Below are 57,671 nucleotides of genomic sequence, written 5' to 3' on the forward strand. Positions count from 1 at the left end.
CATCACGTTGCCCCCTATGGCAGCATGATCAACCCGGCTTGGCCGGAGATCGCTAAGGCTACGCCGGCGAACCTACACCACCATATGGGACACGACCTGGATTCCAGACAGGGACTTTATCGAAAGCGACCTGATACAGTGGAGCGAAGCGGTGTTCGCTTCGCGCCGCCGGGGTAGGAGCAAAGGCAAGTCAACCAAAGTAGGCGAGCGTAAGATCGCCGCCGAAGTCATCTCGCGTGGCGACGATGGCTGGGTGCAGCTCCTCGTGCGGCGCTGCGTCGTCACCAAGGACGATCAGGCCGGGCGGGCGATTGAGGTGTTCAGGAACGAAACCACCATCCGCCGCGCCCTCAAAACGATCCTGCGCGGCAACCCGGAGCGGTTGCCGTGGCCGGATGAGTCGGCACGCAAGGATTTGATTGCGAGCCGCGCGACGGCAAAGTCGCGGTTTACCCGAGATAATAACGACTAAAGGCGTTTCTTCGTTTTATCGAAGATGATTTGGCCGATTGATCGTCCGCGACCTGATGCCTCTGTTTCGCCAGCGGCTGAGGCAACAGCCCTCGCGGAAAGACGCGATTATGGGGGCGCTTGAAGCTCTGCGCGCCAATTTCCCATACCCGCTTGGCCGGATTCCACGACCGGGGAGCACCAGCGGTGCGTCGGGGAACACGGCAGTAACGCGAAAGCCCTGTTGCATCGGCCATCGAACTCGATGGCTTTAACGATGCGGGCTAGCGTTTGGGCCGGGACGGTTTTTCCGTCTGCTTGGCCTTGATAGATTCAACAGCTTTCGCCTTGGCTTCCAGCTCGTCAATCTCGGCGTTCATTTCGACGTGCATGGCGTCCCATCCGCCAATGCCCATCAACACACGGTCGGCATGTTTGATGGTGTTCACATGGCCATAGTGCTGTTCGATCATTTTGACGGAAGTGCCCATCTGTTGGGCGAGGATATAGACATCGACCCCGGCTGACAGCCGGAGGGTGGCGTAGGTATGGCGGAAACAGTAGGTCGTGCGGGGAATGCCGCTCGGGCCTTCGCGAAGATCGGTGTATTTCAATAATTCTTCGACGGTATCACGATAGAGCCATTTGGCGGGTTTGCCGTTGATGATCGTAAAGACATGGTCGTCGGGCTTGGTGGCCTTGGAAAGCTCGCGCACCCGGTCAAGGTATTTGGCGACACTGACCGGGGCAATCAGCTTGCGGGTTTTGCCCTTGCCCTGAACATAAAGGACAAGGATTTCCTGACCGTCCTTGTCCTTGGCGGTGGTGATGTCCCGCCAGCGTAGGTTCTTCGCCTCGGGCGGGCGCATCCCTGTGTTGCACATGATGAGGATAAAATTGTAGCAGATTTGGCGATACCAGACGCCCTGCGGCGTGGTCGCCTCCTTCATCCATTTGCGCCCCTTCGTATGCAGCTTGCGGTATTCCTCAAGCGTGAACTCGTCGCGGCGATTGGATTTGAGTTTCGGCATCCCTTCAAAGCGGTGGTGCGCGGGCACATACCGCTTGCTGATAGCGAAATTCATAATGGCAGCGAAAATGGTCATCTCGATACGAATGGTTGAATCGCTGATGACGCCTTTGCGGCGGCCTTCGCCGTTTTCCCGTCGCCACAGCGGATAGTCGGCCCAACGATCCTGCGTAACCAAGTGAATCTGTGTGCTGCCGACATAAGCCTTGAGGGGGCCGTCGATCTTGCTTCTGATATTTCTTGAGCGGGCTTTGCTGACTTCGCCTGCATTGGCGCGGCGTTGTTGGGCGTCGGCATATTCCTCCGCCACCTGTGAAAAGGGGCGATTGAATACGGGAACGTCGTGTTTCACTCGAAAACGAATATCGGCATATTCGTCCAGCGCTCTGTCACGCGCCGCCTGCCTGTCAGCCGTGCGGAGCGAGATTGTCTTGTAGCGGTCCTCGTTCTGGATTCTGACACGGCAATAGTAGTTATCGTGCCCGACATCGCCGCGCCGGAAGATAATAAGGCCCGGTTTGACCTGCTCTTTATCGAGGATGAAATTCATTTCCCTGCTTCCTACTGTGCAGAAACTGTGCAGAATAGCGGGGTAAGTGATTGATTCCCCGTGCCTGTGCAGGTTCTGTGTAGGCCATTATAGCAAAAAATAGTGAGTAATTGTAGTGGTTTATTGTATTACCTTCACCCGCTCCATTTCCCTGTCCGTCAATGTTCGTGTCCACGCGCTAAGGCACACATGCCCGGCTACCGACCGATGCAATCTGCGCAGCGTCAGGACCAGTATCGCTGGTGAATCTGCGTGATCTTTGTCCGGTCTGCTTCGGCAGTCATGGCGGCATGGGCGCGGGCGTAGGCTTCAGTGGCGGCGGCCTTGCAATCGGGCTTTGCCGCGGGGGTTGGTTCGGCCAGAGCGGCCAGGGATTTCTGCAGCCTGATCGCCACTTCGATCAGCGCGGCGCCATCACGCGCGATGGGGCGGTAGAGGTCTTCGAGCATTTCGGAAAAGGACAGGGGCGGCACGATCAGCTTGTCAGAAGCCGCATGGTCTTCATCGGGCTGCATCGTTGCCATGACGGCGAGAACGCGGGTGCCGGCTTCCAGAACGGAAATCGCCGTGCCGGGATCGTTGACAGCAGGCGACAGGGCGCGCGACGCGATTTCCGAAAGGACGACCAGCCCGAAGCGCGGATCGGAATCAAACGCGCGGTCATGGGCAATGGTAAAGGCCGATTGCAGACGTTCCATCTGGCTGCAATCAGGCTTTGCCACGGTCCATGCCACCATGCGCGCCGGATCGGCCATGATTCCCGGCATGGCCGACAGGAAAATGGTGGCGTTCAGATCATCTGCCACTTCGCGCAACGTCGCAAAGTCGACGTGGGTAATACGGCCGATCTCCTCAAGGTGGATGCGAGTGGCGCCATCGGGCACCGGTCGGCGCAGGCGGGGGCCGAAATGCGGCGGTTGGCCCATTACCTGCGCGGCCTTGAGCGTTGCGGCTTCGACCCGGTCGATCGTGTCGTTCACCCTGCCGAAGCGGGTGATGTGTTCGATCCAGCGCAGAAAGGTGATGACGATGTTGGCGATGACCAGAATTGTCCCGCCAAACAGGATCACGCGCCCGGTTTCGCCATAAAAGTCGGTCGAAAGCGCGATGATGCCCACGATGGCGAACAGGAAGCTGCCAAGGAATGTGGCAAGTGCGTTCTGCGCGGTCGAATCCTCGACCAGCAGTTGCACGGCCCGTGGCGTGATGTTGCTGGTGGCGCCGGAATAGGCGCTGACCATGGCCGTGAGCGAAAAGGTGGTGACGGCCAACATGCTGGATGCCAGCACATTGAGAATGTTGTCGACCGACTGCGCGCCAACTTTTGTGGCAAAGGCATATGGGATGATTTCGCCAGCGACCGCACTGGCCAGCGCAAGGATGATCGCAAAAATGCAGAACAGGGCTGCGCGAAACCACATGCGGCGGGTCAATAGCCGCAACGCCCATTGCCATCTGTTCACTGGTGCCCCCCCGAAATGCCCTGTCCGTTTCAACAACCGTGCGGGTCGGTTGGTTCCCCGCCAGCAGTGACGGCTACCTTTGCGCGGGCAATGACTGGCGATTGGACACGAGGCTGGATTCTGGCCGGATCGCCGCCATCGAGGCTGCCTGGCCTTTCGCCAGCGCTCGTCCGATCAGCAGCAGCGCCGGGCCATCGCCCAATGCGGTGCGGGCCACCAGCGGCAGCAGATCGAGACGGGTGTGAAAGTGGCGCTCCTCCGGCAGGCTGGCGGATTCGACGAGCGCCACCGGCGTGTCCGCAGGCAGGCCCGCCGCAATCAGGTTGCGTGAGACGTCGGTGGCTGCTGCCTTGCCCATGTAAACCGCCAGCGTCGCTTCGGGATCGGCCAGCGTGGCCCAATCCAGATCGAGCGCTTCGCCAGCGCGGGCGTGTGCGGTTACGAACGTCAGCTTGCGTGCCAAGCCGCGCAGGGTGAGCGATGCGCCAAGGCTTGCCGCTGCCGCGCTTGCCGCCGTCACGCCGGGGCAGATGCGCACTGCCACGCCCGCAGCGTGGCAGGCGTCCAGTTCTTCGGTCGCGCGGCCAAAGATCGCCGGATCGCCGCCTTTCAGCCGCACCACACGCTCCCCGGAAAGGGCTGCCGCCACGATCAGCCTGTCGATGGTGCCTTGATCCTTCGAGTGTCGCCCGGACCGCTTGCCCACATGCACGAGTCGTGTGCCGGGTGCTGCCATGTCCAGCACGCCTGTTCCCACCAGCGCATCGTGGAACACCACGGTTGCCATGCCGATCAGGCGTTCGGCCTTGCGCGTGAGCAGTTCGGGATCGCCCGGGCCCGCGCCGACCAGCCACACCGTTCCGTCGGGAAAGTCGCTCATTCCGCAGCCTCCACCAGTGTCTCGTTCCATTCGCGCAGCATCCGGGCGATGGCCGGGCGGCACGATCCGCAATTGGTTCCCGCACCGCAGGCCTTGCCCACATCGGCCACCGTGCCCGCGCCCTGTTCCACCACGGCGAGGAGCTGCTTCGCGCCGATCCCATGGCACACACAGACCACCGGTCCGCGATCCGGGGCAGGGGCGCTGGGCCGCGCGGCTAGCAGTTCGGGCAGGGCCGCACCGCCTGCGCCAAGCTGGGATGAAATCCACTCCCGAGCGGGGAGTTGCCCGGTGCGCGTCACGTAGAGTGCGGCCTTGAGCATTCCGCCCGCGTCCAGCACCGCCAGCCGCCGCATCCCGCGCGCCATGTCGACCGCCTCCACGCGCTCACCCGCAGGCAGCAGCACATCAGCGTCCACCGCGCCATCGCCCGCCAGCTCATAAAGCCAGCCCCCCGCGATGGCCGAACGGCTCCACCAAGCCAGCCCTTGCGGCGCAATCGCATCATGCCGCACCAGAAACGCGCGCCAATCGCTCGCCACCGGTTCAATCCGGCAGGCATTGTTCTTGAAACCGGGCTGGCCGGAGACGGGATCAACCGACTGATCAGGAAGCACATTCCCGCGCCCGCCGCTGGCCATCGCATCGGTCCAGTGCATCGGCACGAACACCTGCCCCCGCGCTTGCGCCTCAGTCACAGACACGCGGAACACCGACGCGCCTGAAGCCGTCACCACCCGCGCCAGACCGCCATCTGCAAGACCCGCCGCATCAGCCGGATGCACTTCCAGCAAAGGCTCGCGCCGATGCTGCGCCAATGTGGGCGAAAGACCCGTGCGCGTCATCGTGTGCCACTGGTCGCGATAACGCCCGGTGTTGAGCCGCAGCGGATAGTCGGGATCGGCCTCACGCACCCGCGCCTCCACCGGCACATGGCGCATCGCACGCCCCGCCATCGGATGCCGCCCGCCCCACAGGAACGGCTCCATCGCCTCGTATTCCGCGTCAGAAAGCCCGGCCTTGTCGATCAGGTCCAGCACCTTGCCGTGCTTCACCGCCAGCGCCGTCATCGCCGCATATTCGCGGAACACGCCCGCGGCGTTGGTCCAATCAAACCCGGCAAAGCCCATCCGCTGCGCTACATCGCCAATGATCGCCCAATCTGCGCGCGCTTCTCCCGGCGCGGCAAACAGTGCGCGCTGGCGGCTAATGCGGCGCTCCGAATTGGTCACCGTCCCGTCCTTCTCGCCCCACGCCAGCGCGGGCAGACGAACATGCGCGAGCTTCGCAGTATCGGTATCGGCAATCACGTCGGACACGATCACCGTCTCGCACCGTGCCAAGGCCTCGCGCACAAAGCCCGCATCGGGCATCGAAACAGCGGGGTTCGTCGCCATCACCCACAGGAACTTCACGCGCCCGTCATGCACCGCGCGAAACAGGTCCACCGCCTTAAGCCCCGGCCCGCTGCAGATGCGCGGCGCTTGCCAAAACGCCGCCACATCGGCGCGCTCCTCACCGGAAAAGCCCAGATGGCACGCCAGCATATTGGCCAGCCCACCCACCTCGCGCCCGCCCATCGCATTGGGCTGCCCGGTCATCGAAAACGGCCCCGCGCCGGGCATATTGATCCGCCCCATCGCCAGATGCAGATTGATGATCGCATTACCCTTGTCCGTCCCCGCAACAGACTGGTTCGCCCCCATCGAAAATACCGTCACCATGCGCGGATGCGCAGCGACAAGATCGGCAAGCGCGGTAAACGTCTCAGCCGAAACGCCACCGTTCTCCCCTCCCGCAGGCGGGAGGGGTTGGGGGAGGGCATGTTCATCCACCAACCCCCGCGCCGCCATCTCCACCAACAGCGCGTTGAACAACCCCACATCGCCATCCGGCAGCACCGGCACAAACAAGTCGGCCTGCTCAGCGGTCTCGGTCCGGCGCGGGTCGATCACCACGATCTTCGTGCCGCGCTTTTCCCGCGCGGCCTCGATCCGCTGCCAGATCACCGGATGGCACCACGCGGTGTTCGATCCCACCAGCAGGATCAGGTCCGCCTCATCCAGATCGTCATAAGTGACCGGTACGATATCCTCACCAAACGCGCGATTGTGCGCCGCCACCGCGCTCGCCATGCACAGGCGCGAATTGGTGTCGATGTTGGCACTGCCGACGAACCCCTTCATCAGCTTGTTGGCGACATAGTAGTCCTCGGTCAGCAACTGGCCCGAGACGTAAAGCGCCACGCTGTCAGGCCCATGCTCGGCAATGCAAGCCCGCATCCTGTCCGCCACCAGATCCAGCGTCTCATCCCACCCGGCGCGACGTTCCCCGATCATCGGGTGCAGCAGTCTGCCATCGAGCGAGACTGTTTCTCCCAGATGTGTGCCTTTTGAACACAACTTGCCGAAGTTGGCCGGATGCGCCGCATCGCCCCGGATGGTGACGCAACGCTCGCCCATCACCTCGGCAGCGATGCCGCAGCCAACGCCGCAATAGGCGCAAGTGGTGCGGATCATGCCCATCTTCCCCGGCACGGGGAGGGGGACCGCCGCAGGCGGTGGAGGGGGCTATCCCCCTCGCGCCACCAAGCGGGCAAGCACCGTTGAAAGCGATACCCCCCTCCACCACCAGCTGCGCTGGCGGTCCCCCTCCCCGTAGCGGGGAGGAAGGTCGCGCAAATGCTCCTCACGCTGCCCGCTTCCCCACCACGGCAGAGCGCAGCAGATACATCCGCCCCGCGTCCACCTTCATCGGAATGGTGGGAACGCACCCCTTGTCTTCGCCGAGCGCTTCACCGGTCTTCAGCGAGATATTCCAGTTGTGCAGCGGGCAGGTCACCACGTTATCGTGAACGATCCCTTGCGAAAGCGGTCCCTGCTTGTGCGGGCACTTGTTCACCAGCGCATAGAACTCGTTCTTCTGCGTGCGGAACACCGCGATTTCGTCAAAGCCCACCACCGGCAGCGTGCGCGCGGTGCCGGGGGTGATCTGGTCCACCGAACCGATGTCGAGCCAATCGCCGATCATTGCGCATACTCCGTGATCGAAAGGGGCCGCACTTCGGCCAGATGCTGGTGCAGATCGGCGTCCTTGCCCGCCACGCGCTCGGCCCACGGGTCGTCCTGACAGAAGGTTTGCGAATAGCGGAACCGCGCTGCGAGGCGCTTTACGCTGTCCGCATCATCGAACAGCCCGGCCTTCACATGGTCCAGGCCCACGCGCTCGATCCACGGCGCGGTGCGCTCCAGATAGTGCGCCTGTTCGCGGTAAAGCTGGATGAAGGCCGCACACACGTCCATCACTTCGGCCTCGGTCGCCACCTTGCACAGCAGGTCGGTGGCGCGCACTTTGATCCCGCCGTTGCCGCCAACGTGCAGTTCGTAGCCGGAGTCCACGCAGACCACGCCGAAGTCCTTGATCGTCGCTTCCGCGCAGTTTCGGGGGCAGCCGGATACCGCGATCTTGAACTTGTGGGGCATCCACGATCCCCAGGTCATCCGCTCCAGCTTCACGCCAAGGCCGGTGGAATCCTGCGTGCCAAAGCGGCACCATTCGCTGCCAACGCAGGTCTTCACCGTGCGCAAGCTCTTGCCATAGGCGTGGCCCGAAACCATGCCCGCCGCGTTCAGATCGGCCCACACCGCAGGCAGGTCTTCCTTCTTGATCCCGAAAATGTCCAACCGCTGGCCGCCGGTAACCTTGACCATCGGCGCGTTGAACTTCTCCACCACATCGGCGATCGCGCGCAATTCACGCGGGTTGGTGAGGCCCCCCCACATGCGCGGCACCACCGAATATGTGCCGTCCTTCTGGATATTGGCGTGAAGGCGCTCGTTCACGAAGCGGCTCTTCTGGTCGTCCTCATACTCGCCCGGCCATGCGCAGAGCAGGTAGTAGTTGAGCGCAGGGCGGCACGATGAGCAGCCATCCGGCGTGGTCCAGTGCAGTTCCTGCATCGCTTGCGGGATGGACCGCAGCGACTTTTCACCAATCAGGCGGCGCACATCATCGTGGCTGAAGCTGGTGCATTTGCACATTGTCTTCGGCCCCGACTGCACCTCGCCGCCCAGCGTCAGCGCCAGCAGGCTTTCGACGAGGCCAGTGCATGATCCGCAACTTGCCGAAGCCTTGCAGGTGCTGCGCACCGCATCAAGGCTGCACGCGCCTGCGTTGATCGTCTCGATCACTTTGCCCTTGGAAACGCCGTTGCAGCCGCAGATTTCTGCGTCGTCCGAAAGTGCTGCAACGGCGGCATTAGGGTCCAGCAGGGCGCCCCCGCTGGCGAAAGCCTGACCAAAGATCAGCGCTTCGCGGATGTCGGAGATGTCCTCACCCTTTTTCAGCAGGTCGAAGTACCAGTTCCCGTCCGCCGTATCACCATAGAGCACCGCGCCGACCAGCCGGTTGTCCTTCACAACCACGCGCTTGTAGACCCCGCGCGCAGCATCGCGCATCACGATGTCTTCGGCTCCATCCCCGCCTGAAAAGTCCCCGGCGGAAAACAGGTCGATCCCTGAAACCTTCAGCTTGGTAGACGTGACCGAACCTTCATAACCCGAAGGCTGCTGACAAGCCGCATCGGCGAGCGCCCGGCACATGTCCCACAGCGGTGCCACCAGGCCATAGCAGGCCCCGCGATGCTGCACGCATTCACCCACCGCCATGATCGCCGGGTCGCTCGTCACCATGTGGTCGTCCACCACGATGCCGCGCTCCACCTCGATCCCGGCCGATTTGGCCAGCGTGGTGCCGGGGCGAATGCCCACGGCCATCACCACGATATCGGCGTCAAAGGTGCGCCCATCCTTCAGGCGGACAGCGGAAACTTGGCCATCGCGCCCAACGATTTCAGCGGTATCGCCGCCGGTCACAATGGTCTGACCGCGCCGCTCCAGTTCGGTTTTCAGCAGGTATCCCGCCGCTTCATCCAGCTGGCGTTCCATCAGCGTGGGCATAAGGTGAACGACGGTGACCTTCATGCCACGAAGCGAGAGGCCATGCGCTGCCTCCAGCCCGAGCAGGCCACCGCCGATCACCACTGCGCTGCCGCCCTTTTCAGCAGCGGTCAGCATCTTGTCCACGTCATCCAGATCACGGAACGTCACCACGCCCGCCAGATCCTTGCCCGGCACCGGGATGATAAACGGGTCGGATCCTGTCGCAATCAGCAGCCGGTCATAAGGCTCCACCCGGCCGGATTTCGCCACCACGGTCTGGGTTGCGCGGTCGATGGACACCACCGGATCGCCCGAAACCAGCGTGATCGCGTTGTCGGTGTACCAGTCGTCACTATTGATGACGATGTCCTCAAACGCCTTCTCTCCGGCGAGCACCGGGGAAAGCATGATGCGGTTGTAATTCACCCGCGGCTCCGCGCCGAAGATCGTCACATCGAAGCGGGCGGAATCGAGGGCGAGAATTTCCTCCACCGCGCGGCACCCGGCCATACCGTTGCCGATCACCACAAGCCGCTCCTTCACAGGCGCGGTGTTGTCCTTGTCCATCAGGGTCGAAGGCGCGTTCAATTCCGTAATCCTTGGCAAAACGCGCAACACGAAAAAGCCGCCCGAACGCATCCCGAAATTGGGAGGTCTGGGCGGCGACATTGCCACGCGATGTTGATTGTTCAGGCTTTGCGCTAAATCGCCCGACCTTGGGCGGCACATCGGCCTTCGTTCACTTGGCTAACCGATTCGGGCACTGCACTGCAAGCGTTATTTTGCAGTGCAGCACGTCCATCCTTCGACAGGCTCAGGATGAGCGGACTTCGACAGGCTCAGGATGAGCGGGGGAGATAGTCCAACGCCCACAAACCCGCTCATGCTGAGCCTGTCGAAGCACCCGCACAACCCATCAAGGCAAAATCAAAACGCCACCTCAGCCTGCAACCACAAGATTTCCCGATCCACGCCAAACCTGTCGGCGTTGTAGTTGGCATACTTCACCAGCCAGCCCACTTTCTTGGTCTTGAAGCCAAGGCTGGCGTCCCATTCGCTGCCGAACTTCACGCCGCCCACATCGCTGCGGAACTCATGATAGGTCACGTTTGCGTTAAGTCCCTGAACAGCCTTCGCTTTCGGGAAGACCTTGGCCAGCGTCACGTAGTAATCCTCAAGCCCGTTGCCCGGCGTGGTCAGGAACAGGTCGGCCCAGCCGTTGAACTTGTGCAGCGTGGCCAAGGGCGTCTGGAAGGATTTGCCCACGGCCTTGTCCGCGCCCAGCTTTTCGTAGCCGCCGGTCAGGGTAAAGCCTTGATAACCCAGCCCAAGTTCGCCCAGAACGTAGTCCGCTTCATAGGCCACCGGCGCGCTGCCGATGCCCGATTGGCGAGCGTAGCTGGCCAGCACGTTCAGCTTCAGCGTCTTGGACAGGGGGAAGCTGCCCGAAACGCGCCCGCCATAGGTCTGTGACGAGTTGGTGAAGGCAAAAGCTTCACCATAATCAAGGATATAGGAGAACGCCTTGACGGCCACCGGTCCCAACTTGGTCCCGGCCTGCAGGAACACGAAGTCCCCGTCCATCGACCGGCGCGGCCCGGCTTCGGACCCGAAGATCGAATCCTGCTGGATCGCGTAAGTGCCATCAAAGCTTACCGGCCCAACGGTCGCCTCGGCGCGCACGGCATCGAAGGTCTGTTCATTCTGCCGCCAACCCACCGACCCCACAAAGCGTTGATCATCAAGGTTTATCCGCTGCCGCCCGACAGTCAGCGCAAAGTCCTTTACCTTGTACATGATCTGCGCGCGGTTGAGATCGATGCTTTCAGGATCGGCCACCACGCCAAACTGCGGGCGGCGCTGTGCACTGCCGGCCAGCAGGAATGGGAAGGCATTGTATTCGTTGTTCAATCCCAGCGTGCCTTCAGCTTCAACCAGCACCGAAAGGTGCGAAGGTGCGTGCTTCAACTCCAACCCGGTGCGCAACCGCACGGTCAGCGCATTGGCGTCGACGGTCGGTTGATCGACGCCTTCGTAGCGAATGCGCGCGTCGATGATCGGATCGAGCGTCAGGCCATCGGCGACCGGAATCGGATCACCGAAAGCGGGTTTTCCGGCGGCGTGCGCAGGATGTGCGAGTGCAATCGACGACGCGAGCAGCGCCGCCGCGAATGTGGTCTTCTTCATGTTCCCTGAACCCCCTCAAAAAGGCCGGCCAGGCATCCTCTCGTGCGCCTCAGGTGCGCTTAGGTGCTTCTTAGGTGCATTTTGGTGCACTTCAGGCCGCGTTCGATTTCGGGCCGTGATCGTACTCCGCAAGGAAGTGCAAGACCTCCTGACGGTAGGCGTAAAACATTGGATGTTTTAGCAATTCCTTGCGGTCGCGCGGGCGCGGCAGGTCCACTTTCAGCACCTTGCCGATGGTCGCGTTCGGCCCATTGGTCATCATCACCACACGGTCGGCCAGAAGGATCGCTTCATCGACATCGTGGGTCACCATGATGGCGGTCACCTTCGTGCGGTTCCACACTTCGACCAGCACGTCCTGCAAATCCCAGCGCGTAAGGCTGTCCAACATGCCGAAAGGCTCGTCGAGGAGCAGCAGGCGCGGGCTGAGCGCGAAGGCGCGGGCGATGCCCACGCGCTGGCGCATCCCGTTGGACATTTCTGCCGCCATCTTGTCACGCGCATCGGCAAGGCCCACACGCTCAAGATAGTAGTCGATGATTTCCCTGCGTTCCGAACGGGTTGCGTGCGGATAGACCCGTTCCACCCCCAGCGCCACGTTCTGCCGCGCGGTGAGCCAGGGCATCAGGCTGGGCGATTGGAACACCACCGCCTTGTCCGGCCCAGCGACGTCGATTTCGCGGTTATCGAGGATGATGCCGCCCTTGCTGATTGCGTTCAGGCCCGCCGCCATCGTCAGCACGGTGGACTTTCCGCAGCCCGAATGGCCGATTAGTGAGACGAATTCGCCCTTGTCCATCAACAGGTTGAAGTCTTCAACCACAGTCAGTGGACCCTTGGGCGTCGGGTAGACCTTGCCCAGTTTCCAGAACTCCATGTACCGCCGCGTCGCGCCTTTCTTCGCCGCATCCTGATAGGCCTTGGGCGGCGGTGCGAGATCGAGCGGGGTGACGTTGGGCAAGTGGCCGAAGTCACTCCCCTTGGCGGCTTTCTCCCCCGCCAAGCCGCCGAGATAGGTGACGATCTCGGTGCGAAGGGACTGAAATTCCACGCTATCGTTCACCGCTTCCCGATCACGTGGGCGGGGCAGGTTCACCGGGAAAATCCGGCCGATGTGCGCCGCAGGAGCAGGCGTCAACACGGCGACCCGGTCCGCCAGCAGCAGCGCTTCGTCCACGTCGTTGGTGACGAGGATGATCGTGCGCTTTTCCTCCTCGCGGATGCGGTCGATCTCGTCCTGCAACTTGGCGCGGGTGAGGGCGTCGAGTGCCGAAAGTGGTTCATCCAGAAGGAGAATTTCAGGTTCCATCGCCAGGGCGCGGGCCACCGCAACACGCTGGCGCATTCCGCCCGAAAGCTGCGCAGGCTTGCGGTCCATCGCATGGCCAAGGCCGACCAGTTCAACCTTCTGCCGCACCAGATCGGCGCGCGTCTGCTTGCTGCGGTCCTTGTGGACCGAGTCCACGGCGAGCGCGACGTTCTGTTCGACCGTCAACCACGGGAACAGCGAGTAGGACTGGAACACAAGGCCACGATCCTTGTCCGGTCCGTCAATCGCCTTGCCGCGCAGCAGGATTTCGCCTGCATCGGGTTCGACAAGGCCAGCGATGGCCGAGATCAGCGTGGTCTTGCCTGCGCCGGAGAAGCCGAGGATGGCGATGAATTCGCCTTCCTCAACATCGAGGTCGATGCCGCCGAGGACTTCTGAAACGCCGCCCGCCTTGCCGGTGTAGCTTTTGCAGACATTGTTGAGCGAGAGGATCGTGGCCATTTTCCGGGTTCCTCAGACGGTGCGGTTGCGGCTGACGAAGGCCTGCATGGCCATCATCACGCGGTCGAGCGCAAAGCCGATCAGGCCGATCACAACGACCGCGACCATGATGCGGGCCAGCGACTTTTCCGAACCGTTCTGGAATTCGTCCCACACGAACTTGCCGAGGCCGGGGTTCTGGCTGAGCATTTCTGCGGCAATCAGCACCATCCAGCCCGTGCCGAGCGACAGGCGCATACCGGTGAAGATGTAGGGCAGCGACGATGGCAGGACGAGGCGCGTGAGGCGGGCGAACCAGCCGAGGCGCAGCACGCGGCCCACGGCGATCAAATCCTTGTCGATGCTGGCAGTGCCGATGGCGGTGTTGATGAGCGTGGGCCAGAGCGAGCAGAGCATGACGACCACGGCGGAGATCACGAAGGCCTTGGGCAGGCTGGGATCATCGCTGACCATCGAGGCCGAGACGACCATCGTGACGATGGGCAGCCATGCCAGCGGGCTGACCGGGCGCATGATCTGCACGATCGGGTTGATGGCGGCGTTCACGCGGCGCGACATGCCTGCGACAAGGCCAAGCGGCACGGCGACAACGGTGGCCAGCAGGAAGCCCGCCGCCACGGTTTCAAGGCTGGTGACGATCTGGTCGATGAAAGTGGGCGGGCCGGTGAAGGCATAGCCAGCGGCCACGGATTCTGCCGCCGTGACGCGTGCTGCCTGATATTCCTCGATCAGGGCGAGGAACGCCGACCACACATCACCCGGCCCCGGCAGCGCGCCGAGAGAGGTTTGCACCAGCGGGGCGAGCAAGGCCCACAGCGCAAGGAAGCCGCCGATCCCGGCAAGCGGTGGCCATGCGGTTTCGAATGCGGCGCGCGGTTCGGGCAGTTTCAAGCCGAAGGGCAGCTTCAGGGCGGTGGTCACGGGGGCGCCTTCCTTCGTTACGGGGAGAAGGGGCGCGCCCTCCTCCTGATCCTGTGCCTTCTGATCCTTGGAGGGCGTAGCGAAGATTTCGTCCTTGCGCAGCGGAACGGCGTTCATTGATCTGATCCTTGGGTTACTTGACGCCTGCCGGGGTCACCGTCTGGCCCTGCTTCAGGCCGATGGTGAACTTGGCGAGGTAGGCGTTGGGCTGCTTGCCGTTGAAGGTCTGGCCATCAATGAAGCCCGACTGTTCGGGCTTGAAGCCATCGGTCTGCGGCACGGCGTCCTTGGGGATCACGCCCTGTTCGGCCAGTTCGCTGGCGGCGGCGAGATAGAGTTCCGGGCGATAGACGGCCTTGGCGGTGTCGAAATACCACTGGTCGGGCTTGTCTGCCGGGATCTGGCCCCAGCGGCGCATCTGCGTGAGGAACCACACGGCGTCCGAATAGAACGGATAGCCTGCGTTCTGTTTGAAGAAGATATTGAAGCCGGGGGCGGGGCGCGTGTCACCGGCGCCGAACGTGAACTGGCCGGTCATCGAGGCGGCTAGGACATCAGCATCGGCGCCCACGTAGTTCGACTTGCTGAGGATCTGCACCGCTTCGGCGCGGTTGGCGCCATTTTCGGCATCAAGCCATTGCTGGGCCTTGATAATGGCGCGGAGCAGGGCCTTGACGGTCTTGGGGTTCTTTTCGGCAAAGGCGGCGGTCAGGCCGAGAACCTTTTCGGGATTTTCGGGGAAGATTTCGGCATCGGTGATAACCGGCACGCCGATCTTCTTTTTGACCGCCGCCTGGTTCCACGGTTCACCGACCGAATAGCCGTCAATCGTGCCTGCTTCCATCGTGGAGGGCATCTGCGGCGGCGGGGTGACCGAAAGCTGCATCTGGGCAGACGTGGTTCCGGCAACATCGCCGGGGAGATAAAACCCGGGGTTGATACCGCCAGCGGCCAGCCAATAGCGCAGTTCATAGTTGTGCGGGCTGGTGGGAAAAACCATGCCCCACTTGAGCGGCATGTCCTTCAGCACGGCGGCGGAGATCGGGTGGGTGACCTTGCCGTCAGTGCCCTTGGGCAGCTTGGGTTCGATTTGCGCCCACACCTTGTTTGATACGGTGATGGCATTGCCGTTAAGGTCGAGGCTGAGCGGGGCGATCAAGGGAACCTTGCCGCCGAAGCCTGCGGCAGTGGCGATGGCCTGACCTGCCAGCATGTGCGCGCCATCAAGCTGGCCGCTGCTGACGCCATCGACCAGAACCTTCCAGTTGGCCTGCGGTTCAAGCGTGACGCTGAGGCCTTCTTCGCGGAAGAAGCCCTTTTCCTGCGCGATGGCGAGCGGGGCCATGTCGGTCAGCTTGATGAAGCCGAGTTTGAGGGCGGGCTTTTCGAGGCCATTGGCAGCGGCGGCGGGCTTTTCCGGCGCGTCGGCGCTTTTGCCGCAGCTGGCCAGTGCGATCCCGGCGAGCAGCGCTGCGACCATGTTGCGCCGTTTGAAGTTGATCCGTCCGTTCATTTTCGACCACCCCTCGAAAGTGACGTGCCAAACGCGAAAAAGCCGCCCGAACGCATCCCGAAATGGGAGGTCTGGGCGGCGACGTTGCCACGCGATGAAATTGCTGAGCCGGGTTGTGATGTTTCCGACCATCCTTGGGCGGCACCACTCGGCTTGGCATGAAAGCTATGTGATTCGGCTGCCATTCGGCAAGCTCTTTTTGCACCGCAATAGAATTTTATGCGGAGCGCTGCCCCTGTATGTAGGATTCGAGCAACACCGGGTCGAACGGCTTACCATCGAAGAAGCTGTTGTTTTCCAACGTGATAAATCCCTGTTGCATCGACACAGAGGTGGGTCCGGCAAGGCTGCCTTCGACCTTGGAGCTGGCACCCGGTAACGGCTCTCCAGTGCCCAATAGTGCGCTGCGGTATAGATCGGGGCGGAATACGCGGGCGGCCTTGCGGGCATCGGCGGAGTCGAACTCCAGACCGTCCCAGCGCACCATCTGGCTGTAGAGCCATTCTGCCTGGCTGACCCATGGGAAGTTTGCGGCCTCACGGTGCTGGAACATGAAATCGGGATAGTGCAGAAGTTCGCCGCCCTGCCGGAGCAGGAGCCGGTCTGAAATGGCGCGGCGGATCAGGGTGGCGTCGCCATCGAGGTACTCTGCCCGCGCCAGAATCGCCGCGTTGGTTTCAAGATTGGCGGGATCGACGAAGTGTTCGCCCGCCTTGCGCAGCGCGCGGACCAGCGCTTCGGCCTGCGGGCGGCGCGCTTCCATCACCGGTTCGCGGAAGGCGAGGACTTTTTCCACGCCGCGCCGCCAGATTTGCGCGGTAACCAGCACGATCTCGCCGGTGCCGCGCTCCACCGCCACGCTGTTCCACGGTTCGCCCACGCAGATCGCATCAACTTCGCCAAATTCGAGCGCATCGGCGCAGAACGGCGGGGCGACGGTGGTGATTTCCACGTCTATGTCGGGGCGAATGCCGCAGGCGGCGAGCCAGTACCGAAGCATGTAATTGTGGCTGGAATAGCGGTGAACCACGCCGAAGCGCAGCTTCTGGCCGGAGGCTGCGATATGGGCCTTCAGCGCAGCGCCTACTGCCGCCGGTTCGCCCAAGCCGCCCGCCGGGTTTACCGCGCGCGCCAGATCGGGCCGCATCGTCACCGCATTGCCATTGAGGCCCAGCACGAAGGGCACCGAAAGCGGCTGCGCGGGGCGGCCGCGTCCCAGTGTGGTGGCAATGGCCAGCGGGGCGACCATGTGGGCGGCATCGCTGTGGCCATAGAGCAGGCGATCAAGCACCGTGGCCCAGCTCATGTCACGCACTAGGCGCAGCGACAGGCCCTCGGCCTCGGCAAAGCCGTGTTCACGTGCGAGGATGGGCAGGCAGGCATCGACCAGTGGGAGGAAGCCTATGGTCAGTTCGCCATTCGTGGCGTCTTCGGCCATCATTTCCCCCCCATCAACTGGTGCGCGGTGACGACTGCCTCGGCAATGTCGGCAATGCGTTTGCCCTGATTCATCGCGGTTTTGCGCAGTTCGGAATAGGCCTGCGGTTCGGTGAAGCCGCGGCTGTCCATCAGGATGCGCTTGGCTTTGGCAATCACTTCATGGTCCGCCAGCTTGCCCTTGGCCTCTGCCAGATCGGACTGGAGCCGGGAGAAGGCGTTGAAGCGGCGCACGGCCAGATCGAGGATCGGGCGGATGCGGTGCGGGGCAAGGCCATCGACCACATAGGATGAGACGCCTGCATCGACCGAGGCGGCAATCGATTCCTCGTCGCTTTCATCCACGAACATGGCGATGGGGCGGCCCAGCACGCGGCTGACGGCGAAGTATTCTTCAAGCACATCGCGCGAGGGGTTGCCTAGATCCATCAGCACGATGTCTGGCCCGATTTCACCGATGCGAGCGACGAGGCCGCGCCGCTCGGTGACTACGAAAATCTCGCAATCGTCAAGCGCGGCAAGGCCTTCACGGATCACGGCTGCGCGGCTGGCGCTTTCATCGACGATGGCAATCCGCATATGCGCCTAGTGCGCGGGGCGGCCCCGCGTTTCAAGGCGATTCGTGCTCACGTCAGTTTCCGACCAGCACGAAGGGTGCCCACGTGGCGGGATGGGCCGCGCCTGCGAGCTTTTTGTCGGCGATGATGGCCAGTTGTGCGCGGCGCAGGGCTTCGGCGCGGGACAGGCCCTTGGCCGCGCCGTTCAGCGTATCGAGCGTGAGGCGGCTGGCCACATCATCGCGGACCGGCCAGTGCGACAGGAGCAGCGAGCGTGCACCTGCTGCCACGAACGAGCGGGCGAGGCCGGAGAATGTTGGCGCGCTTTCACCGTCGCCCGCGCTGGTATCGCAGGCGGACAGGATCACCCAATCGGCATCGAGCCGAAGTTTGGCGATTTCAGACGCGGTCAGCAGGCCGTCGTCGGCCTCGGTCGGCTGATCGGGCGGGGTCAGGACCAGCGCAGGCTCCACCAGATCGCGAAATGCGCCGCCGACAAGGCCATGCGTGGCAAAGGCGATGACGCTGGCCAGATGGAGCGGGGCGGCTTTGACCGCCGTTTCGGTGGCGTCTGCGCCGATCAGGAGCGCGGGCTGGCCGGGGAAGCCGCTGGCCATGCTGCGCAGTTCCTCTGCCGCACCGGGCAGGCTGGCAAGCTGGCGCAGTGCCCGCGTGCTGGTATCGCCAGAGCGGAGCAGGGGGGCGGCGCGCGTGGCAAGGCGTACCGGCTCACCCAACACGGGTGCGCCGATCCCGGCGAAACTGCGTGCTTTGCTGCCGCGCGGGTTTTCCGGCAGCGGCACGGCGGCAAGCGGGACCGATACCGCGTGGCTCTGCGCCAGCCAGCGGGTGCGGCGCAGGGCTTCGGGTGCATCGTCAGCGCCCTGTGGTGCCTGCGTGACAAGCGCGGCAAAGGGCAGGGCGGCGAGGCTGCCGGTGGCCAGAATGCGCAGATCGGGGGAGGATTTCACCGCATCGCGGATCGGCTGGGGGAACAGCGCCAGATAGAGTTCGTGCGCGGCGGTGCGATCAAACGCGCTTTTGCCATTGGCGACAAGGCCGCTTTCAATCGAGCTGCGCAACCGCTTTTCAAGGCCGAGCAGCGCGCGCGGCGCGATGGCGGTGGTGGCGATGACGGCCTTGCCCGGCGTGACGGCGAGGATGACGAGGCCGTCTTCATCCTGTCCGTAGAGGACCAACGCTTGATCTTTAGCCAACGAGGCCTGCGCGGCAGCAAGGGTGGCGGGTTCAACTGCTGTTTGCGCCGAATAGCCGGGGATCAGCGCGGCAAGCTGTGCGTCTTCTGCGCGGAGTTTTGCGTCGATTTCATCCAACTGGCGGCTGATGCCGGCGGCAGCTTCGCCTTTGCCCGCAACGACTTGCGCGTTGAGCGTGCGGCGCAGGCGTGCGCCATCGGTGGCGAGAGCCTGATAGCGGCGGATGGCTTCGGTGGCGGCGGGGCTGTCTGCCGCGCGGAGCAGGGTGAGGCTGGACATCGCGCTTTGCAGATCGCCAAGGTTGGCAAGTTGCAGCGCCTCGAACGCCTGCGCCGCATCGTCTGCCGACATGGCAAGGCGGGCGTGCTGAACGAACAGGAAGTGATACTGCTCGGCCAGCCGGGTTACTTCTGCGCGCGGCGTGGCGCGATCGAGCAGGCGGGCGCGGGCGGGGGCAAGAATCGCGCGCGCCCGTTGGAGCGCGCCAGCACTATCGCCCTTTTGTGCGGCGATGACTTCGGCAAAGACCAGACCGCCAAGCCGCCGGAAGTTTGAATCGAGTGCGCGATTTTGGAAGGCCGTGTTGGCATGGCTCAGCAGCGGCAAAGCATCGTCGGCACGATTGAGGGAAATATACTCGCGAGCGAGATTCACCTCAGCCAAGATGACATCGGGATGTTCGGGAGAAGTGGCGCGTTCCCGGCCGAGGCGCAGCGCCTTTTCACGCATGGCAAGCGACCCGGCTTTGTCGCCGCGCCACGCAGCCAGCCTGGCAAGCTGGCCAATGGCGGTCGCCACGATAGTCGTATAATTCTTGTCGTTGCTCTTCTCAAAAATTTCGGCGGCACGTTCGTAAAATGGCAGAGCCTCTTCCTTGTGCCCTGAATTATCGAGCGCAAATCCCAGGGCGCTGAGTGAAAAGGCGATGTCCGGGTGGCCTTCGGGATAGGCCTTGACCCGCAGATCAAGCGTCCGGCGTATGACCGGGATGGCTTGTGCATAAAGGCCGGAATCGCTGAGCGAACTGCCCAACTGGTTTAGCGCAGCCATAGTGACACGGTGGTCTTCGCCAAGATGCGTTTCAGCCCAGACCGCCGCCTCGCGCGCGGGCTCAATGGAAGAAGCCGTGTCGCCCGATTGCGTCAGCAGCGCGCCAAGGCTGAGGCCGTAGATCGCGGGATGCTCCAGATTCTCGCCGGAAAGGATCGCCTGGGCGCGGGCAATACGCAAAGCCTCGCGAACGCGGGGCAGTGCTTTCAGTGGTTCGCCTTGCCGGAATTCAACCAGCGCAAGGCCATAGAGTGCAGAAGCATACTCGATGCTCTCCTTGCCTGCGGTCTGTTCTGTCAATGTCAGTGCGCGCAGCTTGTAGCGCGTGGCAACGTCCAGCTTGCCCAGTGACGAATAGAGCGAGCCGATGTTGTTGACGAGTTCGGCACGATCAGGCGTCATCGGGTACTTGCCCCGGTCCAGATCGGCCTCAAGTCGCTGATAGATGTCCAGCGCCTCATCGGTACGGCCAAGCCAGAACAAGGCGTTCGCCCGACTTGCCTCGGCATAGATCAAATCGAGCGGGTCAACGTTTCGGGCCTTTCGCGCCTCGGCAAGCACGGCATCGATTTTTGCGAGGGCCTCGGCTGGTTTGCCAGAGGTATCCATGCTTTTTAGCGCTTTGACCTTATCGGCCAAAGTGGTGGCAGTGGCAGAATTGCCGGATTCGGCGGCGAGGCAAACGCTTGGCACCGCTGCTGCAAGCAACGCTGCCCAGATCAACTTCGACATCCGATTGTCCCCGGTTCAACGTAAGGTTGTTAGGGAGGAAGGGTTAACGGGAATTTACGGTAGTGCCAGCGTCATTCGACACATCGGCATCAGAAAAGGACGCCTAGCACCCGGCGGGTGGCGAAGTGTTCGAAAAAATGATGGCGGAGACGGAGGGATTCGAACCCTCGGTACCGGATTTACCAGTACGACGGTTTAGCAAACCGTTGGTTTCAGCCACTCACCCACGTCTCCAGATCGCAGCGGCGAGGCGGGGCTATAGCGAGGGTCGGGGGGGGCGGCAAGACCTTCGGAGGTAAAAATCCGCCTGTGGGAAAATTCCTCGTCTGCGACGCTTGGGCGCGTTTCTGACTCGACTCATCGCCGGTTCATTGTCGGGAGGCCAGCGTTGGATTCTGGTGAAGGTTGCAGGAGCCTGCGCCGATCTTGTCCGTTTGCGGATTAGTGGGCCGGCCGACGGGATGGACATGATGATGACGAATCGACTGAAGATCCGGGTACTCGCCCCCATTGCGGCAGCCATGTTGGCGTTGGTCGGCAATCCGGTGGCTGCACAAGTCGAGCAGGTCGATCCCAATGCCGTGATTGACGGTGATCTGATTGCGCCCGGTGCCACGCCACCATCATCCCCCGCCGCCACGCCAGCGGGGCCGGAAGCGGGCACTTTGCCAGCCTTGCCTGCGGATGAGCCTTATACACCTCCCGCTGAGGCGCCCTATGTGCCGCCTACATCGACCGATGTTGCTCCGGCTACCCCGACAGCCGCAAGTGCGTCCTATAAAGAGGACGACCTGATCGGCGCGGCCGAGGGTGTGTTCGGCAAGGGTGCTTCGGGCCTTGCTGACATCATCAAGGATTTGCTGAAGAAGCAGGGTGAACCGAACGGCTATATCGTTGGTCGTGAAGCGGGCGGAGCGCTGGTCGTTGGGGTGCGTTATGGTTCCGGCACTTTGCACCACAAGATTGAGGGCGAGCGTCCGGTCTATTGGACAGGGCCTTCGATCGGTTTCGATGTTGGTGCCAACGCGGCGAGTACGTTCGTTCTGGTGTATAACCTGTATGACAGCGAAGAACTTTATACGAGGTTTGCGGCGGGCGAAGGGCAGGCCTATCTGATCGGGGGGTTCCATGTCAGCTACTTGCGCAAGGGCGACAAGGTGCTGATTCCCGTGCGTTCTGGTGCAGGTCTCCGGCTTGGTATCAACGGCGGCTACATGAAGTTCTCGAAAAAGCAGAACTGGCTTCCATTCTGACGCATTCCTGCAACTTCCAGCCAAATATTCCGGCGCATACCTTATAATTGCAATGTGGGGCTTGCCCCTGTGGCCTTCCGGCGGCATGGAGCCGCCGCGTTTGCTCCCCGCAATGGAAGGCCCAAGCTCATGCTCGAAAATCTTGCCCCTCAGCCCGCCGATGCGCTGCTGGCGCTGATCAAGCTCCACAATGCCGATCCGCGTGCCGACAAGATTGACCTTGGCGTGGGCGTATATCGCACGTCCGAAGGCGATACGCCGGTGTTCAAGGCGATGAAGGCGGCAGAAGCGAAGCTGCTCGAAACGCAGGAATCTAAGGCTTACCTCGGCCCCGAAGGCGACATGGGTTTTGTCCACGCGCTGATCCCCTATGTTTTCGGCAAGGACTTCGACCGGTCGACCGTGGAAGGTATGCAGGCCCCCGGCGGCACCGGCGCGGTGCGGCTGGCGGTAGAAGTGGCCAAGCGGTCTGGCGTGAAGCGCGTGTGGATGGGCACGCCTTCGTGGCCCAACCATGCGCAGATCATTGCAGCAGTGGGCGTGGAGCTGAAGACCTTCAGCCACATGACCGCCGAAGGCTTTGCCGATCTCGATGCGCTGAAGACGGCGCTCGCGCAGGCTGAACCGGGCGATGCGGTGCTGCTGCACGGGTGCTGCCACAACCCGACAGGTGTGGACTATACCGAAGCGCAGTGGGACGAAATTGCGCCGCTGCTGGCAGAGCGCAAGGTGCTGCCGCTGATGGACCTTGCCTATCAGGGCCTTGGTGCGGGCATGGAAGCTGATGCCCATGGCTTGCGCAAGGTGCTCTCGGCAGTGCCAGAGGCGCTGGTGGCCTATTCGTGCGACAAGAACTTTGGCCTTTATCGCGACCGTGTTGGCGCGTTTTATGCCGTGACATCTGACGCTACGGCGCTGGCCAACGCGATGGCCAATGGCGCAACGATTGCGCGCGCTTCGTGGTCGATGCCGCCAGATCATGGTGCGGCTGCGGTGCGTCTGATCCTTGCCGATGAAGGCCTGACCGCGATGTGGCTGGCCGAGCTGGACGAGATGCGCGACCGGATGCGCTGGGTGCGTGATCGTCTGGCCGCAGCGCAGCAGGTGGGGCCGATCAACATGGCACCTCTGGGCGTGCAGAACGGGCTGTTCTCCATGCTGCCGCTGACCGGCGAACAGATCTTGGCGATCCGTGAAAAGCATGGCGTTTACATGGCGGGATCGGGCCGCATCAACATTGCCGGGCTCACCACGGGCAATATCGACCAGTTTGTTGAGGCTTTGCGCGACGTGGCTTGAGGCACGCCAACCTCTAACGCTGTGCGCCCCCGCGAAGGCGGGGGCCTCGGTGTTGCTACGGACCAGCTGGTGGCAAGCGCCGTTACAATGCCGCGTCAGCGCAGAAGGCCTGAGGCCCCCGCCTGCGCGCACGAGCTGGAACGTCAGGCGGTGGCCTTGCGGGCTTCGTTCAGCTTGTTCTGCCGCGCGATTTCCTCGGTGATCGCCGGGTTGCGGAACAGCATTGCGAAGGTCTGCTTGTATTCCGGGTTTTCCGGCAAGTGCGTCTGCACCGCCGCCGTGGTGGCAAGGCCGCGCTCTTCCACGCCGGTCAGGAATTCGGCGTGGGTGAGGATGTAAAGCTCGTCGTTCAGGATGCCTTCCAGCACGCGCTCGCCCACCTGCTCCTTGGTCTGGTAAAGGTGCATGAAGTTGCCACCCGACGCGCGGCGCTTGTCTGCTTCGGCATAGCCGGTTTCGGCAAGATCGGCGGGTCGCGTCTTGGCAGCATCGGCGATATTCGATTGCACCGCGCCGGGGCAAAACGCGCTGCAGATCACGCCGCGCGGCTCCAGTTCGGGGCGCATACATTCCATCATCGATGTGACGGCCGCTTTGCCTGACGAATAGATCGTTGTCATGCCGACCGGCACCAGTGCGCTCATCGAAGCTGTGCAGACGATGTGCCCGCCTTCACCATGGGCCAGAATGCGCGGCAGCATGGTGACGATACCGTTGACGGTGCCGCCCACGTTCACACCCATGACCCAGTCCCAATCGGCAAAAGTCGCAAGCTCTGTCGGCCCGACGACGGCGACTCCGGCGTTGTTGACGAGAATGTGAATTTTGCCGAACCGTGCTTCGACTGCATCGGCCACTTCGGCGAACTGCGCGCGGTTGGTGACGTCCAGTTGTACCGCCAGCACGCGGTCCCCGTCGCCCAGTTCCTCAACCGCCGAATCGAGGTGGTCCTGGCGGATGTCGGCGATGGTCACGTTCATGCCCGCGCCCAGCAGCGCTTTGGCGATGCCAAGGCCAATGCCGCTGGCACCGCCCGTTACGAACGCGGTCTTGCCCGGCAGATTTTGCATGAAACTCTCCTCAAGTGTGTGCCTGACGTTCCGATTGACGGTGCCGGGAATCATTTTTCGCCCTTTTGTATTCACCAGCCGAGAATTGTATGCAAGACTAACAATATCGTTGCATCGAAAAGTGCCGCTCGAACGGCGCTGCGGCGGCAGGAGAGGAATAGTCATGGCAGGTGTCGTCGTTACGGCGAATCCCGAGGTGGATGGTGTGGCGGGTGCAGGGGCGCAACGCGAATGGCCCTCGTCGGGGTCCGCCTATTGGGCGCTGTTCGTCATCGTGTTGGCGACGTTCCTGACCTTCTTCGATGCGGTGACGTTCGGCATGTTGGCTGAGCGGATCAAGCGCGATTTCGGGCTGACCGATTCGCAGCTGGGCTTCCTTGCGGGGCCTGCCAGCATCATCTGCTACTTCTTTGTTGGCATACCGCTGGCGCGGCTGGCTGACATCTACCCGCGCAAATATGTGCTGGCGGGCGGCACGGCGCTGGTGGGCGTCATCATCTCGCTGGGCGGGCTGGCGCAGAGCTTCGGGCAGTTCGTGGGCAGCCGCGTGTTTCTGGCGGCGGGGGGATCTGCCCATGCACCATCGTCCTATTCGCTGCTGGCCGATGCCTTTCCGCCCAAGAAGCTGACGCGCGCTTTTGCATTGCTGCAATTCGGCTTCATCGGCGGGACCACGCTGGGGCCGCTGATCGGCGGGATGCTGGTGATGGCAACGGCAGGCTGGGGTGCGACGCAACTGGGGCCGCTGACGATCCTTGGCTGGCAATGGATTCTGATCATCATGGGGCTGCCATCGCTGCTGGTGGCGCTGCTGTTCCTTACCGTGAAGGAGCCGGTGCGCATGGCTCCGGTTGCCGATGCGCCGCAGGTTGTTACAGGGGGCGGGTTCTGGCGCAGCGTGGCTACGTTCATGGGGCTTGACGCCTTCCAGGCGATCAATGCCAAGCCGCGCGTATACTACCCGCTGTTCGGCGCATTGGCGCTGAGCGCGGTGGAAACGTTCGGTCTGCAGTTCTGGCGCGTGCCCTTCATGATCCGCACGTTCGGTTGGAACGAAGGGCAGATCGGCGCGGCGCTTGGGGCGACGATCCTTGTCGCCTCGCTCTCCGGGTTGCTGCTGGGCGGGATCTTCGTGGAATGGCTGGCCAAGCGCTACAAGGACGCCAACGTGCGGGCGGCCACCTGTTGCGCGGCAGGGGTGACCGTTTGCACGATTGCGGCCATTCTGATGCCGACGGCGTGGGGCTCGCTGATCCTGTTCGGCCTTTCTGGCATGTTCGGCATAGCGGGCGCGGTGCCACAGAATGCGGCTGTTCAACGCGTCGCACCCAACGACATGCGCGGGCAGGTGACGGCGTTCTACTTGTTCATGTTCACCTTCTTCGGCGCGATGGGCAGCTATGTAGTGGGCAAGGTGCAGGACGTGGTGATCGGCGATCCTGCGCAGCTTTGGAAGGCGCTGCTGATCACCGCCAGCGTGCTCATGCCGCTGGCCACGTTCCTGATGTTCAAGGCGATCAAGCCCTATCGCGAAGAAGTTGAACGGCTGGAAGCGCTTGGCCGCTGACAGTTGGGCGTTGACAGGCCCGGCCATGTCGCGCATTTAGTTAGTAACACAAACTAAATAACATGGGAGCTGGACGTGTCCGATACCAACCAGATTGCCGCGCTCGAAGCGCGCCTGAACGACCTTGAAACGCGCCTGACCGTCCGCGAGGACGAACTGGACATCCGCAAGCTGCAGCATCTCTACGGCTACCTGATCGACAAGTGCATGTATAACGAGACGGTGGACCTGTGGACCGACGATGGCGAAGTGCGCTTCTTCGGCGGCGTATGGAAAGGCAAGGAAGGCGTGCGCCGCCTTTATGTCGAACGCTTTCAGAAGCGCTTCACATACGGCAACAACGGCCCGATCGACGGCTTCCTGCTCGATCACCCGCAGATGCAGGACATCATCAACATCCAGCCCGACGGCGTAACCGCGCTGGGCCGCGCCCGCTCGATGATGCAGGCCGGGCGGCACAAGGATTATGAGGGCGATGCCCCGCATCTGAAGGCCCGCCAATGGTGGGAAGGCGGCATCTACGAGAACACCTACAAGAAGGTGGATGGCGTGTGGCGGATGCACATCCTGAACTACATGCCGATCTGGCACGGCGATTTCGAATCCGGCTGGGCCAACACGCCGCCTGAATATGTGCCTTTCCCCAAGGTCACCTACCCGACCGACCCGACCGGCCCAGACGAACTGCTTGAAGGGCACTGGCTATGGCCTACGCACAAGGTCAACGCTTTCCACATGAAGCATCCGGTGACCGGCAAAGAGATGATCCCCCAGCGTTGGCAGGGTGATATCGACCGCGAGAACGCGGCGAAGTAAAGAGTTGCGGGTAGGGCGCCACACCCTCCCGGCGCCCTGCTCGCAAACCTGATGGAACAGACATGACCCAGTATCCTGCGCTCTACATGATGATCGATGGCGAACGGGTGAGCGGTGGCAGTCGTCGCACCCATGCAGTCGTCAATCCCGCCACCGGCGAAACCATTGGCGAACTGCCGCTGGCAGAAGCGGCTGACCTTGATCGCGCGCTTGAAGTCGCCGCCAAAGGCTTTCGCATCTGGCGCGACAGCACGCCACAGCAGCGCGCCGCCGTGTTGCAGGGCGCGGCGCGGCTCATGCTGGAACGGCAGGAAGATCTGGCACGCATTGCTGTGCTGGAAGAGGGAAAGACCCTGCCCGAAGCGCGCGTCGAAGTGATGATGAACGTCGGCCTGTTCAATTTCTACGCGGGCGAAGTGTTCCGCCTTTATGGACGTACACTGGTGCGCCCGGCGGGGCAGCGCAGCACGGTGATGCATGAACCGGTGGGTCCGGTTGCTGCGTTTGCGCCGTGGAACTTTCCGCTGGGCAATCCGGGGCGGAAATTGGGCGCTCCGATTGCGGCAGGCTGCTCGGTGATCTTGAAGGCGGCGGAAGAGACACCTGCATCGGCCTTGGGCGTGCTTCAGTGCCTGCTGGATGCGGGTCTGCCCAAGGAAGTGGCGCAGGCCGTGTTCGGTGTGCCGGATGAAGTTAGCCGCCATCTGCTTGGCTCCCCGATCATCCGCAAGCTGTCCTTCACAGGGTCAACCGTGGTGGGCAAGCATCTGATGCGGTTGGCGGCGGACAACATGCTGCGCACCACCATGGAACTGGGCGGGCATGGGCCGGTGCTGGTGTTCGGCGATGCCGATATCGACAAGGCGCTCGATACCATGGTCACATCGAAGTTCCGCAATGCAGGCCAGGTCTGCGTTTCGCCGACGCGCTTCATCGTTGATGAGAACGTGTTCGAGCGCTTCCGCGATGGCTTTGTCGAGCGGGCTTCCCGGATCAAGGTTGGCAATGGCCTTGAGGATGGCATGCAGATGGGGCCGATGGCCAATGCCCGCCGTCCCGAAGCGATGGACCGCCTGATTGCCGATGCCAAGTCGCACGGCGCAACCTTGCACATCGGTGGGGAGCGCATTGGCAATGCCGGGTATTTCTATACCCCCAGCGTCCTGTCCGAAGTGCCGCTGGATGCCGCGATCATGAACGAGGAGCCCTTCGGCCCGGTCGTGATGATCAACCCCTATGGCGGAGAGGAAGCGATGGTGGCCGAGGCCAACCGCCTGCCATATGGCCTTGCCGCCTATGCCTGGACCGACAGTGCGGCGCGGCAGAAGCGCCTTGCGCGCGAGATCGAGACCGGAATGCTGGGCCTCAATACCACGATGATCGGCGGAGCGGATGCGCCGTTTGGCGGGGTCAAATGGTCGGGCCACGGGGCAGAAGACGGGCCGGAAGGCGTGATGGCCTGCCTTGTGACCAAGGCCGTGCATGAAGGCTGATGGTCAGGCATTGACATGATCGGGACACTTCAGGGAAACGAAGCGGGATTAGCCCCCCGGGGCCAATTCTGTAGTTTCGGAGCCTATCATGAGCCCGTCGCGTTTCCTGCTGGCGGCTGCCAGTCTGCTGCTGTCGCTCCCCGCTTTTGCGGCGCAGGAGGACGAGCAGGTGTGGCTGGCCCAATTCTCGACCATCGAGGTGGGCGACAAGGTTCTGCTGTTTTCCGACGTGCAGTTTCGGCTGACGGACGGTGCAGACCGGCTGGGACAGGTGTTGCTGCGCCCGGCGGTGGGCTATCGCATCACGCCGAGCGATACGCTGTTTGTGGGCTATGCCTATGTGCGGACGGAGCCGCTGACCGGCACACCGACCGACGAGCATCGCATGTTCCAGCAAGCGCTGGTGCGGATCGCTGGAAAGCCCGGAAAGGTCACTGTCACAGGCCGTACCCGGCTGGAGCAACGCTGGCTGGAGGGCCGATCCGACATGGGCTGGCGTGTGCGGCAGATGGTGCGGGTGGATGTGCCGACGAGGGCGGGCGTGAGTGCGATTGCCTGGGCCGAACCTTTCGTCAATCTCGATACAACAACCTGGGGCCAGCGCGCCGGGTTCGACCAGCTGCGCGTATTCGGCGGCGTGGGTGTCCCGCTGGCACGCGGCATTGCCTTGGAGGCCGGATATTCTGGCCAATACGTCAACCGGTTCAATGCGCCCGATCGCATGAATCACATCGGCAGCCTTGCACTCACCATTCGCAGGTGACGGGGCGCAGGCTGCCCTTCCCGGGAAGGAGGCCTGCATGACACATGATCTAAAAACCGGCGGGGATCGCGGCTATTTACGCATCGCCACTGAAGAAGCCTTTGCCACGCAGGAGATCATCGACGCCTATCTGCGCATGATCCGCGATGGTACAGCGGACAAGGGGATGGTCTCGCTCTGGGGCTTCTATGCCACGTCGCCATCCGAACGCGCGATGCAGATCATGGAACGGCTGCTCGATCTGGGCGAGCGCCGTCTGGCCGATATGGACGCGACGGGCATCGACAAGGCGATCCTTGCGCTGACATCGCCGGGCGTGCAGCCGCTGCTCGACGTTGCAGAAGCCAAGGGTATCGCTACCCGTGCCAACGATATGCTGGCGCAGGCCTGCGAGAAGCACCAGGACCGCTTCATCGGCATGGGCACTGTGGCGCCGCAAGACCCGGAATGGTCGGCGCAGGAAATCCGGCGCGGGGCGACCGAGCTGGGCTTCAAGGGCATCCAGATCAACAGCCACACGCAGGGGCGCTATCTGGACGAAGAGTTCTACGATCCGATTTTCCGCGCTCTCGTAGACATGGACCAGCCACTGTACATTCACCCGGCCACACCGCCGGATTCCATGATCGCGCCGATGCTGGAATCGGGGTTGGACGGCGCGATCTTCGGCTTTGGGGTGGAGACGGGGATGCACCTGCTGCGCCTGATTACCATCGGCATTTTCGACAAATACCCCAGCCTGCAGATCATGGTCGGCCACATGGGCGAAGCGCTGCCGTACTGGCTCTACCGGCTCGATTACATGCACCAAGCGGGTGTGCGTTCGCAGCGGTATGAGCGGATGAAGCCGCTCAAGAAGACCATTGCCGAATACATGCAGACCAATGTGCTGGTCACCAATTCGGGCATGGCATGGGAGCCTGCGATCAAGTTCTGCCAGCAGGTTATGGGTGAAGACCGCGTGATGTACGCGATGGACTATCCCTATCAATATCTGGCGCAGGAAGTGCGCGACATGGATTCCATGGACATGAGCGCTGAAACGAAGAAGAAGTTCTTCCAGACGAATGCCGAGAAGTGGTTCAAGCTTTAGGCCTTGGACAAGCAGCACCGTGCGTCCCCGCGCAGGCGGGGACCTCGGGGTTGTTACGGAACGCTGGCTGAATCGGCCTGAGGCCCCCGCCTTCGCGGGGGAGGAGGGGCTTTTGTTGGCCGCATTGAGAATACGATGACGGGAGAGCCGATGACCACGCAGCCGCGCCGCAGCCTTGCACCGGGAGCATGGTACGCGCTCATACTCGTCGCACTGACCAACGCGATGAGCCTGCTCGACCGGCAGATTTTGGCCATTCTTGCGCCTGCGATCAAGAAGGATCTGAACATCGGCGATGCCGAAATGGGGCTGCTCTACGGCACTGTCTTTGCACTGTTCTATGCACTGTTCTCGCTGCCGGTGGGGCGATTGGCCGATGGGTGGATTCGCACGCGCCTGCTGGCGATCAGCCTGCTGTTCTGGTCTGCGGCCACAGGGCTGGCAGGCTTTGCATCCAGCTTTGCCATGCTGGCCCTGTCGCGCCTTGGCGTAGGGATTGGCGAGGCGGCGACGCAGCCTGCGGGCACATCGCTGATCTTCGATTTCTGGCCCAAACATAGGCGCGGCTTCGTGATGTCGGTCATGGCCTCGGCCATCGCACTGGGGCTGGGCGGATCGCTGGTGCTGGGCGGCGTGGCGGCGTATGAATGGGACGCGGCCTATGCGGCGGGCACGGCGCCTTTCGGGCTGAAGGGCTGGCAGTTCGCCTTTCTGGTGGCGGCTGCACCGGGCTTCATTCTGGCGGCATTCCTGTGGACCCTGCGTGAGCCGGTGCGCGGCCAGATGGACGGGATCGAGACACCGCGCGATCCGCACCCGTTCCGCGCCAGTCTTGCGCTGCTCGGCTCGGTTACGCCGGGGTTCCACTGGATCGGCATGAAGGGCCGGGGCGCGAACGCGGGCATGGTGCGTGGCAATCTCCTGGCACTGGTCGGGATCGTGATTGCAGCGTTTCTGCTCGCGGCGATCAGCACGGCTGTGAGCCCCAAGCCTGCGATGGCGATCGGCGCGGTTTCGATCAATCCGCATGTCTTGCAGTGGTCTGTCATCGGGCTTGGCGTGTTTGTGATCATCAACCTTATGCAGGGCATGAAGCTGGGCGATGCCCAAGCCTTCCGCGTGATTTCCCGGTCGCCCACGGTGATGATGTGCATTGCCGTCGGCACGCTGCAATCAGTGATCAACTATGGCTTGATGGCCTTCAATCCCAGTTTTCTGATCCGCAGCTATGGCCTGTCGATGCAGGAAACTGCGCTGCAATTCGGGCTGCTTTCGGCAGCAATTGGCATTATCGGCCCGCTGGTGTGGGGGCCGCTATCAGATTGGCTCAACCAGCGATTCCCCGGCGGTGGCAGGGCGTGGGTCGCGCTGTTTGCGATGGCGATTTCGCCCATCATGTCGTTCTGGGTCTATTACGCGCCGGACGCTGGAAGCTTCTACGCGCGGTTTGTGCCTTACAGCTTCATCCTGACCGGGTGGATGCCGCCGCTATACGCGATCATGTACGATCAGGTGCTGCCCCGGATGCGCGGGCTTACGGCAAGCCTCTATCTGCTGGTGATGACCATTCTGGGCATGGGCATCGGGCCTTACGTGGTAGGCTTGCTGTCCGATGCGACCGGCAGTCTGCGAACCGCCATGCTGTCGATCAATGTAGTGGCCATTCCGATTGCCGTGCTGATGGTGCTGATCGCGCGCCGGGCAGAGAGGGATGAGGGAGCGCTGCTGGTGCGCGCTGCCTAGAGCGCTCTCCGACCACTGTTAGACCATTACACGCAATCCGATCTGAGCAGCCACCAAATTAGAAAATTGTTATCGCATATACCAAATGGTTCATGCGCGCCTTGCTGCTATGGCGCACACGTCTCCCGAGGTCGGCCATTGAGAGCCGTCTGCAGGGAGATGGCGCGATATGACTTTTGCAATTCGTCTGACCACGGGGGTGCTTGCAGGCCTGCTGGCATTGCCAACGGCGGTTCAGGCACAGCAGCAGCTGCCCGCCCAGCTGCAATCCGGCGCTCCGTCCGAAGTGCCCGTGGCAACGCAGGTCATGCGCTGGCACATGAACGATGCGGACGTGAACAGTTTCACCTTCCGCAACATGGACCAGCTGTTCACCACGCGCACGGTGGCCCATTCGGGTGATGTCTGGACCTTTCCCAAGGTCGAACGCCCGATGGATTTCACCTATTCCTTCGGCGGGAAGACCTGGACGGCTGAACAGGCGCTTGAGCGGACTTACACCAACGCGCTTCTGATCATGAAAGACGGGCGGATCGTCACCGAGATATATCGCAACGGATCGAACGAGCGCACGCGTTTTATGGGCTGGTCGATGACCAAGTCGATCACCTCGACGCTGGTTGGCGCTGCGTTGGAAGAGGGGCTGATCGCTTCGCTTGATGACCAGATCACCCGCTACCTGCCCGAGCTGAAAGGCGGCGGCTATGACGGTGTCACCATCCGCCAGATCCTGCAGATGCGTTCCGGCGTGGATTATGAAGAGCGCTACGACTTTGCCAATCCGGGCATTGCGGCCAGCAATCACATCAACGCACTGGTCAAGAACGTGGCGCGTTTCGCCGACACGGCGCGCACGATCAAGCGCAAGTCGAAACCGGGCGAGGTCTTTGCCTACAAGACCATCGACACGGCGGTCCTGGGCTGGCTGATCGAGCGGGTGAGTGGTGGTTCGGTTGCCGCCTACACCGCGCGCAAGCTGTGGGAGCCGCTCGGCACCGAGGCGGACGGGTTCTACATCATGGATGGGCAGCCTGGAACGGGGCGTGAATTCAGCGGTGCGGGCTTCAACGCAACGCTGCGCGATTGGGCGCGTTTCGGGCAGATGATGCTCAACGACGGCATGGCCAATGGCAAGCGCGTGGTCAGCGCTGATTGGGTCAAGGCGGCGCAAGTTCCGGCAGGTGCCGAGGATGGCATGATGGGTGGCTATGGCTACCAGTGGTGGACCACGCCAAACTCGCCCGCCTATGCGGCTCTCGGGTTGCAGGGGCAGTTCGTCCACATCGATCCGGCCACCCGCACCGTGGTGGTAAAGCTCAGCTATTTCCCGCCGGAGCAAAGCGCTGCGGCGCCAGAAACTGCGGCATTCCTTGCTGCTGCCTCGGCTTGGGCACCAAAAGACTAATCAATAAAAACGGGAGGATAATTTGAAAACACAATCCATGCTGGGAGGAGCGTTGGCTCTTGCCCTCGCAGCCCAACCGGGCATCGCAATGGCGCAATCGCAGGACGCGGCCGCCAACGATGCCACCGTCACCGACGAAGGCCTTGGCGAGATCATCGTCACTGCGCAGCGTCGCAAGGAAAAGCTTCAGGATGTTGCCGTCTCGGCCACCGCGTTTGATGCAAGCGCGCTGGCCGACAAGGCGGTGACCAGCCTTGCCGACTTGCAGAACGCCAGCCCGGCGCTGTCGATTTCTGACGGTGGCATCACCCAGTCGATCAACATTCGCGGCATCGGCCTTGCCAGCAATTCGCCGAGCGTAACTGCGGGCGTTGCCACGTATGTCGATGGACTGTTTCAGCCGCCGATCGTGCAGGCCAACAGCTTCTACGATCTTGCCAGCGTCGAAGTTCTGCGCGGGCCGCAGGGCACGCTGGTCGGTTCCAACTCCACCGGCGGTGCGATCTTCATCAACACGCAAAATCCGCTGCTGGGCGAAGGACTTGGCGGCTATGCCGTGTTTGGCGGCGGCAATTACGGGTCGGTGCAGTCAGAAGCGGCGGTGAACCTGCCGGTTTCCGACACTTTCGGTTTCCGCGCGGCTGGTTTCTACCGCAACCGCGACAGCTTCTACAACAGCGTCGGCCCGGTCAACAACAACGCCGGTAAGCTGCGCGAAGGCGGCGGCCGGTTCACCGCGATGTGGAATCCGGGATCATTCCAGGCCGTGGCCAAGGTCTCGTTCAACGATCGCGATACTGGCGGTTATGCCTATCGTCCGATCGTCGGTACGCCTTATGCTGATTACCGCGTGGGCGATATCCGCTCGATCAGCTTCGATACGCCGGTCGCCAACCGTGAGCGTGCATTCCAGGCGAGTCTCGAGCTGCGGCAGGAACTCGACAGCGGCATCGTCCTGCGTTCGGTAACGGGCTATCAGAACAAGCGCATCAATGCCCTGAACGATATTGATGCTTCAACGACGCCGCCCGTACCCGATCCGAACTATCGAGGGTCCATCTCTGAAAACTACTTCGCCGGCGAGAAGGTCTACACGCAGGAAATCAACATCATCTCCCCCACCCAGGGCCGGTTCGACTGGATTCTCGGTGGCTACTTCCAGCGCAACGATATCGCGATCAGCATTCTGCAGAATCAGGTTGGCTTCCCGACCGACATCGTCGGCGGCAACCAGCGCACCACCACCGGGCTGTTCGCGCAAGGCAACTACGAGATTGTCCCCGGTCTCGAAGCGCAGCTCGGCGCGCGCTATTCGACCTACAAGGCCACCGGTTATGGTGACGTGAGGATTGGCAACGGCATTCCGGGGTTCCCGCCGGGCGGCCTTGCGGTCGCCTCACTGGCCGGCAGCCACAAGGATTCGCTCGCCACCGGCAAGTTCGCGCTCAACTGGAAGGTTGATCCCGACAACTTGCTCTATGCACTGGTCGCACGTGGCTACAAGCCGGGCGGGTTCAATTCGCCCACGTCGAACTTCGATCCAGAACGCGTGATCAGCTATGAAGCAGGGTGGAAATCAGCCTTCCTGCGCAACCGCATCCGCACCCAGATCAGCGCCTTTTACAACCAGTACAGCAACTTCCAGTTCAACGTGGTAGAACCCACCACCGGGTTTGGCGGCGTCGAAAACATCTCGACCGTCAAGATCAAGGGCGTGGAAGCGCAAGTGCAGGGGCGCTTCGGGGGCTTCGGTTTCGATGCCAACGTCGCCTTTGTGGATTCCGACCTGGCCAGCGTAACCTTCGTCAACACGCGTCCTTTGGATGGTGGGAATCTTGGGCCGCAGTGCCCCGCAGGCACGCCGTCCTCGCCACCGTTCTGCTTCGACTATGCGCCGTTCATCCAGACCACTGGCGGCGGGCCGAACCTCTATGCTCCGCGCTGGACCTGGGGCGGCGGCGTGGAATACGAAATTCCGCTGGGCGGAGAGGCGTCACTGACACCGCGCGTGAACTATGCCTATGTCGGTGAACAGTTCACCTACATTGGCTATTCACCGCTCTCGGACCGGCTCAATCCGCGTGGGCTGCTGTCGGCCATCGTCACGCTCAAGCTCAACGAAAGGCTGCGGATCGAGGCTTGGGGCACGAACCTGACGAACAAGGAATATGTCACCGGCCAACTCAACTCGAACGAGTTTTACGGCGCGCCGCGTGAATATGGCGTCAAGCTGAACGTGACCTTCTGATGGCAAAGGGCCGGAGCGGGATGATCTGCTTCGGCCCTTCTGATCCGAAACGCGGTTTCAGATTTTCACAACCGGGCGAGCGACTGGCACACCTGCCGGACCAGATCGGCCTGCCGCCCCACACCAGCCTTCGTCAGCGCGCTTTTGAGCTGCATCCGGGCTGTGCCTTCGGCAATTCCGCGATGCGCTGCGAAGTCCTTTACCGTCATCCCGCCAACAAGGTGCGTGGTCAGCGTCGCCTCTGCCATGGTGAGGCCGAACAGATCCGCCACTTCAGCGGCGTTGATCCGGGGCGCTGTGCCCGGAGAACACAACGCAATCAGCGCGAGATTCCGGCCCCAGCGCCGCTTGTCAGCAGCATCGCGGCGCAAGACGCGCAGATGCAGCACTTCGGCGGGCTCATCCCCCTCCACCCGGCAGGTATCGCCACGCTGTCCGTGGATCACCTCTCGGACCACGGCCATGCCATCGTTCGATCGGAAGCGCAGCCTGCCGCCTACTTGCTCTACCTGCGGCAGTGCATGGACAAGCCGTTCGGCGGCAGCATTCATCCAATGCACCCCCAGGTCCATGTCGCAGGCGACCAACGCCAGACTGGTCGAATCCATGAACGCCTCTGCCACCGACAGCCGCGCCTCATATCCCGCAAGGCTTGTGAGAAGCCGCGAGAGTTGCCGGAAATGCGGCATAAGCAGGTTCATGAAGTGCAGGTCCGCGTCGGTCATGTCACGCTCGTCACCGGCGTGGCGATGAAAGATCATGGTTGCGTGCTCGCCCGGTGCGGTCCGGCAGCCAAGCCAGAAGCCTGCACCGAGGCCACACGCTGCCAGCCCGTGCTTCAAGGTTTCCCGGTCTGTTGCGCTAAGCGCAAGGCAGCGCTGGTCGCTTTCGATTTCATCCTGCCCCCGCGGCTCGGTTTCACGGCGAAACCGGGGATTGAGCGGGGAGTTGGCCCATGCATCGTGGCGGGGCGCCTCTTGCGTCGACCATGTGTCGCGAAGGCTGATCACCGGGATCAAATCGTCCCGGTCGGCAACAAGGCGCTGGAAAACGGCGCTGGCAACACCCAGCCGCAACTTGATGGCGTCAAGCACTTCGGTCCAACGCGCCTCCTCGCTGACCGCGCCATACATTGCAGCAATCAGGTCGTTGTCGTTCACCGCCTGCCAGCGCTCCTCACCCTGATGCACCCGATGCTTTGCTGCCCGGACTGAGGTCTCCTTAGCCTATATTGGGATAAGGCGCGACATCGCGTTCAGTTTCATCGCATCGGGCGGCAAGGCATCAGCGTTGTGGCGGCCAGTTCTTGCGTTCGACGGTCCAGCGCGGATCGCTGCAAAGCACGCAATCGGTGCCTTCAAACAGCTTTGCCGCTTTGGCAGAGCCGCGCAGTTGCCATTCGAGCCAGTTTACCGCGGCCATTGCGGCCAGCCCACCGTTGGGCTGATGGAACGTGCCGCCGTGGCCAACATCAAGGTTCAGCATCATGGCCGGAACATGGGTGATTCGCGAAAAGTCATCCATGCCATTGCCATAGGCGATGTCGCTTTTGCCGCCTTCGATATAGACTACCGGCGTGTGCAGGCGTGACAGCCAGCTTTTTGAGGTCGTCACCCCCGCGATGGGATTAACGCCATCGGGAAACAGGCCGCTGTTGTGGATCACCACTGCCTTCACGCGCGGGTCAGACGCCAATGAAAGCGCCTGCACGCCACCACAGCTATAGCCGGACACGGCAATGCGCGAAGGATCAAGCTTCTGGTAATAGGGGCTTTCGGGACGATCATTCTCGGCAATTGCCCATTCGATACCCTGCATCACCTGTTGCGCAGTGGTATCGGCCCCCAACGCGCGGCCCGGTTCAAAGGTGGGCTGCTTGGCCACGCCTGGCCCGCTTTTGATCGCGCCCGGAGCGATCACGATGTAGCCGTGTGACGCGATTTCAAGCAGATGCAGTCTGTCACTCGCCCCATCATTGGCACAGCCACCATTGCCCCATCCAACGATGGCCAGGCCATTCTTGCCAACTTTTACAAGATCAGCCGGACGATAGACGGTGTGATCGGGCAGGCGCGGATCGACCTGCTTCGTTGCGGGATAAGCACCTGTCCCCGGCGTATCGGGCATGGCGCGGTATGCGGCAAAGTGTGCTTCCATGGCAGCGATCTCTGGCGGCATGGCTGCACCTTGCGCCGGAGTGGCGGGGCCAGTTTGTCCTACGCCGCCATCACTGGCGGATTGCGCAGCACAACCTTGCAGCGGCAACGAGGCCACGGACAGGGCCAATGCGGCCATTGTCAAACGGGCAGGAAGTTGTCTTTTCATGGCAAAGTCTCCTCGTTGCGCTTCGCATCCAGCTCGAATGCATACGCTTGCATCGGTCTTAGGTTCGCGGCATATCCGGCGCAAGCCATCGTTTTCGTTTTTATGCTCTTTCTGCTGCCATCCCCAGGCGGCGTGTGCGATTTTGTGTCAGACAGCCTGCCCTGGCACTGCGTATTTCCAAACGAAGATAGTGTCATTCCTTAGAAATTTGGTTTCCATTCAATGAAATGTGCCAAGACCCATGGGGACAAGGCCTATGCTGCATGTTGCCCGGGTGGCGGAAATCTCTGATTTTATGACTGATAAAACGATACAAACGAACATAATTGACTTTCGTATCGTTTGTCGCGCACATGGCGGCCATGATGACACACTACGACATTCTGGTGGCCGGTGGCGGGATCAACGGGGCGGCGATTGCGCGCGATGCTGCGGGCAGAGGCGCACGGGTTCTGCTGGTGGAAAAGGACGATCTGGCCGCGCACACATCGTCTGCCAGCACAAAGCTGATCCACGGCGGATTGCGCTATCTCGAACAGTACGAATTCCGTCTGGTGGGCGAATCCTTGGCAGAGCGGGAGCGGATGATGCAGGCCGCTCCGCACCTGATCCGTCCGCTGGCGTTCGTCCTGCCACATGACCGATCAATGCGGCCGCGCTGGATGATGCAGGCGGGGCTGTTCCTTTATGATCGTCTGGGCGGCAAGAGCCGTCTGCCAAGGTCGCGCTCGGTAAAGCTGGCAAGCGATCCGATGGGGGCCGCCTTGAAGGGCGAAGTGCAGCACGGCTACGTCTATTCCGATTGTTGGGGTGATGACAGCAGGCTCGTGGTTGCCAATGCGCTCGACGCAGCAGAACGTGGCGCGACGATCATGACACAGACGCGGCTTGATGCGGCGCAGGTTGTCGATGGACAATGGCAGGCGCAGTTGCACCCTGCTGGCGGCACGCCTTTCACCGTCAGCGCAAGCGCCATCGTCAACGCCACCGGATCGTGGGCCGCCGATTTTGCCCGCGCCTTTGCCCCGAAAAGCGCGGGCGGGTCGCTGCGCATGATCAAGGGCAGCCACCTTGTCACGCGCAAACTCTATGAAGGCGATCACGCGTTCCTGCTGCAGAACAACGATGGCCGGGTGATTTTTACGATCCCATACGAGGGGAATTTCACGCTGGTCGGCACGACCGACGTCGACTGGGCAGGATCGCCCGACAAGGTTGACGTCGATTTCGCCGAAATCGCCTATCTGTGCAAGGCGGTGTCGGATTGGTTCCGCACCCCGCTGATCCCGGAAGACGTGGTTTCGACTTACGCCGGCGTGCGCCCGTTGTACGATGATGAGTCCGACAACCCCTCGAAAATCAGCCGTGACTATGTGCTGAAGTACGACAAACAGAGCGGTGCGCCGTTCCTGTCGGTCTTTGGCGGCAAAATCACCACGCATCGCGCGCTGGGCGAACGTGCGGCCGATATGCTTCAGGTAGATTTGCCGCACATGGGGACTGCATGGACCGCCACGGCCACCCTGCCGGGAGGCGATGCAGGGCCACGCGGCCTTGCAGGAATTTTTGAGGACATTGCAGTTGAAGCACCCTTCCTTGATTCTGCCACGGTCGAACGCCTTGGCCAAAGCTATGGCACACGCTTCCGCCGCATCCTGAAAGGCGCGCGCTCGATCGCGGACTTGGGGCGCGATTTCGGCGGAGGGCTCAGCCAGGCCGAAGTCGACTATCTGCTGCGGGAAGAATGGGCGACGACTGCAGAAGACATTCTGTGGAGGCGATCAAAACTGGGCTTGCATATGGCAGCGGATCGCCACGCCGAGATTGATGACTACATCGCCCAAAAATCGCGCACCTTGGCGCAAGCGCAATAAAACAACACCAAAAGGAGGGGATCATGGGCTCAAAGAAGGCCTTCATCGGTGAACTGATTTCAGAATGTATTGCCGTGCTGATCATCATCGTGATCGGCGAAAGCGCCGCAGCCATGCTGCTGCTTTATGATCCCAGCCCTTACCAGAACGCCTATTGGGGGGTCTGCATAACCTGGGGCCTTGCGGTGACCATTGCGATCTACGTGACGGGCGCCGTGTCGGGAACGCACGCCAATCCTGCCGTCACGCTGGCTCTTGCGGTCTACCGGCAGTTTCCGGTGCGCAAGGTCGTACCGTTCTGGGCCGCGCAAGTGCTCGGTGCCTTTCTGGGGGGTGCGATCGTCTATATGATGTTCACGCCGATCATCGACAATTTCAACACGCTGCACGGCCTGACGCGCGAACAGGGCGGGGCAGGCGGTGTGTTCTTTACTTCGCCCGGTGCGGGAATCACGCCCATTCGCGCGTTCTTCAACGAAATCGTGCTGACCGCCATTCTGGTGCTGGGCATCTTCGCGATCACCGAGGAATACAACACGCAGGCCCCGCAAGCCAATTCGAGCGCGTTGATCATCGGCTTGCTGGTGGCGATGATCGGTGGCGGTGCGGGCTATCTGGAAGGCTGGCCGATCAACCCGGCGCGTGATTTCGGGCCGCGGCTGTTCGCGTTCTTTGCCGGCTGGGGGCCATCGGCTTTCCCGGCGGCAGGAAATTACTGGTGGGTGCCGGTTGCCGGGCCGTTCTGCGGCGGGCTGGTTGGCGCGTCCATCTACCAGTGGTTGATCCGCCCCTTCCTGCCATCGCGCCACGCCGCGCCCGCCGGGTTCGATCCCGCCGGATAGTACATGGTCAGCGGTTGCAGATGCAACGCGCCTGATGGCCGTGTATTGCCGCCGCAGAAACGCTACAACCGCTTCTTTCAGACAGGACAGGACCGTCATGTTCAACGCACCCTTCATCCTTGCCATCGATCAGGGCACCACATCCACGCGATGCATCGTCTTTGATGCCAAGGCGCGCATCGTATCGGTGGCGCAGCGCGAGTTTCCACAGCACTATCCGCAGCTTGGCTGGGTCGAGCACGATCCTGAAGACATCTGGAACGATACCGTCACGGTGCTGCGCGAAGCGGTGGCCAAAGCGGGCATCGCGGTAGAGGACATTGCCGGGATCGGCATCACCAACCAGCGCGAAACCGTGGTCGTGTGGGAACGTGCGACGGGCAAGCCGGTCTACAACGCCATCGTCTGGCAGGATCGGCGCACGGCTGATCTCTGCGCGCAGCTGAAGCAATCAGGCGCTGAGGCAGATGTGACCGCGCGGACCGGCTTGCTGCTCGATCCCTATTTTTCGGCCACCAAACTGGCGTGGATTCTCGACAACGTGGACGGTGCGCGGGCAAAGGCGCAAGCGGGCGATCTGGCTTTCGGCACAATCGACAGCTTCCTGCTTTCACGCCTGACGCAGGGCAAAGTCCACGCGACCGACCCCACCAATGCCGGGCGCACGCTGCTGTTCAACATCGTGGAGCAGCAGTGGGATGACGCGCTGCTGAACCTGTTCGATGTTCCTGCCAGCGTGCTGCCACAAGTGCACGACAATGCGCACATATTCGGTCACATGGACGCCAGCATCCTCGGCCGGGAGATCCCGATTGCCGGGATGGCAGGCGATCAGCAGGCCGCGCTGTTCGGTCAGGGCTGCTTCCATCAGGGCATGACCAAATCGACCTATGGCACTGGCTGCTTCGCCCTGATGAACATCGGCACCACGCCAGTCATGTCGCGCAACCGGCTGCTGACGACGCCGGCCTATCGCCTCGGTGGCGTCACCACTTATGCGCTTGAAGGCTCGATCTTCGTGGCAGGCGCGGCGGTGAAGTGGTTGCGCGATGGCCTGCGGATCATCACCCATGCCTCCGAAACACACGATATGGCCACCCGCGTGTCCGATAGTCACGGCGTTTACATGGTGCCCGCATTCGTGGGCATGGGCGCGCCGCATTGGGACCCGGAGGCGCGGGGCCTGATCTGCGGGCTGACGCTGGATGCCACGGCGGCCCATCTGGCGCGTGCGGCGCTGGAAGCCGTGGCCTATCAGACGATGGATCTTGTCGAAGCGATGCGCGCCGACATTGGCCCGGCCGCCTGCGCGCTGCGCGTGGACGGAGGCATGGCTGCCAACGACTGGCTCTGTCAGTTTCTGGCCGACATCATGATGGCCCCGGTTGAACGGCCCGGCATTGTCGAAACTACGGCACTGGGAGCAGCCTCGCTGGCGGGGCTGGCCACCGGCGTGTGGGACGGGCTGCCCGCGCTGGAAGAGATCTGGGCGCTGGAACGTCGGTTCGAACCCGCAATGGCCATCCCCGCCCGCGAAAAGATGGTCGCAGGCTGGCGCAAGGCGGTGGCGCAGGCGCTCTACAAGCACCCAGACTGATACGCATCAGCCAGTGTCGGCAAAACGCTTCGCCCCCCGGACTGCGGTTCGGGGGGCCTTTGTGTTTGGACATCTCACGCGGTACGAGTCCACAAAACGAAATTCGTTTCGTTCGTTTTGAGTTGACAGAGGGTTCGCTTCACGTGCATTTGCAAGCGCTTTCAAGAATCGGTCATCAAGTCCGAATGCAAATGGGAGCGGAGCGATGAGGAAAGACGTCTCGAACAATATCCGGGCTTGCGTGGCGGCGCGCCATGCGAAGGTGCTGCTGGCGGGGGCAGCTCTGCTGGCGCTTCATTCCGCGCCAGTCTCGGCCCAATCCACCAATGCAACTTCGGGCGATGCCACCACGGGCGGTGCCGCTGAAACAGGCACCGATGCGCCGGTCAGCGAAGAAATTGTCGTCACCGGAACCCAGATCCGTGGCGTTGCGCCGGTCGGATCGACGCTCATCACGGTGGACCGCAAGCAGATCGAGGCGGTGAACGCGGTCACCACCAACCAGATCCTGCAATTGCAGCCACAGATCTTCAACTTCGGCGTTTCCGAAAATTCGCGCAGCGGCACGGGTGGGGCGGGCAATATCACCTATGGCAATGCCATCAACCTGCGCGGCCTCAGCCCTTATGCCACGCTCACCCTGATCAACGGCCACCGCGCAGTTCCGGCCGGCACCGTGGGGCTTACCGTCGATCCCTCGGTCATTCCCACGGTCATGCTGGAACGCGTGGACATTGTGGCCGATGGTGCTTCGGCAACATATGGTTCGGATGCTGTGGCCGGTGTGGTCAACCTCATCACGCGCCGCAATTTCGAAGGTCTGCAGGTCGGCGGGCGCTATGGCTTTGCCGATGATTACGATGAATACCAGATCAACGCCATTGCCGGTCACCGCTGGTCAACGGGGCAGATCACTGTGGGGGCGGAATATACGCGCCGCAGCGCGTTAAGCGGGATGGACCGCGACTTTTATTCGGCAGACCTGCGCGATCGCGGCGGAGCGGATAATCGCGGCACCGGCTGCTATCCTGGCACGATCATCGCCAACGGCACCACCTATGCCATCCCCGAAGGCGGGGTCACGCAGGCCACAGCAGGGCAGCTTGTGGCAGGTACCACCAATCGGTGCGACATTTTGAAGTTTCAGGATCTGATCCCGCAAGTCCGCCAGTTCACAGCCGCGATGACGTTCAACCAGGAAATCACATCGGGCATTCGTCTGTTTGCCGATGGACACTATTCGAACCGAAAATCGCAGCGGCAGGTGCCCTTTGCCTCAGGCCCGCTGACAGTCACCAATGCCAACCCCTATTTCGTTGCACCTGCGGGCAGCAACGCCACTTCGGTTACGGTCGATTACGCGTTCGGCGGGCAGGCGCTGGGCAACACCTGGACCGACCGGGGAACATCGGAAAACTACGTCATCAACCTTGGCCTCAATGCCAAGCTATGGGCCGATTGGCAGGCCACCGTCACTGGCACTTATGGCCGGAACGAGGATCTGGCCTATCAGGTGCGGATCAACGCCAGTTCGCCGCAAGTGGCTGCGGCGCTCGCCAGCACCGATCCTGCAACCGCGCTCAACCTGTTTGGCCCCAACAGTCTGGCCGTGCTGCAATCCATCAACAACGATCTGTTTGCTGCCCCAGGCATCAGCAAACAGTATGTGGGTGAAGTGAAGCTGGATGGTTCCGTGATCACGCTGCCCGGCGGCGACGTGCGTATGGCTGTGGGCTATCAGCGGCAGACCGACAAGGTGACTAACGGCCTTATCCTCGGCACGCCAGAGAATTCTGCTCCAGCTTTTGGCGGGCTCAAGAACCTTTCGCGCAATTCCGATGCGTTCTTCGGCGAACTGCTGCTGCCCATCATCGGTGAAGGCAATGCCATGCCCGGTGTGGAAAAGCTGGAAATCGACCTTGGCATCCGCACCACCAAGCTCTCTGTCGTGGGGCGCTCCACCAATCCCAAGGTCGGGGTGAACTGGTTTGCGGGTTCAGGTGTCAAGTTCAGCGGCAGCTATGGGCGCTCCTTCCGCGCGCCGGGTCTGACGCAATTGGTTGGGCCAGTAGCTGCTGTGTTCGTGCAGCAATATGCCACACCCACCGGTCCCGTACTCGGCTACACCACTGGCGGCGGCAATCTGGATCTACAGCCTGAAACGGCAACCACCTGGTCGCTGGGTGCGGAATGGCAGCCGAATTCCAGCCCCGGCAGCAAGATTTCGGTCAACTATTTCAACATCAGCTACAGCAACCAGATCAGTTCCTACCTCAGCAACCTGAACATCCTGCAGAACCCCGCGCCCTTTGCAGGCGTCATCAACACCTGTCCGTCGGCGGCCTGTTCGGCCCTGATCGACAAGTTCATCAATGGTGTTGGCCCCGATCCTTCGCCCCTGCCGGTGTTCGGCCCGATCCTGCCCGCGCCTGCCGTTTTCGTCGATGGGCGTGAACAGAATCTGGCTACCACCCGGACCAGCGGCCTCGATTTCGAACTGCGCCATCGCATCACCACCGACAGCGCGGGCCAGTTCGATCTTGGTGTAAGCGGCACCTACTTCTTCAACTACCGCCTGTCGCAGACGCCCGGCGCGCCGGTGGAGAATGTGGTCAACACCATCGGCTATCCGTTGCGGTTCCGTGCACGCGGGTCAGCGGGGTGGAGCAATGGCCCGATCACGGCCTTTGCTTTTGTGAACTACCTCAATGCCTTCACCAACAACCTTGCCACGCCGGTGCAGCGCGTATCATCCTACACCACGGTCGACGCCAGCTTTGCCTATGCCTTTGCATCGGACAACGCCGTGCTCGATGGCGTGCGTATCGGGCTTGACGTGCGCAACCTGTTTGACACCAATCCGCCCTTTGTGAACATCGCGTCGAACGGCAACGGCGGCGGCGGTTTCGATCCGCAAACGGCAAATCCTTTGGGCCGGGTCATCGGCCTGTCGCTGTCAAAGAAGTTCTGAGATACCTCCATCCGAAGCCTGCCAGACGGCAGGCTTCGGACCCTTCTGGCAACTACATGCCAAGTGCAGTGTTGTGAAATTCCGCGCCTGTTTCCATAAGCAGCCGCATGAGCAAATCGAACAGTGCCAGGCAGCGGAAAATCGTAGAGCTTGCACGGCAGCGCGGGCGCGTCAGTGTTGACGATCTGGTCGTGCAGCTTTCCGTCACGCCGCAAACCATCCGCAAGGACCTCAACGAACTTTGCGCGCAGGAACTGCTGACGCGCGTCCATGGCGGGGCCATCGTCGCCTCCGGGGTGGAAAATGTCGGTTACGAGGCACGCCGCAAACTGGCGGCCGAAAGCAAGGACGCCATCGGCATTGCCGCAGCGGCCTTGATCCCCGATGGCGCCTCGCTATTCATCAACATCGGCACCACGACCGAGGCCGTGGCCCGCGCTCTGGCCAAACGCACCAATCTGCTGGTCATCACGAACAATCTGAACGTGGTCGATATACTCACGCCCAACCCTGCCATCGAGGTGATCGTGGTGGGCGGCAGGATTCGCCATTCGGATCGCGCGTCGGTCGGCCCTTCGGCGGTGGATTTCATCCGCAATTTCAAGGTGGATTTTGCCGTCATCGGCTCCAGCGCGATCGATTCCGATGGTTCGCTGCTCGATTTCGATCTCAGCGAAGTGCAAGTGTCGCACGCCATTGTGCAGAACTCGCGCTCGGTCATACTCGTCGCCGATCAGACCAAGCTGGGCCGCAATGCGCCAGTGCGCATCGGGCACATCAGTGACCTTGACGTGTTTGTTACCGACCACATCGATGACCCGGCTCTGCTTGGCGTGTGTGAACAGGGTGAGGTTCAGGTGATCATGACTGGTCAGCCAGCGACTGATGCAGGCGTGCATCGCTCCGAAGACAAAAGAGGCTGATCCGGCCCCTATTCGGGACAGCCCGAAAGTTCGCCTTGATGACGATCGCACGGTCTGCAATGCCGATGTTCCCTTGATCGGTGCACAAACTGCCCGTCTGGAGCACGCCATGGCCAGCGCCATCATCTCGCACCCGGGTGCCGAAACAACCGGAGGCCTTGCCCTCGATACGCCCTCGCTCGCCCGCGCAAGGGAATTGTTCGGGCAGGTCATCAACGGTCCTGGGATGCGCCCGTCCACGTCTTCGTCCATAGCCGACAGGATCGAACAGGTCGTGTGCAATGGCCCCGATTTGCTGCGCCCAATCACAGAAGGCGTCCTGTCGCGCGAGTTCAAGGTTGGTCGGCGCATCGTGCGGCAAACCAGCCGGATTCTCCAGTTGCGCGGCATTCTTGAACCAAGACGCGGCGGCAATGGGCTTGGCGGATTGTGGGTCGTCACGCCCACACTCGATCAGGCGTTGAGCGCGGTAGGGGAAGAACTGGATCTGTGCGGTCCTGCCGATACCGTCGAAGAAGCCGGAAAGTGGCTCGCGCCTGCGGTGGCGGGCAGGGACGATGCGCTTGGCCAGATGCTGCGATCGCTGCTGAAACAGAACCTGCGCGCCTCAGCAGGTGTCCAGTCAGCCAGCGCCATATCGCTGCGTGCAGATAGTCTTGCCGGATGGCTCGCTGCACGTCTGCTCGATGAAATCACGCTATCGCGCGCATCGGAAGTGGCGCTGGGGTCGCTCGCCAGCATTTCTGCGGATTATGGCGTCAGTCTGGAAATCGCGGTAGAGGCCGTGCGCATATTGACCGATGCCCAGCAGGTCGAAGTGCGTCGCGGCCGCAGCGGCGGCGTCTTTTCCACCGCGCCGCAAACCGGGCGCGCGCTCCATATCGCCAATGCCTATCTTGCCACCAATGGCGTATCGGCTTCTGCCTGCCGCGAAGTGCTGGATAATATCAACACCGGCATGATCGAGCTGGCACGCGAGCGTTGCAGCGCCGATGGCCTAGTGCGCATCCAGCGCTCGTTCCACCTGATGCAGCACGCGGCCAATGGCACCGAACTGGGCAAGGCGTGGTATGGTTTCATCCGCGATATTGCCGATATGGCAGACAATCCCCTGCTGCATTTCGTCGCGCGGGCGCTGGCCTCGTCCATCCTGATGCGCCGCACGCGCAGCGCGGAATTGCCCGATGAAGCGGCGCGCGAACTGCTGGCTGCCAGCCGGCAGATCCTCGATCATATCGGCAACGCGCCCGCCGCGCCGATCATTTCGGCCCAGTCCCGCTGCCAGAAGGCGCTGGAAAACTACTGGTAGCGCCGCCCGCGCCAGAACCATCTTCCCATCGAGATCCTGCTGCCGCGCACCTCCTCGCGCATCCCTTTGCCGCGCCGAATTCAAATAGGCCGCTATTTTGGGATTCGAAAACGAACCAAAGGAAAATCAGAAATTCGCTGGCCGTCGCCCCGTCAGGTGGGTGAGGCCGTCAATGGAGGGAAATACCATGCGCGCCAGTCGCCTGAATCTGCTCGTGTCTGCTACATTTGTCATGGCCTTGGCCATGCCTGCACACGCGCAGGACCAGACCGCCGAAGATACCGCAGCAAACGATCCAAACGAAATCATCGTCACCGCCCAAAAGCGGGCACAGAGCGTGCAGGACGTGCCGATTGCGATCACCGCCGTGTCCGGTTCCTCGCTCGGCACGCTGCAGATGCGCAGTGGCACCGAACTCGCCCGCCAGACGCCAAACCTGTCGGTCAGCGTGCTGGGCAACGAAGATCAGCCCAAGTTCTCGGTGCGCGGCATCGCTCAGTCGGCGTTCGATCTCAACGCATCGTCGCCCACCGGCATTTTCTATGACGAAGTGTTCGTCCGCGCCTCGTTCCTGGGCGGCGCACAGCTGTTCGACATGGACCGTGTCGAAGTGCTGCGCGGTCCGCAAGGCACGCTGTTCGGCAAGGAAACGGTGGGCGGCGCCGTCAGCTATGTCACCCGTGCGCCGCAGTTCGATACGTCGGGTTTCATTTCCGGCGAACTCGGCAACTACAGCTACGTCGGCCTTCAGGGCGCTGCCAACACGCAGCTGGTGGAAGATCGCCTTGCCCTGCGCGTTTCGTTCAACACCAGCGACAGCGATGGCTTCGTCAAGAACCTTCAGCCCGGTGGCCACGACAAGTCTAACTTCAATAAGGTCGCCCTGCGCGCCGCGCTGAAGTACAAGGACGATGCAGGCTTCGACGCCACCCTGCGTTACAGCTATACCCGCAGCTCGCCCGAAGCGGTCGGCACCAATGTCACCGGCTACCTCCCCGGCAACACCAACGCCTTCGGCTTCGATCCGCGCGTTGATCCTGTCACCGGCGAAACGCTCGACGCGCGCGAAGGCTACTACAATCGCGATGGCCGCATCCGCGTGCGCGGCGATGGGATCAGCCTGACGCTGAACAAGGATCTGGGCAACGTCACGCTCACCTCGATCTCGTCCTACCTGAAGGGCTACTTCCTCAATGAAGTCGATGGCGATGGCAGCGCGGCCAACCTGCTTGCGCTCGACTTCGAAGCCAAGACCAAGGAATATTCGCAGGATCTGCGCCTTTCGACGCAGTTTGACGGGCCGTTCAACCTGATCGCGGGCGTCTATTACTTCCGTGACTCGCTCGACAATCTGTTCCACGTTTCGCAGTTCAATGGCGGCTTTGACGGACGCCAGACCTACGTGCAGACCCGCACGTCCTATGCAGGGTACATGGACGGCACCTTCGATTTCTCACCCACCGTCAGCCTCTATGGCGGCATCCGCCTGACACATGACAAGGCGACGATGCGCAATTTCCGCAGCGTGGTGAACATTCCGGGCCTTGGTATCCCGACGACCAATGTCGATTACACCGAAACCCAGCCGAGCGGGCGTCTTGGCCTGCGCTACAAGCCTTCGTCCGATTTCATGGCCTTTGCCCAGTACGCCCGCGGCTATCGCAGCGGCGGCTTCAACGGTGGCGCGCTGGTGTTTCCGGGCGATCTGAACATCGCCAAGCCGGAATTCCTCGATGCCTATGAAGTTGGCATCAAGAGCCGCCTGCTGGACCGCAAGGTCACGCTGAACCTTTCGGCCTTCCACTATCAGTTCAAGGATCAGCAGTTCATCAATTCGATCTCGGTGATCAATCAGGCACTGGTCAATGCGGGGCGTTCGCGCATCAACGGGATCGAGGCTGAAATCAATGCCGCCGTCACGCCGCAGTTCCGTCTGTCGGCCGGGCTTGGCTACCTTGACGCAAAGTACACCAGCCTTGTCCTGAACGGCACCGACCTTGCCGGAAACCGCATGATCGAAGCGCCCAAGTTCTCGATGAGCGCGGCGGCGGACTATACCGTCCCGCTTGGCGGATCGGCTGAACTGTCGCTACATGGTGATATGGTGCACAAAAGCTCGCAGTTCTTCACGGCCTACAACGACGATGTGTTCCCCTTCAGCCTTGGCCGCACGCCCGGCTTTGAAGAATACAATGCGCGTGTTGGCGTCTCGTTCGACGATGGCAAGTATGAGCTGGGCCTGTGGGGCAAGAACCTGAGCGACAACAAGACGCTCGTTGGCGTCGGCATTGAAACCAACACCAACCTGCGCTTTGGCACCGTGCCCTATCCGCGCCGTTATGGCGTTGATTTCCAGGCGAAGTTCTGATCGTGCTGCGCGGCGTGTCCACCGGAGCAAAGGCAGGGGCGCTCGTCGCCCTTGCCGCCTTGCTCGTCGCACTGGCCGGCCTGTTCCTTGCCGCAAGGATTCAGGCAGGAGATGGGGTAACCGTTTCCGAAGTGCACTTCCGGGGTGAAAGCGGCGCAACCATGCGCGCGCTGCTGTTCCGCCCGGAAAGCGCCACGACGCAACGCCCCGCACCCGCCATTCTGGCGGTGCATGGCTATCTTAACAGTGCGGAGATGCAGGGCAACTTTGCCACGGAATATGCCCGTCGCGGCTATGTCGTGCTGGCGCCCGATCAGCGCGGGCACGGCGGCAGCGATCCGGTGGCCTTTGCCGATGGCTTTGGCGGTCCCGATGCACTGGCCCATTTGCGTTCTCTTCCGTTTGTTGACCGCAACAACATCGGGCTGGAAGGCCACAGCATGGGCGGCTGGACAGTGCTGAGCGCCGCAAAGGCCCATCCCGATGGCTACCGTTCACTGGTGCTCGAAGGCTCCAGCGTCGGCGCGCCCTTTGCGCCCGAAGGCACCCGCGCCTTTCCGCGCAACCTGCTGGTGGTTTACGGCACGCGCGATGAATTCGGCGGTTTCATGTGGGGGCCGGAAGCGCCACTGCAGACTGGCTCCGTCCAGAAGCTGCGCGATCTTTTCGGCAGCACCGAACCGGTCGTGCCGGGCAGGCTCTATGGCAACCCTGCCGATGGCAGCGCGCGCAAGCTGCTGACGCCCGATGTTACTCACGCGTGGCTGCACCAGTCGTCCAGCGGCATCACGCCTGCGCTGGAATGGTTTGCGCAAACACTCGACGGCGCAAAGCCGATCCCGGCGCAGGACCAGATCTGGCCATGGCGCGAACTTGGCGGGTTCCTTGCCCTGCTGGCCGTGCCGCTGATGATTGCGGGGCTGATAGCGGCCGGTCCGGCAAAAAGTTCGCTGCCCGCCGCCAAGCCCGGTTCGGCAAGACGCAACGCTGAACTTGCCGCCATTGCCATCGTGCCTGCACTGCTGTTCATCCCCGCTTGCATGGCCACGGAAGCGCTGCTGGGTCAGAATGCCCTGTTCCGCCAGACCTTTACCAACCAGATTGCCGGATGGGCCTTGCTCAGCTTTGCACTTTCCGCGCTGGTACTGCGGCGTAAAGGTGCGGGTCTAGGCCTTGGCGAATTGCCGTCTGGCATTCCCGTTGCCGTGCTGGCACTGCTTCCGGCCTATCTCCTCGTGCTGTGCGCCGACAGGATGTTTCACGTTAATCCGGGGTGGTGGTTCATCACCATTCGGCCAGTTTCGGCAGAGCGTGCGCACGATTTCCTGCTCTATGCACCATTCTTCATCGCTAGTTGTCTGGCCTCGCTGCGGTTGATCCAAGCGGTTGCGCCGCTGGAGCAGGGGAGCCTGACGAGCGCGACGGTGCGCGCCATGGCGGCGATGTCGGGCGGATTTGTGCTGTTCCTTGCTGCGCAATACGGGGTGCTGGCGGCAACCGGGCATCTGCTGATCCCCGCCGAAGGGCTCCGCGTGATCCAGACGATTGGCGTGGCGGTGTTCCTCGCTTTCGTCGGCCTGTTCGGCGCGGTGTCGCAACGCCGCCTTGGCACGGTCGTGCCTGCCGGGTTAGTGTCAGGCCTGTTCGTGGCATGGACGCTGGTTGCCACCCAACCTATCGGAGCCTGAGATGATCCGCACGATTATGCTTGCCGTAGCAGGCCTGCTTGCCACCGGTCCCGTGGCCGCACTGGCAGCAGACCCCGCGCCCCCAGCGCTGCGCTTTGTGTTTGAGGAACGGGTGGACCTTGAACCGGGGGAACCGGCGGGTGAGGGGCCGCGTGGGGCGGGCAATCGCATTGGTTTGCTCGGCGGGACGGTGAAAGGCCCGGCGCTCAATGGCACGGTGGTGCCCGGCGGCGCAGACTGGCAACTGATCCGCAAGGACGGCTGTTCCGAAATCGTAGCGGACTATTTCATCCGCGCCGATGACAAGAGCCTGATCCACGTGCGCAACGTCGGCCTCGGCTGCGCGCCCGATAAGGCGCGCGGAGCCTATGCCCGGGCCAATCCGATCTTCACCGCGCCTGTCGGCCCCCATGATTGGTTGAACAAGTCGATCTTCACATCGACCATCGAACCCGTGATGGACCCTAACGGCACGCTGAAACAGGTGGTCTTGCGCTTCTACGAAGTGCTTTGATTTCGCCAGTCAAACGCCATCTGGTGCGGGCGCAGATCAGGCCTGATCGCACATCTCCAGCGTGTTTCCCCGGGGAAACATAAAGGGAACAAATTGACCCACCAGCACGGTTACATTCGCCTTGTAGCCCGCGTGGGCGTTCGCTGTCAGAAGCGGTCCAGGTCGTTTGCGATGGTCACGGCACCAGCGAATTCCGCCTTGATGGCTGCCACGTTTTTGCGAACGGCGTCGGCACCGCTGAGCCCTCCAGCGAAGTGGGTGACCACCACCGCCTTGACACGCGCTGCGGTTGCCAGACGGCCGACCTGCTGGGTCGTGAGGTGGTGCGCAGTGAGGTGCTCCACCATGCTGGCTTTCACGTCTGCGGGCATATGGGGATTGACCTGGGCCACGCGCGCCAGCGTGGCGTCAAGGTCGATCATCTCGCTGACCAGCAGGTCTGCGCCTTGCGCCAGCTTTTCCACGGCTTTGCTCGGCCCAGTATCACCCGTGTAGACAATCGATCGTTCCGGCATATCGAAGCGGTAGGAATACGATTTGTAGTTGCGCTCGTCCACGCTACCGGGCGCAAAGCCATAGTGGCTGTTCTGCGCCACTTTCACGGCAAAATCGTCAACCTTGATCGTCTCGCCATCGTGCAGTTCAATCACGGAAACGGTGCTCTGCGGCGGCGCCCAGACGCGGCCCGGCAATCCATATCCGGCTCTTGCCGAAGGCTGCAACGAAGCGACAATCCCGCCAACCAGTTCGCGCGTGCCGGGCGGGCCATAGATATGCAGAACTTCGCGCGTCTCGGTTTGCAGCCGCAGTCCGATCACGGCAGAAAGGCCGCCAATATGATCGACATGCAGATGGCTGAGGAACACCGCGCGGACGGCAGACAAGTTCAGGCCCGCCCGCGCCAGCTGCTCCACCGTGCCATCGCCCGTATCCACCAGATAGACCCGGTTTCCGCGCACGATGGCGTTTGCCGGTTGTGAACGCTGCGGATCGGGAACCGGCCCGCCCATGGTCCCCAGTGTGATGAACTGGTTCACCATGGGCTGAACGGCGGCCGCTGCTTCTGCACAGATCCCCGTCGCAGGAGCAAAAGCGATCAGCATCGCGGCGGTGCAGAGCAGGTGGCGCATCTTCACATTCCTTAAAGGTTGAAACCAACGCGAACGCCGTATGTGCGCGGCGGACGCAGGGTTCCGATCGGGAAGTCGAGGATCGGCCGCGTACCGGCCCGGGCCAGGACTTCCTTGTCCTCGATGTTGTTGACGAATGCAGTAATCGTCCACTTGTCGTCCGGGCCTTCCAAGGTGAGGAAGGCGTCCGACATCATGTAAGCCTTCTGCCGCTCAACCTCGCGGAAGTTCGAGTTGAGGAATCGGCTGCCTTCGATGTTGGAGCGCGCACCGGCCACGAGTTCCAGATCTCCGCCCAGTTCGAACGTGTGTTCGTATCCGATATTGGCCGACCAGCGCGGCGAATTGACCGTGGGCCTGCCCGAACAGTCGATGTCATAGAAGCGGGCGTTGTTGATGCCCGGATTGGCCAGTCGTGAACCTAGCGTGGTGCATCCCGTTGCCACCGGTGCACCTGTTGGCGAAAAGTTGGCCGTTGTCAGGCTGTTGTACTTGCCGTTGAGGTACTGGACGTTGGCGTTGAAGATGTCGTTCCGGGTGAGGGCAAAGCGCAGATCCGCTTCGGCACCAAAGATGCGCGACTTGCCGGCATTTGTGGTGAGCGATCCTTGTGCGAATATACCGTTGCCGGTGCGAACGCCGCCGACGAAAGTAACCTGCTGGTCCTTGTAGTCCCAGTAGAAGGCTTCAACGTTGAGTTGCAGGCGATTGTCGAGGAAACGGTTCTTTGCACCAACTGTGTAGGCTGTCAGCGTTTCCGGCGCGAAGACGTTGGTCGGTGGAGCCGCTACGAAGAAGCCGCCCGATTTGAAGCCGGTGGCGACATTTGCATAAAGCAGTGAAGCCGGTCCGGCATCAAGCTCCACGCCGGCCTTCCATGTGAACTTCGAAAAGCTCAATTCACCGCCAAAGGCTGCACCCAGCGGCGGTTCCACTGGACCGGGAAGCCCGCCCGATACCGACGCCGTGCGCTGTGACTTCTCTTCGTGGGTGTAGCGGCCGCCCGCAATAAGGCGGAAGGTGTCGGTCAGTGCGAACGTCAACTGACCGAACGCGGCGATGCTTTCTGTTTTCAGGCGCGGCGTGAAGCGCGTGGTTGACAGCCGACCCTGGCGAAAGAAGTTCAGCGTGTCCTGTTCCTCGTTGAAGAGGAAAGCGCCAAGGACGTAGCGAAGCTTGCCCTGACCGTTCGAAGCCAGCCGCGCTTCTACCGACATCTGATCTGCATCATCGCGGATTTCGCCGCGGAAGCCGGGCAGGTACGTGCGGAAGTTCGCTTCCGAACGGCGCCATGCCGGGATGACGGTCAAAGTCGCAAAGCCCATGTCCCCTTCGACTTGCGCGCTCAGACCGTAGAACTTGTTGTCGAGAAAACCGTCGGACCCGGCATTTTCGATGCAGCCGCTGGCGGTAAAGCCGCCGGGGCAGAACGGAGGGGCGGGGATGCGCGATGAAAAGCCGTTGATTGCGGCAATGGCAATGGGATCGGAAATGCTGACGCGGTCATCCAGCGATGGCACCGCAAACACGCCATTGGGCAGCAGGACCGCGCCAGAACCCTTGCCGTGCTGGTTGTAGTAATCGCCTACGAAAGTGATCGACCACTGGTCGGATGGCTTGATCAGAAGCGAAGCGCGCACGGCCTCGCCCCGGTCATCATCGTAGCCATCGGAAATGTAACCGTCGCGGTCTACCACCTGACCGGCCACGCGCAGCGCTACGGTTTCGCCGACCGGCAGGTTGACCGCAAGGAAGCCCTTCTTGCTGTCATAGTTGCCATATTCGGCAAGGCCTTCGACACTGAACTTGCCCAGTTGTGGTTTGCGCGGCAGCACGTTGATCGCGCCGCCCGTGGCGTTGCGACCATAGAGCGTGCCCTGCGGCCCCTTGACCACTTCAACGCGCTCAAGATCGTAAAACACGCCTGCCGGGGCGGTTGGGCGACCGACATAAATACCGTTGAAGTTGAAGGCGACGGCGTTTTCCGAGAAGCTGTTCTGCGAATTGGTGCCTACGCCGCGCAGAAAGAAGCTGGTGGTGCCGCCGGTCGGCTGCACGACAAGTGACGGAACGAGTTTGCCCAGATTCGACGTCTCGGTAATGCCGGACTGGATCAGCTGGTTGCCGGTGACGGCAGTAACCGCCAATGCGGCCTTTTGCAGGCTTTCCTCGCGACGTTGGGCGGTGACAACGATCTCGCCAAGGCCAACTGTGTTTTCGGATTCGGCCTGCGTTGCTTCGTTCGCTACGGTCTGGGCGATCGCTGCCTGCGGAGCCCATGCCGCACCTGCCAACAGCGCTACTGTAAAGAGACTACGCATTTCAACTCCCCAATTACGTTTGTGCTTTGATGGGGCGGGGAATTGGCACGTTTGGAATACCTAGTAAAATGGATGCTATGTATGCCCGACCATGCCCAAAATTAATAATAAGCGGAAAGCACGTCTTTCAGAAAGGTTTTAGAACCAATACTTTATTTATGTTTTCTCCGGCGGGGGCAGCTGGATTGGCGCCCGAATGCAAGTGATGCCAAATGGCCGGACGATGCAGCTTCGGTGCGCCCATCAGCCGCCAACCGCAGACTTTTGGATCGGGTTATCATTGTATTTTTGTGGTCGCTATTTCGACAATTTTGTCAAAGGGATCACGAACTGAAAACGAGCAAAGCTGGACCCGCGATACTTCGCAAGTCCAGCTTCTGAAGCCCTGGCATCAAGGGGTTTTGCGTGGCAATTTTGCAAGATCCGCGTCGAGTGCTTGCAGCTTTTCGTCGGTCAGCACGGTGGGCAAGTAGCCTTTGATGGCATTGAAAGTCATGCCGCGAGCCATCCCGATCTGTGGGCTGCTGACGAAGTCCGGCAAATGACGCTTGAGCACTTCATTTGCCGCTGGATCATCCAGCATCGTGCCAATGGGCGTGACGAGGCTATGGTAATGGCCGGTAGCGCGGGCCTCGGCCACGCGCTTCTTTTCATTGTCTATTTCGGCGCCCCAAGGATCACGCTGGGCGACAGTGCTTCCCTGTGCGGTGAATTCCATCATCTCGTCGCCTGCACGCGTGAACTGCGGCCACTGTACAAGATCAGCCCCATTCGGGTTTCCGGTCTTCACGAAATTGACAAGGTATTTGCTCACCTGCTTGCCAACTTTGACGTCCTTTGGAGTCGTGGCGCTGCCGTACTTGATGGCCGTGTTGTCAAAGAAATAGGGGATTTCCGCAGCGTGCTGCGCGCCGGGCTGTCCGATCGAATCCGCCACGTACGAGAAGCGATAATACCAGACAGGCACCTTTTGATCGGCAAGGTCGCCGGATGCCTCACGTGCACCTGCGACCATAAAGCCGCTCCGACCACCGATATCGGCGCTGGTTGCACCGATGATCACCGGAACCTTGGCAAAACGTCCGGCTGCATAGGCTTCATCCAGATCGACCAGCACTTTCCCATCGGGGAACGGACCCGTCACCGTTTCAGGACCAGGCCCCCGCGACATCATGCTCAGCCCGTCGGTAACCTGCTCTGCCGTGAGCGCACGCAAGCTTTTCAGGGCATCGGGGGACTGCGGATCGATGCTATGGCGACGGGCGAAATTCTGCCCGATCGTCTCAACCTCGGCCAGTGACTTGGCGCCTTCGGTGCGGCCGTTGCCGCCTGACATGACGACAGCGCGCTGGAACAATTTCTGCGACAATGGTGAAGTGAGCAGGTTGTGCACCGACATGCCGCCAGCGCTTTCACCGATGATCGTCACATTTGCCGGATCGCCCCCAAAGGAAGCAATGTTGCGCTTTACCCATTCCAGCGCTGCAATCTGATCCATCGTGCCATAGTTGCCGAGACGGCCCTGATCTGGATTGCTGGCCGTCAACTGCGGCAAGGCAAAGGTACCAAACCTGCCAAGGCGATAGTTGAAGCTGACGAACATGATGCCCTCTCGCGCCAGATTGGCGCCGGCGTATGTCGGCGGTGATGCGCCACCGTTGACGAAGCCACCGCCATAGATCCACACCATGACCGGAAGCTTGCCCTTGGCCGCGGTTGGGCGCCACACGTTTGCGTAGAGGCAATCTTCAGCAGGCGTGGTCCCCAAAGGTGCCGCATCGCCACCGAACGGGATCTGCATACAGTCGTTGCTGTACTGCGTTGTCTCGCGAACGCCTTGCCAAGCCTTGACCGGTTGCGGCGCACGCCAGCGCAGTTCCCCCAGTGGTGGTTGCGCAAAGGGGACGCCTTTCCAACTCAGGACGCCTTCCTCCTCGCTTCCGCGAATGGTTCCACTGTCAATCTTGATCTGCGTCGATTGGGCCAAGGCGGCTCCGGGAAGGGCTACTGCTGCCGCTGCCGACAACAGAACGATCAATTTTCCGCGCATTGTATCTATTCTCCGAATTGGCCAGCCAAGGCCCACAAGAGTTTGCAACCAGCGCCCATTCTGATGAGCGCTGGTGCCCAAACATCAGAATCCTGCCGATATCTGCATGGTCACAGTGCGGCCGAACGGGTTGGAATACGCCGGATTGAACACGCCGTTGGTCGTGTAGGCCAGCCGGGGGGCCTTGTTTGTGACGTTCTGAAGATTGATCGACGCCCGGAAGCTCTTCATGAAGCTGCGATTGCGGCCATCGAAGTTGGTGCCATAGCCAAGGTTGAGGTCGAAGGTCGTGTAGGAGTCTACGCGGACCG

At 61.9% G+C, this 57,671-nt stretch carries 40 protein-coding genes and 1 tRNA gene (1 of these 41 running past the window's edge); 20 read left to right on the plus strand and 21 right to left on the minus strand.

Features of this window, described 5'->3' with window-relative positions; translation table 11 throughout:
* Positions 1–151 precede the first annotated feature (151 nt).
* Positions 152–472: a hypothetical protein gene (locus B7X90_RS00560; protein WP_292620772.1), complete on the plus strand. Its 321-nt coding sequence runs from the start codon at positions 152–154 to the stop codon at positions 470–472.
* 262 nt (positions 473–734) lie between these two features.
* On the opposite strand, the gene B7X90_RS00565 is transcribed toward B7X90_RS00560, so the two are convergent.
* The 14 genes from B7X90_RS00565 to B7X90_RS00630 all read right to left on the minus strand — a co-directional run bounded on the left by B7X90_RS00565 (position 735) and on the right by B7X90_RS00630 (position 20,932).
* Entirely contained in the window at positions 735–2,030 is a 1,296-nt protein-coding gene (locus tag B7X90_RS00565) for a site-specific integrase (RefSeq protein ID WP_292620774.1), read from the minus strand.
* 224 nt (positions 2,031–2,254) lie between these two features.
* Positions 2,255–3,493: a DUF2254 domain-containing protein gene (locus B7X90_RS00570; protein WP_292620776.1), complete on the minus strand. Its 1,239-nt coding sequence runs from the start codon at positions 3,491–3,493 to the stop codon at positions 2,255–2,257.
* Between the two features lie 73 nt (positions 3,494–3,566).
* Positions 3,567–4,373, minus strand: coding sequence for a uroporphyrinogen-III C-methyltransferase (gene cobA, locus B7X90_RS00575; RefSeq protein WP_292620778.1), 807 nt, complete (start codon positions 4,371–4,373; stop codon positions 3,567–3,569).
* Positions 4,370–6,898, minus strand: coding sequence for a molybdopterin-dependent oxidoreductase (locus B7X90_RS00580; protein ID WP_292620844.1), 2,529 nt, complete (start codon positions 6,896–6,898; stop codon positions 4,370–4,372). The genes cobA and B7X90_RS00580 overlap by 4 nt, the downstream gene beginning before the upstream one ends.
* 163 nt (positions 6,899–7,061) lie before the next feature.
* Positions 7,062–7,403, minus strand: a complete 342-nt coding sequence (gene nirD / locus B7X90_RS00585) for a nitrite reductase small subunit NirD (protein ID WP_292620780.1) — start codon at positions 7,401–7,403, stop codon at positions 7,062–7,064.
* Positions 7,400–9,880, minus strand: a complete 2,481-nt coding sequence (gene nirB, locus B7X90_RS00590) for a nitrite reductase large subunit NirB (RefSeq protein ID WP_292620846.1) — start codon at positions 9,878–9,880, stop codon at positions 7,400–7,402. Before nirB ends, nirD begins: the two co-directional genes overlap by 4 nt.
* 360 nt (positions 9,881–10,240) lie before the next feature.
* Positions 10,241–11,500, minus strand: coding sequence for an alginate export family protein (locus B7X90_RS00595; protein ID WP_292620781.1), 1,260 nt, complete (start codon positions 11,498–11,500; stop codon positions 10,241–10,243).
* Positions 11,501–11,591: 91 nt separating this feature from the next.
* Complete coding sequence (locus B7X90_RS00600) at positions 11,592–13,271, minus strand: nitrate ABC transporter ATP-binding protein (protein WP_292620782.1); 1,680 nt, start codon at positions 13,269–13,271, stop codon at positions 11,592–11,594.
* 12 nt (positions 13,272–13,283) lie between these two features.
* Positions 13,284–14,309 carry an ABC transporter permease gene (locus tag B7X90_RS00605; RefSeq protein WP_292620783.1) on the minus strand — a complete coding sequence of 342 codons (1,026 nt, stop codon included), beginning with the start codon at positions 14,307–14,309 and terminating at the stop codon, positions 13,284–13,286.
* Positions 14,310–14,325: 16 nt separating this feature from the next.
* Positions 14,326–15,705: a CmpA/NrtA family ABC transporter substrate-binding protein gene (locus B7X90_RS00610; RefSeq protein ID WP_292620784.1), complete on the minus strand. Its 1,380-nt coding sequence runs from the start codon at positions 15,703–15,705 to the stop codon at positions 14,326–14,328.
* 217 nt (positions 15,706–15,922) lie between these two features.
* Complete coding sequence (locus B7X90_RS00615) at positions 15,923–17,143, minus strand: ABC transporter substrate-binding protein (RefSeq protein WP_292620785.1); 1,221 nt, start codon at positions 17,141–17,143, stop codon at positions 15,923–15,925.
* Positions 17,143–17,721, minus strand: coding sequence for an ANTAR domain-containing protein (locus B7X90_RS00620; RefSeq protein WP_292620786.1), 579 nt, complete (start codon positions 17,719–17,721; stop codon positions 17,143–17,145). The genes B7X90_RS00615 and B7X90_RS00620 overlap by 1 nt, the downstream gene beginning before the upstream one ends.
* A 52-nt stretch (positions 17,722–17,773) precedes the next feature.
* Positions 17,774–20,698 carry a CHAT domain-containing protein gene (locus tag B7X90_RS00625; RefSeq protein ID WP_292620787.1) on the minus strand — a complete coding sequence of 975 codons (2,925 nt, stop codon included), beginning with the start codon at positions 20,696–20,698 and terminating at the stop codon, positions 17,774–17,776.
* 141 nt (positions 20,699–20,839) lie between these two features.
* Positions 20,840–20,932 (minus strand) — tRNA-Ser (locus B7X90_RS00630).
* A 236-nt stretch (positions 20,933–21,168) separates the two neighbouring features.
* Here B7X90_RS00630 and B7X90_RS00635 point away from each other — a divergent pair.
* Positions 21,169–21,951, plus strand: coding sequence for an EipA family protein (locus B7X90_RS00635; protein WP_292620788.1), 783 nt, complete (start codon positions 21,169–21,171; stop codon positions 21,949–21,951).
* A gap of 129 nt (positions 21,952–22,080) precedes the next feature.
* Positions 22,081–23,250 (plus strand): amino acid aminotransferase, encoded by a 1,170-nt coding sequence (locus B7X90_RS00640; protein WP_292620789.1) that lies wholly within the window; start codon positions 22,081–22,083, stop codon positions 23,248–23,250.
* 143 nt (positions 23,251–23,393) lie between these two features.
* Here B7X90_RS00640 and B7X90_RS00645 read toward each other — a convergent pair whose 3' ends face one another.
* The gene (locus tag B7X90_RS00645; protein WP_292620790.1) at positions 23,394–24,320 is read right to left on the minus strand and encodes an SDR family NAD(P)-dependent oxidoreductase; all 927 of its coding nucleotides are present in this window, start codon (positions 24,318–24,320) and stop codon (positions 23,394–23,396) included.
* A 163-nt stretch (positions 24,321–24,483) separates the two neighbouring features.
* On the opposite strand from B7X90_RS00645, the gene B7X90_RS00650 reads away from it, so the two are divergent.
* The 8 genes from B7X90_RS00650 to B7X90_RS00685 all read left to right on the plus strand — a co-directional run bounded on the left by B7X90_RS00650 (position 24,484) and on the right by B7X90_RS00685 (position 35,448).
* Entirely contained in the window at positions 24,484–25,887 is a 1,404-nt protein-coding gene (locus B7X90_RS00650) for an MFS transporter (RefSeq protein ID WP_292620791.1), read from the plus strand.
* Between the two features lie 75 nt (positions 25,888–25,962).
* The gene (locus B7X90_RS00655) at positions 25,963–26,703 is read left to right on the plus strand and encodes a nuclear transport factor 2 family protein (protein ID WP_292620792.1); all 741 of its coding nucleotides are present in this window, start codon (positions 25,963–25,965) and stop codon (positions 26,701–26,703) included.
* Positions 26,704–26,765: 62 nt separating this feature from the next.
* A complete protein-coding gene (locus B7X90_RS00660) occupies positions 26,766–28,196 on the plus strand; it encodes an NAD-dependent succinate-semialdehyde dehydrogenase (RefSeq protein WP_292620793.1) in 1,431 nt (476 codons plus the stop codon).
* 88 nt (positions 28,197–28,284) lie between these two features.
* Entirely contained in the window at positions 28,285–28,959 is a 675-nt protein-coding gene (locus B7X90_RS00665; protein WP_292620794.1) for a DUF2490 domain-containing protein, read from the plus strand.
* 37 nt (positions 28,960–28,996) lie between these two features.
* Entirely contained in the window at positions 28,997–30,052 is a 1,056-nt protein-coding gene (locus B7X90_RS00670) for an amidohydrolase family protein (protein ID WP_292620795.1), read from the plus strand.
* Between the two features lie 150 nt (positions 30,053–30,202).
* Positions 30,203–31,795: an MFS transporter gene (locus B7X90_RS00675; RefSeq protein ID WP_292620796.1), complete on the plus strand. Its 1,593-nt coding sequence runs from the start codon at positions 30,203–30,205 to the stop codon at positions 31,793–31,795.
* Between the two features lie 169 nt (positions 31,796–31,964).
* Positions 31,965–33,200, plus strand: a complete 1,236-nt coding sequence (locus tag B7X90_RS00680; RefSeq protein ID WP_292620797.1) for a serine hydrolase — start codon at positions 31,965–31,967, stop codon at positions 33,198–33,200.
* 52 nt (positions 33,201–33,252) lie between these two features.
* On the plus strand, positions 33,253–35,448 hold the full coding sequence (locus B7X90_RS00685) for a TonB-dependent receptor (RefSeq protein ID WP_292620798.1): 2,196 nt from the start codon (positions 33,253–33,255) through the stop codon (positions 35,446–35,448).
* Between the two features lie 65 nt (positions 35,449–35,513).
* Here the strand turns inward: B7X90_RS00685 and B7X90_RS00690 are convergent, their stop codons facing one another.
* The gene (locus B7X90_RS00690) at positions 35,514–36,608 is read right to left on the minus strand and encodes a helix-turn-helix transcriptional regulator (RefSeq protein WP_292620799.1); all 1,095 of its coding nucleotides are present in this window, start codon (positions 36,606–36,608) and stop codon (positions 35,514–35,516) included.
* Positions 36,609–36,732: 124 nt separating this feature from the next.
* The gene (locus B7X90_RS00695; RefSeq protein WP_292620800.1) at positions 36,733–37,773 is read right to left on the minus strand and encodes a hypothetical protein; all 1,041 of its coding nucleotides are present in this window, start codon (positions 37,771–37,773) and stop codon (positions 36,733–36,735) included.
* A gap of 326 nt (positions 37,774–38,099) precedes the next feature.
* On the opposite strand from B7X90_RS00695, the gene glpD reads away from it, so the two are divergent.
* The 9 genes from glpD (at position 38,100) to B7X90_RS00740 (ending at position 51,859) form a co-directional block, all read left to right on the plus strand.
* Positions 38,100–39,647, plus strand: a complete 1,548-nt coding sequence (gene glpD / locus B7X90_RS00700; RefSeq protein ID WP_366409646.1) for a glycerol-3-phosphate dehydrogenase — start codon at positions 38,100–38,102, stop codon at positions 39,645–39,647.
* 23 nt (positions 39,648–39,670) lie between these two features.
* On the plus strand, positions 39,671–40,489 hold the full coding sequence (locus B7X90_RS00705; RefSeq protein ID WP_292620801.1) for an MIP/aquaporin family protein: 819 nt from the start codon (positions 39,671–39,673) through the stop codon (positions 40,487–40,489).
* Between the two features lie 97 nt (positions 40,490–40,586).
* Positions 40,587–42,086, plus strand: a complete 1,500-nt coding sequence (glpK, locus tag B7X90_RS00710; protein ID WP_292620802.1) for a glycerol kinase GlpK — start codon at positions 40,587–40,589, stop codon at positions 42,084–42,086.
* A 205-nt stretch (positions 42,087–42,291) separates the two neighbouring features.
* Entirely contained in the window at positions 42,292–45,057 is a 2,766-nt protein-coding gene (locus tag B7X90_RS00715; RefSeq protein WP_292620803.1) for a TonB-dependent receptor, read from the plus strand.
* 107 nt (positions 45,058–45,164) lie between these two features.
* Positions 45,165–45,980 (plus strand): DeoR/GlpR family DNA-binding transcription regulator, encoded by an 816-nt coding sequence (locus tag B7X90_RS00720; RefSeq protein ID WP_292620804.1) that lies wholly within the window; start codon positions 45,165–45,167, stop codon positions 45,978–45,980.
* Positions 45,981–46,089: 109 nt separating this feature from the next.
* The gene (locus tag B7X90_RS00725) at positions 46,090–47,289 is read left to right on the plus strand and encodes a hypothetical protein (protein ID WP_292620805.1); all 1,200 of its coding nucleotides are present in this window, start codon (positions 46,090–46,092) and stop codon (positions 47,287–47,289) included.
* 187 nt (positions 47,290–47,476) lie between these two features.
* Positions 47,477–49,657: a TonB-dependent receptor gene (locus tag B7X90_RS00730; RefSeq protein ID WP_292620806.1), complete on the plus strand. Its 2,181-nt coding sequence runs from the start codon at positions 47,477–47,479 to the stop codon at positions 49,655–49,657.
* 2 nt (positions 49,658–49,659) lie between these two features.
* On the plus strand, positions 49,660–51,345 hold the full coding sequence (locus B7X90_RS00735) for an alpha/beta fold hydrolase (protein WP_292620808.1): 1,686 nt from the start codon (positions 49,660–49,662) through the stop codon (positions 51,343–51,345).
* 1 nt (position 51,346) lies between these two features.
* The gene (locus B7X90_RS00740; protein ID WP_292620810.1) at positions 51,347–51,859 is read left to right on the plus strand and encodes a DUF3237 domain-containing protein; all 513 of its coding nucleotides are present in this window, start codon (positions 51,347–51,349) and stop codon (positions 51,857–51,859) included.
* Between the two features lie 146 nt (positions 51,860–52,005).
* Here B7X90_RS00740 and B7X90_RS00745 read toward each other — a convergent pair whose 3' ends face one another.
* The 4 genes from B7X90_RS00745 to B7X90_RS00760 form a co-directional block, all read right to left on the minus strand.
* A complete protein-coding gene (locus B7X90_RS00745) occupies positions 52,006–52,989 on the minus strand; it encodes an MBL fold metallo-hydrolase (protein ID WP_292620812.1) in 984 nt (327 codons plus the stop codon).
* A gap of 11 nt (positions 52,990–53,000) precedes the next feature.
* Positions 53,001–55,310 carry a TonB-dependent receptor gene (locus tag B7X90_RS00750; protein WP_292620814.1) on the minus strand — a complete coding sequence of 770 codons (2,310 nt, stop codon included), beginning with the start codon at positions 55,308–55,310 and terminating at the stop codon, positions 53,001–53,003.
* Between the two features lie 391 nt (positions 55,311–55,701).
* Positions 55,702–57,360: a carboxylesterase family protein gene (locus tag B7X90_RS00755; protein WP_292620817.1), complete on the minus strand. Its 1,659-nt coding sequence runs from the start codon at positions 57,358–57,360 to the stop codon at positions 55,702–55,704.
* Between the two features lie 84 nt (positions 57,361–57,444).
* Positions 57,445–57,671: the 3' portion of a TonB-dependent receptor gene (locus B7X90_RS00760; protein ID WP_292620819.1), read on the minus strand. Its footprint extends 2,716 nt past the window's final position; only the last 227 of its 2,943 coding nucleotides appear in the window; its start codon lies beyond the right edge, outside the window; its stop codon occupies positions 57,445–57,447.

Origin of the sequence: Novosphingobium sp. 17-62-19, from assembly GCF_002256775.1 — a bacterium.
Taxonomy (GTDB): Bacteria; Pseudomonadota; Alphaproteobacteria; order Sphingomonadales; family Sphingomonadaceae; genus Novosphingobium.

What these genes read in the sequence shown, in the direction of transcription:
- B7X90_RS00565 (WP_292620774.1), bottom strand. Translation starts at nt 2,030, where the DNA reads ATGAATTTCATCCTCGATAAAGAGCAGGTCAAACCGGGCCTTATTATC.
- cobA (WP_292620778.1), bottom strand. Translation starts at nt 4,373, where the DNA reads ATGAGCGACTTTCCCGACGGAACGGTGTGGCTGGTCGGCGCGGGCCCG.
- B7X90_RS00580 (WP_292620844.1), bottom strand. Translation starts at nt 6,898, where the DNA reads ATGGGCATGATCCGCACCACTTGCGCCTATTGCGGCGTTGGCTGCGGC.
- nirD (WP_292620780.1), bottom strand. Translation starts at nt 7,403, where the DNA reads ATGATCGGCGATTGGCTCGACATCGGTTCGGTGGACCAGATCACCCCC.
- nirB (WP_292620846.1), bottom strand. Translation starts at nt 9,880, where the DNA reads ATGGACAAGGACAACACCGCGCCTGTGAAGGAGCGGCTTGTGGTGATC.
- B7X90_RS00595 (WP_292620781.1), bottom strand. Translation starts at nt 11,500, where the DNA reads ATGAAGAAGACCACATTCGCGGCGGCGCTGCTCGCGTCGTCGATTGCA.
- B7X90_RS00600 (WP_292620782.1), bottom strand. Translation starts at nt 13,271, where the DNA reads ATGGCCACGATCCTCTCGCTCAACAATGTCTGCAAAAGCTACACCGGC.
- B7X90_RS00605 (WP_292620783.1), bottom strand. Translation starts at nt 14,309, where the DNA reads ATGAACGCCGTTCCGCTGCGCAAGGACGAAATCTTCGCTACGCCCTCC.
- B7X90_RS00610 (WP_292620784.1), bottom strand. Translation starts at nt 15,705, where the DNA reads ATGAACGGACGGATCAACTTCAAACGGCGCAACATGGTCGCAGCGCTG.
- B7X90_RS00615 (WP_292620785.1), bottom strand. Translation starts at nt 17,143, where the DNA reads ATGGCCGAAGACGCCACGAATGGCGAACTGACCATAGGCTTCCTCCCA.
- B7X90_RS00620 (WP_292620786.1), bottom strand. Translation starts at nt 17,721, where the DNA reads ATGCGGATTGCCATCGTCGATGAAAGCGCCAGCCGCGCAGCCGTGATC.
- B7X90_RS00625 (WP_292620787.1), bottom strand. Translation starts at nt 20,698, where the DNA reads ATGTCGAAGTTGATCTGGGCAGCGTTGCTTGCAGCAGCGGTGCCAAGC.
- B7X90_RS00635 (WP_292620788.1), top strand. Translation starts at nt 21,169, where the DNA reads ATGATGACGAATCGACTGAAGATCCGGGTACTCGCCCCCATTGCGGCA.
- B7X90_RS00640 (WP_292620789.1), top strand. Translation starts at nt 22,081, where the DNA reads ATGCTCGAAAATCTTGCCCCTCAGCCCGCCGATGCGCTGCTGGCGCTG.
- B7X90_RS00645 (WP_292620790.1), bottom strand. Translation starts at nt 24,320, where the DNA reads ATGCAAAATCTGCCGGGCAAGACCGCGTTCGTAACGGGCGGTGCCAGC.
- B7X90_RS00650 (WP_292620791.1), top strand. Translation starts at nt 24,484, where the DNA reads ATGGCAGGTGTCGTCGTTACGGCGAATCCCGAGGTGGATGGTGTGGCG.
- B7X90_RS00660 (WP_292620793.1), top strand. Translation starts at nt 26,766, where the DNA reads ATGACCCAGTATCCTGCGCTCTACATGATGATCGATGGCGAACGGGTG.
- B7X90_RS00665 (WP_292620794.1), top strand. Translation starts at nt 28,285, where the DNA reads ATGAGCCCGTCGCGTTTCCTGCTGGCGGCTGCCAGTCTGCTGCTGTCG.
- B7X90_RS00670 (WP_292620795.1), top strand. Translation starts at nt 28,997, where the DNA reads ATGACACATGATCTAAAAACCGGCGGGGATCGCGGCTATTTACGCATC.
- B7X90_RS00675 (WP_292620796.1), top strand. Translation starts at nt 30,203, where the DNA reads ATGACCACGCAGCCGCGCCGCAGCCTTGCACCGGGAGCATGGTACGCG.
- B7X90_RS00680 (WP_292620797.1), top strand. Translation starts at nt 31,965, where the DNA reads ATGACTTTTGCAATTCGTCTGACCACGGGGGTGCTTGCAGGCCTGCTG.
- B7X90_RS00695 (WP_292620800.1), bottom strand. Translation starts at nt 37,773, where the DNA reads ATGAAAAGACAACTTCCTGCCCGTTTGACAATGGCCGCATTGGCCCTG.
- B7X90_RS00705 (WP_292620801.1), top strand. Translation starts at nt 39,671, where the DNA reads ATGGGCTCAAAGAAGGCCTTCATCGGTGAACTGATTTCAGAATGTATT.
- glpK (WP_292620802.1), top strand. Translation starts at nt 40,587, where the DNA reads ATGTTCAACGCACCCTTCATCCTTGCCATCGATCAGGGCACCACATCC.
- B7X90_RS00715 (WP_292620803.1), top strand. Translation starts at nt 42,292, where the DNA reads ATGAGGAAAGACGTCTCGAACAATATCCGGGCTTGCGTGGCGGCGCGC.
- B7X90_RS00720 (WP_292620804.1), top strand. Translation starts at nt 45,165, where the DNA reads ATGAGCAAATCGAACAGTGCCAGGCAGCGGAAAATCGTAGAGCTTGCA.
- B7X90_RS00725 (WP_292620805.1), top strand. Translation starts at nt 46,090, where the DNA reads ATGGCCAGCGCCATCATCTCGCACCCGGGTGCCGAAACAACCGGAGGC.
- B7X90_RS00730 (WP_292620806.1), top strand. Translation starts at nt 47,477, where the DNA reads ATGCGCGCCAGTCGCCTGAATCTGCTCGTGTCTGCTACATTTGTCATG.
- B7X90_RS00740 (WP_292620810.1), top strand. Translation starts at nt 51,347, where the DNA reads ATGATCCGCACGATTATGCTTGCCGTAGCAGGCCTGCTTGCCACCGGT.
- B7X90_RS00745 (WP_292620812.1), bottom strand. Translation starts at nt 52,989, where the DNA reads ATGCGCCACCTGCTCTGCACCGCCGCGATGCTGATCGCTTTTGCTCCT.
- B7X90_RS00750 (WP_292620814.1), bottom strand. Translation starts at nt 55,310, where the DNA reads ATGCGTAGTCTCTTTACAGTAGCGCTGTTGGCAGGTGCGGCATGGGCT.
- B7X90_RS00755 (WP_292620817.1), bottom strand. Translation starts at nt 57,360, where the DNA reads ATGCGCGGAAAATTGATCGTTCTGTTGTCGGCAGCGGCAGCAGTAGCC.